44 protein-coding genes, 1 tRNA gene, 1 pseudogene and 2 riboswitches (1 of these 48 running past the window's edge) are annotated in these 57671 nt (G+C 64.2%); of the genes and pseudogenes, 12 read left to right on the plus strand and 34 right to left on the minus strand.

Annotation, left to right across the window (positions count from 1 at the left end):
- Nucleotides 1–984, minus strand: a pseudogene (locus M3I53_RS28330) (heme utilization protein); the annotation flags it as partial.
- A gap of 588 nt (nucleotides 985–1572) precedes the next feature.
- On the opposite strand from M3I53_RS28330, the gene M3I53_RS28335 reads away from it, so the two are divergent.
- Nucleotides 1573–2418: a glycosyltransferase family 2 protein gene (locus tag M3I53_RS28335; RefSeq protein ID WP_254319168.1), complete on the plus strand. Its 846-nt coding sequence runs from the start codon at nucleotides 1573–1575 to the stop codon at nucleotides 2416–2418.
- Here the strand turns inward: M3I53_RS28335 and M3I53_RS28340 are convergent.
- From M3I53_RS28340 to M3I53_RS28350, 3 genes are all read right to left on the minus strand, one after another.
- On the minus strand, nucleotides 2396–3139 hold the full coding sequence (locus M3I53_RS28340) for a methyltransferase domain-containing protein (protein WP_254319169.1): 744 nt from the start codon (nucleotides 3137–3139) through the stop codon (nucleotides 2396–2398). The two genes, M3I53_RS28335 and M3I53_RS28340, sit on opposite strands and share 23 nt — an antisense overlap.
- Nucleotides 3140–3183: 44 nt before the next feature.
- The gene (locus M3I53_RS28345; protein WP_254319170.1) at nucleotides 3184–4257 is read right to left on the minus strand and encodes a hypothetical protein; all 1074 of its coding nucleotides are present in this window, start codon (nucleotides 4255–4257) and stop codon (nucleotides 3184–3186) included.
- Between the two features lie 57 nt (nucleotides 4258–4314).
- Nucleotides 4315–4390: transfer RNA gene (locus M3I53_RS28350), tRNA-Arg, on the minus strand.
- A gap of 304 nt (nucleotides 4391–4694) precedes the next feature.
- On the opposite strand from M3I53_RS28350, the gene M3I53_RS28355 reads away from it, so the two are divergent.
- Nucleotides 4695–5615, plus strand: a complete 921-nt coding sequence (locus tag M3I53_RS28355; RefSeq protein ID WP_254319171.1) for a cytochrome c5 family protein — start codon at nucleotides 4695–4697, stop codon at nucleotides 5613–5615.
- A gap of 91 nt (nucleotides 5616–5706) precedes the next feature.
- On the opposite strand, the gene M3I53_RS28360 is transcribed toward M3I53_RS28355, so the two are convergent.
- Together M3I53_RS28360 and M3I53_RS28365 are read right to left on the minus strand one after the other, a co-directional pair.
- Nucleotides 5707–6288: a hypothetical protein gene (locus M3I53_RS28360; RefSeq protein WP_254319172.1), complete on the minus strand. Its 582-nt coding sequence runs from the start codon at nucleotides 6286–6288 to the stop codon at nucleotides 5707–5709.
- Nucleotides 6289–6372: 84 nt separating this feature from the next.
- Nucleotides 6373–8463, minus strand: a complete 2091-nt coding sequence (locus M3I53_RS28365; RefSeq protein ID WP_254319173.1) for a UvrD-helicase domain-containing protein — start codon at nucleotides 8461–8463, stop codon at nucleotides 6373–6375.
- A 275-nt stretch (nucleotides 8464–8738) separates the two neighbouring features.
- On the opposite strand from M3I53_RS28365, the gene M3I53_RS28370 reads away from it, so the two are divergent.
- The 8 genes from M3I53_RS28370 to M3I53_RS28405 all read left to right on the plus strand — a co-directional run bounded on the left by M3I53_RS28370 (nucleotide 8739) and on the right by M3I53_RS28405 (nucleotide 20179).
- Nucleotides 8739–9794 (plus strand): oxidoreductase, encoded by a 1056-nt coding sequence (locus M3I53_RS28370; RefSeq protein WP_254319174.1) that lies wholly within the window; start codon nucleotides 8739–8741, stop codon nucleotides 9792–9794.
- A gap of 178 nt (nucleotides 9795–9972) precedes the next feature.
- A complete protein-coding gene (locus M3I53_RS28375) occupies nucleotides 9973–10347 on the plus strand; it encodes a hypothetical protein (RefSeq protein ID WP_254319175.1) in 375 nt (124 codons plus the stop codon).
- A 214-nt stretch (nucleotides 10348–10561) separates the two neighbouring features.
- Nucleotides 10562–10672, plus strand: a riboswitch (glycine riboswitch).
- A 57-nt stretch (nucleotides 10673–10729) separates the two neighbouring features.
- Nucleotides 10730–10865: riboswitch (glycine riboswitch) on the plus strand.
- 89 nt (nucleotides 10866–10954) lie between these two features.
- Nucleotides 10955–12073: a glycine cleavage system aminomethyltransferase GcvT gene (gene gcvT / locus M3I53_RS28380; protein ID WP_254319176.1), complete on the plus strand. Its 1119-nt coding sequence runs from the start codon at nucleotides 10955–10957 to the stop codon at nucleotides 12071–12073.
- A gap of 75 nt (nucleotides 12074–12148) precedes the next feature.
- The gene (gene gcvH / locus M3I53_RS28385; RefSeq protein WP_069264425.1) at nucleotides 12149–12529 is read left to right on the plus strand and encodes a glycine cleavage system protein GcvH; all 381 of its coding nucleotides are present in this window, start codon (nucleotides 12149–12151) and stop codon (nucleotides 12527–12529) included.
- A 72-nt stretch (nucleotides 12530–12601) separates the two neighbouring features.
- Nucleotides 12602–15586 carry an aminomethyl-transferring glycine dehydrogenase gene (gene gcvP, locus M3I53_RS28390; protein ID WP_254319177.1) on the plus strand — a complete coding sequence of 995 codons (2985 nt, stop codon included), beginning with the start codon at nucleotides 12602–12604 and terminating at the stop codon, nucleotides 15584–15586.
- 118 nt (nucleotides 15587–15704) lie between these two features.
- Nucleotides 15705–16901, plus strand: a complete 1197-nt coding sequence (locus M3I53_RS28395) for an alginate lyase family protein (RefSeq protein WP_375542599.1) — start codon at nucleotides 15705–15707, stop codon at nucleotides 16899–16901.
- A gap of 96 nt (nucleotides 16902–16997) precedes the next feature.
- Nucleotides 16998–18386, plus strand: coding sequence for an L-serine ammonia-lyase (locus tag M3I53_RS28400; protein ID WP_254319178.1), 1389 nt, complete (start codon nucleotides 16998–17000; stop codon nucleotides 18384–18386).
- A 74-nt stretch (nucleotides 18387–18460) separates the two neighbouring features.
- The gene (locus M3I53_RS28405; protein ID WP_254319179.1) at nucleotides 18461–20179 is read left to right on the plus strand and encodes a thiamine pyrophosphate-binding protein; all 1719 of its coding nucleotides are present in this window, start codon (nucleotides 18461–18463) and stop codon (nucleotides 20177–20179) included.
- A 123-nt stretch (nucleotides 20180–20302) separates the two neighbouring features.
- Here the strand turns inward: M3I53_RS28405 and M3I53_RS28410 are convergent, their stop codons facing one another.
- Nucleotides 20303–21451, minus strand: coding sequence for a branched-chain amino acid ABC transporter substrate-binding protein (locus tag M3I53_RS28410; RefSeq protein WP_254319180.1), 1149 nt, complete (start codon nucleotides 21449–21451; stop codon nucleotides 20303–20305).
- Between the two features lie 96 nt (nucleotides 21452–21547).
- Nucleotides 21548–25492, minus strand: a complete 3945-nt coding sequence (gene putA, locus M3I53_RS28415) for a trifunctional transcriptional regulator/proline dehydrogenase/L-glutamate gamma-semialdehyde dehydrogenase (RefSeq protein WP_254319181.1) — start codon at nucleotides 25490–25492, stop codon at nucleotides 21548–21550.
- A gap of 290 nt (nucleotides 25493–25782) precedes the next feature.
- Here putA and M3I53_RS28420 point away from each other — a divergent pair, with 290 nt between their 5' ends.
- The gene (locus tag M3I53_RS28420; protein WP_254319182.1) at nucleotides 25783–25932 is read left to right on the plus strand and encodes a hypothetical protein; all 150 of its coding nucleotides are present in this window, start codon (nucleotides 25783–25785) and stop codon (nucleotides 25930–25932) included.
- Between the two features lie 73 nt (nucleotides 25933–26005).
- Here M3I53_RS28420 and M3I53_RS28425 read toward each other — a convergent pair whose 3' ends face one another.
- Nucleotides 26006–28261 (minus strand): primosomal protein N', encoded by a 2256-nt coding sequence (locus tag M3I53_RS28425; RefSeq protein WP_254319183.1) that lies wholly within the window; start codon nucleotides 28259–28261, stop codon nucleotides 26006–26008.
- Between the two features lie 416 nt (nucleotides 28262–28677).
- Nucleotides 28678–29769, minus strand: coding sequence for a uroporphyrinogen decarboxylase (gene hemE / locus M3I53_RS28430; RefSeq protein WP_254319184.1), 1092 nt, complete (start codon nucleotides 29767–29769; stop codon nucleotides 28678–28680).
- 225 nt (nucleotides 29770–29994) lie between these two features.
- Here hemE and M3I53_RS28435 point away from each other — a divergent pair, with 225 nt between their 5' ends.
- Complete coding sequence (locus tag M3I53_RS28435) at nucleotides 29995–30807, plus strand: transporter substrate-binding domain-containing protein (RefSeq protein ID WP_254319185.1); 813 nt, start codon at nucleotides 29995–29997, stop codon at nucleotides 30805–30807.
- Between the two features lie 611 nt (nucleotides 30808–31418).
- Here M3I53_RS28435 and M3I53_RS38295 read toward each other — a convergent pair.
- The 24 genes from M3I53_RS38295 to M3I53_RS28550 all read right to left on the minus strand — a co-directional run.
- Nucleotides 31419–31553, minus strand: coding sequence for a hypothetical protein (locus M3I53_RS38295; RefSeq protein WP_302057873.1), 135 nt, complete (start codon nucleotides 31551–31553; stop codon nucleotides 31419–31421).
- Nucleotides 31550–33310 carry an AMP-binding protein gene (locus M3I53_RS28440; protein ID WP_254319186.1) on the minus strand — a complete coding sequence of 587 codons (1761 nt, stop codon included), beginning with the start codon at nucleotides 33308–33310 and terminating at the stop codon, nucleotides 31550–31552. The genes M3I53_RS38295 and M3I53_RS28440 overlap by 4 nt, the downstream gene beginning before the upstream one ends.
- A gap of 316 nt (nucleotides 33311–33626) precedes the next feature.
- Nucleotides 33627–34052, minus strand: a complete 426-nt coding sequence (locus tag M3I53_RS28445; protein WP_028203314.1) for a F0F1 ATP synthase subunit epsilon — start codon at nucleotides 34050–34052, stop codon at nucleotides 33627–33629.
- 79 nt (nucleotides 34053–34131) lie between these two features.
- Nucleotides 34132–35526, minus strand: a complete 1395-nt coding sequence (gene atpD / locus M3I53_RS28450; protein ID WP_069264444.1) for a F0F1 ATP synthase subunit beta — start codon at nucleotides 35524–35526, stop codon at nucleotides 34132–34134.
- 87 nt (nucleotides 35527–35613) lie between these two features.
- Nucleotides 35614–36495 (minus strand): F0F1 ATP synthase subunit gamma, encoded by an 882-nt coding sequence (gene atpG / locus M3I53_RS28455; RefSeq protein WP_254319187.1) that lies wholly within the window; start codon nucleotides 36493–36495, stop codon nucleotides 35614–35616.
- Nucleotides 36496–36580: 85 nt separating this feature from the next.
- Nucleotides 36581–38122: a F0F1 ATP synthase subunit alpha gene (gene atpA / locus M3I53_RS28460; RefSeq protein WP_069264448.1), complete on the minus strand. Its 1542-nt coding sequence runs from the start codon at nucleotides 38120–38122 to the stop codon at nucleotides 36581–36583.
- 66 nt (nucleotides 38123–38188) lie between these two features.
- A complete protein-coding gene (locus M3I53_RS28465; RefSeq protein ID WP_254319188.1) occupies nucleotides 38189–38728 on the minus strand; it encodes a F0F1 ATP synthase subunit delta in 540 nt (179 codons plus the stop codon).
- A gap of 2 nt (nucleotides 38729–38730) precedes the next feature.
- Nucleotides 38731–39201: a F0F1 ATP synthase subunit B gene (locus M3I53_RS28470; protein ID WP_254319189.1), complete on the minus strand. Its 471-nt coding sequence runs from the start codon at nucleotides 39199–39201 to the stop codon at nucleotides 38731–38733.
- A 140-nt stretch (nucleotides 39202–39341) separates the two neighbouring features.
- Nucleotides 39342–39611 (minus strand): F0F1 ATP synthase subunit C, encoded by a 270-nt coding sequence (atpE, locus tag M3I53_RS28475; RefSeq protein ID WP_028203308.1) that lies wholly within the window; start codon nucleotides 39609–39611, stop codon nucleotides 39342–39344.
- A 66-nt stretch (nucleotides 39612–39677) separates the two neighbouring features.
- Nucleotides 39678–40529 carry a F0F1 ATP synthase subunit A gene (atpB, locus tag M3I53_RS28480; RefSeq protein WP_254319190.1) on the minus strand — a complete coding sequence of 284 codons (852 nt, stop codon included), beginning with the start codon at nucleotides 40527–40529 and terminating at the stop codon, nucleotides 39678–39680.
- 171 nt (nucleotides 40530–40700) lie between these two features.
- Nucleotides 40701–41282 (minus strand): ATP synthase subunit I, encoded by a 582-nt coding sequence (locus M3I53_RS28485; protein ID WP_302057876.1) that lies wholly within the window; start codon nucleotides 41280–41282, stop codon nucleotides 40701–40703.
- A gap of 296 nt (nucleotides 41283–41578) precedes the next feature.
- Nucleotides 41579–42727: an SLC13 family permease gene (locus tag M3I53_RS28490; protein ID WP_375542600.1), complete on the minus strand. Its 1149-nt coding sequence runs from the start codon at nucleotides 42725–42727 to the stop codon at nucleotides 41579–41581.
- 52 nt (nucleotides 42728–42779) lie between these two features.
- Nucleotides 42780–43667, minus strand: a complete 888-nt coding sequence (locus M3I53_RS28495) for a ParB/RepB/Spo0J family partition protein (RefSeq protein WP_042265990.1) — start codon at nucleotides 43665–43667, stop codon at nucleotides 42780–42782.
- Between the two features lie 18 nt (nucleotides 43668–43685).
- Nucleotides 43686–44456 carry a ParA family protein gene (locus M3I53_RS28500; protein ID WP_254319192.1) on the minus strand — a complete coding sequence of 257 codons (771 nt, stop codon included), beginning with the start codon at nucleotides 44454–44456 and terminating at the stop codon, nucleotides 43686–43688.
- Between the two features lie 97 nt (nucleotides 44457–44553).
- Nucleotides 44554–45252: a 16S rRNA (guanine(527)-N(7))-methyltransferase RsmG gene (gene rsmG / locus M3I53_RS28505; protein ID WP_254319193.1), complete on the minus strand. Its 699-nt coding sequence runs from the start codon at nucleotides 45250–45252 to the stop codon at nucleotides 44554–44556.
- Complete coding sequence (gene mnmG / locus M3I53_RS28510; RefSeq protein WP_254319194.1) at nucleotides 45249–47216, minus strand: tRNA uridine-5-carboxymethylaminomethyl(34) synthesis enzyme MnmG; 1968 nt, start codon at nucleotides 47214–47216, stop codon at nucleotides 45249–45251. Before mnmG ends, rsmG begins: the two co-directional genes overlap by 4 nt.
- A gap of 192 nt (nucleotides 47217–47408) precedes the next feature.
- Nucleotides 47409–48158: an ABC transporter ATP-binding protein gene (locus M3I53_RS28515; protein ID WP_254319195.1), complete on the minus strand. Its 750-nt coding sequence runs from the start codon at nucleotides 48156–48158 to the stop codon at nucleotides 47409–47411.
- Entirely contained in the window at nucleotides 48155–49942 is a 1788-nt protein-coding gene (locus M3I53_RS28520; RefSeq protein ID WP_254319196.1) for an ATP-binding cassette domain-containing protein, read from the minus strand. The genes M3I53_RS28515 and M3I53_RS28520 overlap by 4 nt, the downstream gene beginning before the upstream one ends.
- A gap of 4 nt (nucleotides 49943–49946) precedes the next feature.
- Complete coding sequence (locus M3I53_RS28525) at nucleotides 49947–51002, minus strand: branched-chain amino acid ABC transporter permease (protein WP_254319197.1); 1056 nt, start codon at nucleotides 51000–51002, stop codon at nucleotides 49947–49949.
- A gap of 243 nt (nucleotides 51003–51245) precedes the next feature.
- Nucleotides 51246–52415: an ABC transporter substrate-binding protein gene (locus M3I53_RS28530; protein WP_254319198.1), complete on the minus strand. Its 1170-nt coding sequence runs from the start codon at nucleotides 52413–52415 to the stop codon at nucleotides 51246–51248.
- A 317-nt stretch (nucleotides 52416–52732) separates the two neighbouring features.
- Complete coding sequence (locus M3I53_RS28535; RefSeq protein ID WP_254319199.1) at nucleotides 52733–53899, minus strand: ABC transporter substrate-binding protein; 1167 nt, start codon at nucleotides 53897–53899, stop codon at nucleotides 52733–52735.
- Nucleotides 53900–54588: 689 nt separating this feature from the next.
- On the minus strand, nucleotides 54589–55560 hold the full coding sequence (locus tag M3I53_RS28540) for a branched-chain amino acid ABC transporter permease (RefSeq protein ID WP_254319219.1): 972 nt from the start codon (nucleotides 55558–55560) through the stop codon (nucleotides 54589–54591).
- Nucleotides 55560–56444, minus strand: a complete 885-nt coding sequence (locus M3I53_RS28545; RefSeq protein WP_254319200.1) for a branched-chain amino acid ABC transporter permease — start codon at nucleotides 56442–56444, stop codon at nucleotides 55560–55562. Before M3I53_RS28545 ends, M3I53_RS28540 begins: the two co-directional genes overlap by 1 nt.
- Before the next feature lie 117 nt (nucleotides 56445–56561).
- Nucleotides 56562–57671 carry the 3' portion of an ABC transporter substrate-binding protein gene (locus M3I53_RS28550; protein WP_254319201.1) on the minus strand. The gene runs 108 nt beyond the window's last position, so 1110 of the gene's 1218 nt are visible here — the last part of the coding sequence; the start codon falls outside the window, past its right edge; the stop codon is at nucleotides 56562–56564.

Raw genomic sequence — 57671 nt, forward strand, 5'->3', positions numbered from 1 at the left:
CTGGTTAGTGCTCAGCGCCTTGATGTCAGCCGAACCCAGCTGCTGGACCTGGCTCGAAATCAGGCTCGACAGCTGGCCCGTGCTCAGACCGGCCACCTGACCCGTCGTCAGCGAGGCGATTGCCAGCGTTGCGAGCTGGGCCGTGCTCAGTGCGTTCAGCGCCGTCGTGGTCAGCGACTGCACCTGCGTGCTGGTCAGCGAGGCGATGCCTGCCGTGCCAAGACCGCTCACGAGCTGGCTCGTGCTCAGTGCCTTGAGGTCAGCCGAGTTCAGCTGCCGCACCTGCGTCGAATTCAGTGCCGCGAGCTGGCCCGTGCTCAGACCCGAGACCTGGGCGCTCGTCAGCAGGTTCACCGACAGCGTCGCCAGCTGCGACGTCGTCAGCGCGTTGAGCGCCGTCGAGGTCAGCGACTGCACTTGCGACGACGTCAGCTGGCCAATGCCCGCCGAGCCCAGCGCCTGCACTTCTGCCGTGTTCAGCGCGCTCAGGTCCGCCGTGCCGAGCTGCGCAACCTGGGTGGACGTCAGCGCCGCGATGCCCGCCGAACCCAGACCGTTCACGACCTGGTTAGTGCTCAGCGCCTTGATGTCAGCCGAATTCAGCGCGTCAACCTGGGCGGAGGTGAGATTCGACAGTTGAGCCGTGCTCAAGCTGGCGACCTGGAACGTCTGCAGCGTGCCGATCGCATCGGTGCCAAGACCAACGATTGCACCTGCGTTGATTGCTGCGATCTGACTCGTCTTCAGCGCCTGGAGCGCCGAAGTGGAGAGACCCGCAAGTTGCTCGGATTGAAGCTGGTTGATCGCTGTGCTGCTTAGCGAAACGATCGCCGATGCACTGATCGCGTGGAGCTGGCCCGAACTGAGGCTGCTCATATCCGCTGTGGTCAGTGCTGCGACATCGGCCGAGGTAAACGTCGCAAATTGCTGTGTTGACAGCTGCCCGACCTGCGTCGGTGATAGCGACGAGATGATCGAAGTCATGTTTTATTTTCCTTCCGATTGCATCCAGTGAGGTTCGCGTGTGGCCTGACTGCTGCCGTTGCCGCCGACAATCACACCAAACCAAAAAGTGTCGGCCCTTTGTAAACATTGGCCACTGCCCGAGCTCTCAGCGCTAGAGTGCAGCCTCTGTGCATAACGGCACCTCCCAGGGCGAGTTAAGGGTTTAGAAGAAAAATTTGGTAAGAACTTCAGGCTATATGTAAGGAAGCCGATGAAATAGCACCGCCACCGTTTTTACGCACGAAAGGCGCAAACGTTTCAAAAGAGAAAATCGAAGCTTTCAGAAGGGAAACAACATGAATCGAAGCCGTTCGGCGGCGATTCCCGAACGCAGGCGCCAGGCGGTGCCAAGCCGATTCGTCAGGCTTTGATGGCGTGTTCGGCCCGGGAATTTCCGATATATTTGCAGCGGCCACCCGGATCCAGGCGCGGCAACGTCGGTTCCGGTCACTTTCACGCTGGAATCCTTACAAATTACCTATCGAGTAAGCGGCACGCGTTGCCACGCGATCTATCGCAGAAGGCGACGCGAAGCAAAAGCCTTACAGATTAATAACGCGATCTATCATGCGCACTGGAATTGTCACAATACAAAAGAACCGGGCACCCTGGATTCCGGAATGGATTGCGTTTCACCATCTGGCCGGTTTCAACCGATTTTATTTTTACGCCCACAACTGCACCGACGATACGGCGCAGGTATTGCAGACATTGGGCCAGATTTACGACATCAAGTCGTTCACGCTTACTACGGATCAGAATCACGTCCAGTTAAGCGCTTATCAACATGCCTATGAGAATTTCGGGCACGAGTGCGACTGGCTTGCGTTTATCGATGGCGACGAGTTTCTGTTTCCCGTCGCGGATGGCACGATTGGCGAGGCGCTCGACCGATTCAACTACGAGAAGATTTCCGCAGTCGGCGCGTATTGGTCGTGCTTTGGAAGTTCAGGCCACGTGGAAGAACCGGCGGGCCTGATTGTGAAGAACTACCAGCACCGGTTTGATTTCGACGCGCCGGCCAACAGGCACGTCAAGAGCATTGTGCGGGGAAGGCAAAATACGTCGGTCGGTCCGAACGCCCACATTTTCAACACGCCGTACGGAACCGTCGATGAAAACATGCGGCCCGTAACCACGGGGGCGGCTCCCTACGATCCCACCCACCAGTACTTCAGGATCAATCACTACGCCTGCCAAAGCCTTGAATTCTTCCGCAAATTCAAGCAGCGATCGGGCGCGGCGGATGCGGGCCAGGCATTCGTCAGGCCCGATAGCTGGTGGACCGAATACGATCGCAACGATTGCTTCGACGCGTCGCTGGAGTCGTGGTACCCACGACTGGAAGCCGAAGTTCAACGCATCGGCTTCACTGATTTTGCCGGACGATTTACGCCGCCTTCCGACGTTTGACCTTGGCTCGCGGGGCAGGTGGCGTTTGCTCGACCAGGGGTTCGGCGACCGCCTTGACTACGTACTGAAACGCGATCGCGTCCTGCTTCGCCTGTTCCGGATCGACGCAAGTCGCCTCTGCCATCTGTCCGATGGCGGCAAGTACCTGGGGATCGGGCTGATGGAAGATGCGGGCGCGCATATCGACGATCTGGAATCCGCTCGACTGGAACAGATCGATGAGCGTGAGCCTCGTGAACCAGCGGATATGCGTACGGTCCAGCAGTCCCGAGTCCTGATAGACGAACCGGCCCGAGTTCAAGCAGGTCTGCAGGCTCCAATTCTGTGCGTTCGGCACACAAGCGACCACCTCCACCGGACCTCTCGCGTTCTGCCGGATCTTCTTCAGAAGCTTCCACGGATCGTAAAGGTGTTCCAGCGCGTCGGCGAATACCCAGGACTGGGCGGATGAAAGGTCGCTGAATGCCTCGTCGTCCAGCTTCTCGACGTTGCCGCAGATCACGTCAGTGCAATAGCGCCTGGACGCCCGCGCGTATTCCTCGACGATTTCGATCCCTATGTACCGGCAATTGGAATTGATCTCACGATAAGCGCGTGCCAGCGCACCACTGCTCGATCCGACTTCCGCCACGCAGGCGGCGTCCTTGCGCATCATATGAAGGACATCGGCATTGTGAATGTCGTTGATCGGTGTTTGCTGAATGTCTTGAACGGGTTGCACCGCGAACCTCTCGTAGGGCGACTGGTTTGAATGGCGTTTTGATACTAGACCTGCGCCGCGCGCTGGGCAGCAAGACGATCGAGCAGACTGGCTCGCATCAGGAAGAAAGCCGTCAGAAATTCCGGATGCCCCGTTTCCGTCGCGGCGCGCTTGAGCGCGTCCATTGCGACGAGATCCAGTGCATTGCCCATCAGCGGGGAGTTGTATGAAAACGGCAGCTTCATCCCGTTGAAACTGCGTACTTTCCAACGCGGTTCGGTGCCGAGGATCAGCGAAGCAATTCGCTCGACAAGAAATACCTTTGCCGGCGCGGCCTTATGGTCGTATTTGACATCGCCGCTCAGCAGCCGGCCGAACTGGCTGCTCTCGTCCTCCGCGAGGTTGAACAGAAGCTCGCATTTTTGCAGCCAGCGGCGCCAGAACGCCGGCTTCGCGACGAGGTAATTGCAGAAAATCGTGCTGGCCGTGCTCATGACGATGCTATCGACCTCGATGCCGGGCACGACCAATTCGAGCGCCTGCTTGATGATTTCGTCGCTGCCAGCATGCAGAAACTTCATCTGCTCGAAAACGTTGAGAAAAAGCGCGGAGTGATCGAAAAACGGCGAGAAAGTCACGACGTCGACGTCATCGCGCGTTTCCGAAAGAAACTGCATCACCTGCGCGGAATCCAGCCCCGTCTTGCCGGCGAATTTGGGCGACAGGAAGCCGTAACGCGTGTTCTCGTCGAGCGATTCGCGCATCAGGAAGTTTCTGATCGGCCAGTATTCGTACCAGTCTGGCCGCTGCCCCGTGTTGTCGAGCGGGATGAAGCCGGAATCGAGACCCGCGTGAGTTTCCGGCGAATAAAAGATCTGATAGACGAGATTGTTCATTGCACGCGCGCTCGTCGCCGGGGGCGAGTCCTCGCGGACAGCGTCGTGCGCAGCGGCTTCCCCGCTCAGGGGTTTGGTATCAGACATGGGCAAGCTGGCGCTGTTCCGGGTGCAATTGGGCTGCGGGCAGTCTAAGCCATGCCCTTGCGCCGCAATTCTCCAAGCAGGCACGGAGTTCACAGGCAATTCTCCGTTTGACACTGCGCGAATACATAGGCGTACCCGCCTTGCCTGGCCGGTCAACTAGTGGCAGATCTAAAAAAAGGAAGCAGCGAAGCGCTGGAAAAGCGGAAGATTCATTGGCGCGCCCGGCTGGGATCGAACCAGCAACCCCTGCCTTCGGAGGGCAGTACTCTATCCATTGAGCTACGGGCGCGTTGACTTGCTGGCGCCACCGACTGACCGAAGAATACGGGAAAGGCAGCGCCGAAGAGAGACCGAGAGAATAACCGGTTTCGGTTAAACCGTCCACCGCACAGGCTATTAAGGGCCGCATCGACTAGCCACAACAGCGCGCGCCGCGACCGGTCCCCTCCGGGTAAACGCCCGCTGAACTCCCTCCGCGCCCACCCACCAGCCGGAAAACCTTCCGTCTATAATCGTCGGTGTTTGATCTGCCGCATGGCCATTGCCGTCCTGCTGTACCGCTCACCATAAAACCAACGGGAGTCGAGACAAGCATGAGCGAAGCACCCCACGGAGCCCCGATCAAAACGCCCGGCCAGCTGATCGCCGCTGTCATCGCCGGGTTTGCCGTCCCCATCGTCATCATCATTTTGCTCGTCTATTACGTCGACAACACGACGCGCACCGGCGCGGGCACCGACGAGCTCTCGACCCAGCAGGTCGCCGCGCGCATTGCGCCGGTCGCGCAGGTCAACGTGCGCGACGCCAACGCGCCGCACGTCTACAAGACCGGCGAACAGGTCTTCCAGGCTGTCTGCTCGGCGTGTCATGCCTCGGGCGCCGCCGGCGCGCCGAAGTTCGGCAACTCGGGCGACTGGGCGCCGCGCATCGCGCAGGGCTTCGACACGCTGTGGAAAACGGCGCTCTCCGGCAAGGGCGCGATGCCCCCGCGCGGCGGCACGAGCCCAGACGACTACAGCGACTACGAAATCGGCCTCGCCGTCGCCTATATGGCGAACCACGCCGGGGCAAACTTCCAGGATCCGCCCAAGCCCGCGCCAGGCGCGGCCAATGCCGCCAACGCGGCGTCGGGCGCGGCGGCCGCTGCACCGGCCTCGGGTGCATCGGGCGCCGATGCGAACGCCGCCCAGGCGCAAGCCGCCGCAGCTGCAATCGCGGCCATTCCGCAGGCTTCGTCCGCTCCGGCCGCAGGCGGCGCGCAAAGCGCCGACGCTTCGCAGGCGGGCAAGGCGCTGTATCAGCAGGTTTGCCAGGCGTGTCACGCCGCGGGCGTACTGGGCGCGCCGAAATTCGGCAACAAGGCCGACTGGGCGCCGCGCCTCAAAGACCCGATGGACACCGTCTACAACTACGCGCTGCACGGCAAGGGCCAGATGCCGCCCAAGGGTGGCTCGACCGCCTCCGACGCGGACGTGAAGGCCGCCGTCGATTACATGGTCAGCGCGGCGAAGTAAGCGCCCAGCGCGCCAAAGCGCGCAACGATCCCCGCCCGTAGCGATACGGCGCGGGGATTTTTATATCCGCCGATGCAAACGCGGTCGCGCGTCAGCGCACGGTACGCGCAAATTCGCGGGCAAAGGCGAACGCACCCGAAGCATCCCCGGCCAGCGCGTCGTAACGCGCAGCCAGTTCGGCGGGAGCGAGCCACGGATAGCTCAAGCCCTCTTGCAGGCGCTCGAGCCGCGCACCGTGCGGGTCGTCGATCACGTCCATGCGGGCAATGTGAATGTGGAATGCGCAAACACGCGGCGCGATGGCGTTCGCATCGAAAGTCCAGCGATAGGTGCCATGACCGATGCGCAGCGCGCCCGCCGCGTCCTCGCGCATCACGACGAGCCAGGGCAGCGCTTCGATCGTGCGCTCGCGCACTACGAGCGCGGCGGCCTCGCAGAGGTAGAACGTGCGGCAGCGCGAATAGCGCCCACCGAAATCGCTAACCAGCGTCTTCGCGATCGCTTCGGCGCCGACGCTACGCGCCGGAAACGCGATGTTCGGTGTGGCCAGCGAGAACGTCAGTTCCGCATCCTGCGCGAATGCTTCGTGAATCCGTGCAGGCTTCGTGTTGTCCTTCGCGTCGATATACGTTTCAAGCGCGTGACGGTAATGCGGCAGTAATGGATCTTCCATCGGCGGCAGCGAACAGAACAGGGGCGTTCACTCTACCGCCGCTCGCGTCCCCGTAAAGCAAACACCCGCTGCACGCCAGGGTCATCACCCCTTCTGCAACAACGCCTTCAGGCTCGCCAACCGGTCCTTCGGCGTCATCGGCGCTTCTTCGGCGGTCGGCGGCGGCGCGTCGTCGAGGCCCATTTCCGGAATGAAGCGCGACGCCTCGCACACCACCGTCTCGCGCGCCCGCTTGCGCTTCTTGCACCAGTTCAGATGCAGGCTGCGCTGCGCCCGCGTGATCGCCACGTACATGAGGCGCCGCTCTTCCTCGATGCGCCCTTCGTCGATCACATCGTCTTCCGAACCGCCGCGGTGCGGCATGATCCCCTCTTCCACGCCGACCAGGAACACGTGCGGATACTCCAGTCCCTTCGAAGCATGCACGGTCGAAAGCCGCACGGCGTCCGGGTCCTCTTCCTTGCCTTCGAGCATCGACATCAGCGCGACGGTTTGAATGAGTCCCATGAGATTCTTGCCGGTGTCGGCGAGACCGTCGGCATTGTCATATCCGGTGGCTTCACTGTCTTCGCCGATCTCCTGCTCGGGCTTCGTGCCCTTGCGCTTGAGCCACTCGAGGAATTCCAGCACGTTCTGCCACTTCGATTGCGCCTGGCGCTCGTCGAAGGCGTCGTAGAGATACGCCTCGTAGTGGATCGCGTCCATGAGGTCGTCGAGCACGACCGTCGCGGGGTCCTTCTGCGCGCGCTCGGCGAGGCGCTGCATGAAGTCGCAGAACACGCGCATCGGCTCGACCTGGCGCGCCGAAAGCCGCGCTTCGATACCGCCCATGTACACGGCCTCGAACAGCGACACCTTCGCCTGCCCCGCGAACGAGCCGAGCGCTTCGAGCGTGGTGTTGCCCACGCCGCGGCGCGGCGTGGTGATCGCGCGGATGAACGCGGGATCGTCGTCGTGATTGGCGATTAGGCGCAGGTAAGCGCAGATGTCCTTGATCTCGGCCTTGTCGAAGAATGACTGGCCGCCCGAGAGCACGTAGGGAATGCGCTCGCGGCGCAGCACCTGTTCGAAGATGCGCGCCTGGAAGTTGCCGCGATACAGAATCGCGTAGTCGCGAAACTGCGCACGGCGCTCGAACTTGTGCGCCGAAAGCCGGAACACGACCGACTCGGCCTCGTGCTCTTCGTCGTTGCAGGGCGTGACGGTGATGGTGTCGCCCATGCCGTGCTCGGACCACAACTTCTTCTCGAACAGCTTCGGATTGTTCGCGATGACGTTGTTCGCGGCCGTGAGAATGCGTACCGTCGAGCGGTAGTTCTGCTCGAGCTTGATGACGTGCAGCTTCGGAAAGTCCTTGCCGAGTTGCGCGAGGTTTTCGAGCGTGGCGCCGCGCCATCCGTAGATGGCCTGGTCGTCGTCGCCGACGGCCGTAAACGCCGCGCGCGGGCCCGCCAGCAGTTTCAGCAATTCGTACTGGCAGGCGTTGGTGTCCTGGTACTCGTCGACGAGGAGGTAGCGCAGCTTGTTCTGCCAGCGATCGCGCACCTGCTCGTTCTTCGCGAACAGCTCGGCAGGCAGGCGAATCAGGTCGTCGAAGTCCACCGCCTGATAGGCATGCAGCGTCGCCATGTAGTTGCGGTAGACGATGGCCGCCTGGTGCTCGTCCTCGTTCGAGGCCGTGGCCAGCGCCTGCTCGGGCATCACGAGTCCGTTCTTCCAGAGCGAGACGATCGACTGGATCTTGCGGATGAAGCCTTTGTCCGTCGAGCCCACCTGCTCCTGGATCATGGCGAAGCAGTCGTCGGCGTCCATGATCGAGAACTGGGGCTTCAAGCCCAGGTGTTCCGCCTCCTGGCGCAGGATCTGCACGCCGAGCGAGTGGAACGTGCAGACCGTCAACTGGTTGGTCGGCACCTTGCGGCCTTCCTTGCCGGGCGTGGTGAGCGTCTTGCCTTCGAGCAGCTTGCCCACGCGCTCGCGCATTTCGGCGGCGGCCTTGTTGGTGAAGGTGACGGCGGCGATATGGCGCGGCTCGAAGCCTTTCGCTTCGATGAGGTGCGCGATCTTCTGCGTGATGACACGCGTCTTGCCGCTGCCCGCGCCGGCGAGCACGAGACAGGGACCGTCGAGATAGCGCACCGCTTCGTTTTGGGCGGAATTGAGGCCTGCGGACATCGTTGCTGGATTGGAAAAACGGGTGGTACGGCTGGGAGGCGTGCAGGCGAGGCGTGTAGCCTTTCGTGACGCCGCACGGCGCGAGGCGTGCGAACGTCGCAGCGGCCTCTCACGCGGGAGGTGCGATGTTAACACGGCACAGCGATAGGCCGATGCCGCCCCCGATGTTCCTCCTGCCACGGCTCACCGTGCCTCGCCTCGTTCCGCACGTTATGCGTGCCGTGCCACAATAACGGGCTCCCGCCACCCGCACTCGCTGGAAAGAGGAGCGCTAAATGACTGCACCGCAACCGCTGCAAATCGGCCTGATGGGCTACGGCTTCGCCGGCCAGACTTTCCACGCCCCCGTGATCGCGCATAGCGGCGCCGCGCAGCTCGCCGCCATCGCCACGAGCCAGGCCGAACGCGCCCAGGCAGACTATCCCGGCACCGCGATCGTGCCCGACCTCGACGCGCTGCTCTCGATCGACGCCATCGAATGCGTCGTGATCGCCACGCCCAACGATACGCACTACGACCTCGCGCGCCGTACGCTCGAGCGCGGCAAACACGTGCTGGTCGACAAGCCGGTCACGCTCACGGCCGAGGAAGCGCGCACGCTCGCGGCCATCGCGAAGCAGCGCGGCCTCGTCTTCGCGCCGTTCCACAACCGCCGCTGGGACGGCGACTTTCTCACCGTGCGCGAGCTGATCGAGCGCGGCGAACTCGGGCGCATCACGCACTACGAATCGCATTTGGACCGCTTCCGCCCGCAAGTCAAGCAGCGCTGGCGCGAAGACGCCACGCGCGGTGGCGGCCTGCTCTACGATCTCGGCCCGCATCTGATCGACCAGACGCTCGCGCTCTTCGGCGCCCCGGAGTCGATCACCGCATTCGTGCACACGCGCCGCGAAAACGCGAGCGCGCCGGATTACGCGCACCTCGTGCTGCGCTACCCGCACCACGACGCCGTGCTGCACGCCAGCGCGCTCGCCGCGTACGCGCCGCGCTTCGCGATTCACGGCACGCGCGGCAGCTACCTGAAGAACGGGCTCGACACCCAGGAAGATCAGCTCAAGGACGGCCTGCGCCCGGGCCAGCCCGGTTTCGGCGCGGGCAACGAATCGGGCCGCCTGCACGTGCTGCGCGACGACGGCCAGGAAGCCGATCTCGACGTGCCCAACGCCGCGGGCAATTACGCCGATCTGTACCGCGCGCTTGCTGCGGCGATCCGCGAAGGCAAGCCGTTTCCGGTGAGTCCGCAGGACGCTATCGACGTCATGACGCTGATCGAACTCGCCATGCAAAGCGCGAAGGACGGCCGCTCGGTGGCGTTCGTGCGCCAGTCCTGATCGCGACGGCTCTCGCTTTCGGCAGCGGCGTCGACCTTGCATTTCGCCGACGCCGCTGAAAGGTCCATACAAATGGTTACATCTGGTTGCCGCGACGGGGTCATCACGCGGCAATAGCCAGACGTTTGTGGACATGCAGGACAAAAAAGCAGCAACGACAAGACAAAGGAGAGTCTGAATGACCCGCTACACCCACGCTCTACGCCTTATCGCCGCCGGCGCGCTCGTCTCGACCCTCGCGGCGTGCGTGGTCAACCAGCCGGCGCCGCGTCCCGCTCCGCCGCCCCCGCCCGGTCCGAATCCGCACGAAGTCGCCGTCGAACGCCTGCATCAGGTCGACAGCCGCATCGACAATCTGGGCCACCGCATCGACATGCGCGTGAGCCAGGGCTACTACCCGCCGCCCCAGGGCGGCGCGCTCCATCACCGCCTCGACACGATCCGCGGCGAAGCGCACGACATGGCCGCGCAGCACGGCGGCGGCATCTCGCCCGACGAGCAGCGTGTGCTGAACCAGGAACTCGACACGGCCGCTCGCGCCATCGGCGAGTAAGCGCTACGCGTATCGAACCCCGGCACGGACTGCGCGCTCGCAGTTCGTGCCGCACCATCTGGCCGACCCGAACCGCCCCCGTTTTTCCCCGCCGCGATGCATGGTGCGCCGCCGATCCGCGCAAGCCAATACCAGCAAGCCTCACACCCCTTCGCTCGGGCCGCGCAGAGAATTTTTCCGCATTGACATAGCCCCGAGGCGTCGCGCACAATCGCTGCGCGCGCCGGGAGAGCGCGCCGTTTGCCTTAGCTCGCTTTCGCTAGTGCAACCGGCGCCGCCGAAGGGGCAACCCACAAACTCTCAGGCAAAAGGACCGTGCGCGCCGGACCGCTGATTCGTTGCATTTGCGCTTTTTGCGCGAGATGACACGAAGCAGCACACAGTCCGCAACTCTGGAGAGCGGCAGTAGAACGGGCGGCGGCGGATCGTAACCCCCACGCGTTCAGGCTGCCCACCGAAGGGGCGCGCGCCAGCGGCAACGGCGCAATCTCTCAGGTACCGAGGACAGAGGGGCCATGCAAGAACCGACCACGGGCATCGTGCCTGCGGCGCTTCCTGCATGGCCCTTTTCGTTTTCGCGCGAATATTCGCGACCGCCTGAGGCCCCATGACCGAACTCAAACGCACCCCGCTGAACGACACGCACCGCGCGCTGAACGCCCGCATGGTCGACTTCGGCGGCTGGGACATGCCCGTCAACTACGGCTCGCAGATCGACGAGCATCGCGCCGTGCGCACCGACGCCGGCATGTTCGACGTCTCGCACATGTGCGTCGTCGACTTTTCGGGCCCGAAGGCGCGCGAGTTCTTCTCCCGCGCGCTCGCCAACAACGTCGCCAAGCTCACCACGCCGGGCAAGGCGCTCTATTCGTGCATGCTGAACCCCGAAGGCGGCGTGATCGACGACCTGATCGTCTACTTCTTCGCCGACGACCAGTTCCGCACCGTCGTCAACGCCGGAACGGCCGAAAAAGACATCGCCTGGTTCGAGAAACTCAACGCCGACGGCGGCTTCGGCCTCACCATCACGCCGCGCCGCGATCTCGCGATCGTCGCCGTGCAGGGCCCGAATGCGCGCGAAAAGGTCTGGCAAGTCGCGCCCTCGTCGCGCAGCGCCACCGAAGTTCTCAAACCCTTCAACGCCGCGAAGGTCGAAGCCACGCCGTTCGGCGAACTGATGATCGCGCGCACGGGCTACACCGGCGAAGACGGCTTCGAAATCGTGGTGCCCGCCGCCGCCGTCTGCGAGCTTTGGGACGCCCTGCAGCGCCAGGGCGTGAAGCCCTGCGGCCTCGGCGCGCGTGACACGCTGCGCCTCGAAGCGGGCATGAACCTCTACGGCCAGGACATGGACGACGGCGTCTCGCCGCTCGACGCCGGCCTCGCCTGGACCGTCGACATGAAGGAGCCGCGCGACTTCGTCGGCCGCCCGGCGCTGGAGGCGAACGGTTCGCGTTCGGCCTTCGTCGGCCTGATCCTGCAGAAGGAAAACGGCAAGGCCGGCGGCGTGCTGCGCGCGCACCAGAAAGTACTCACGCCGCACGGCGATGGCGAGATCACGAGCGGCACGTTCTCGCCGAGCATGCAGGAATCCATCGCCTTCGCGCGCGTGCCGCAGGGCGTGCAGCCGGGCGATGTCGTGCAGGTGCAGATCCGTGACAAAGCCCTACCCGCAAGCGTGGTAAAACTGCCGTTCGTGCGCAACGGCAAGGTGCTCGCCGCCTGATCCGCGAGGATCCTGCCAGCGCGCACGCCCTCCCCTTTTCGAGCAACAAAAACCGAACCACGCACTGGAGCAACCATGAGCATCCCGGCCGAACTGAAATACACCGAATCGCACGAGTGGATCCGCACCGAAGCCGACGGCACGCTGACCATCGGCATCACCGACCACGCGCAGGAAGCGCTCGGCGACATTGTCTTCCTCGAACTGCCCGAAGCGGGCCGCGCGGTCACCGCCGGCGACGCCGTAGCCGTAATCGAGTCGGTCAAGGCCGCCTCGGACATCTACGCGCCGGTCGCAGGCGAAATCATCGAAGCGAACACCTCGCTCGTCGACACGCCCGACCAGGTGAACGGCGCGCCGTATGAGTCGTGGCTCTTCAAGATCAAGCCCGCCGCCGACGCCAAGCTCGACTCGCTGATCGACGCCGCCGCCTACGAAAAGGCGATCGGCGCGTAAATCGCAACCTTGCCTTAACCGCCATGGCGCGGCGGCGCGCTCAGAACGCCGCCCGCGCCCGCAGGAATCCCTATGAAGCTCGAACACCCGGATCGTCTGATGAACTCCCCGCTCTCGCTTGCTGCACTTGAAGCGCACGACGCCTTCGCCGCCCGCCACATCGGCCCCGACACGGCCGACCAGCAGGCGATGCTCGACGCGCTCGGCTTCGCCTCGCGCGCCGCGCTGATCGATGCGGTGATTCCGGCGAAGATCCGCCGCAACGAGACGCTGCCGCTCGGGCCGTTCTCGCAGCCGCGCTCGGAAGCCGAGGCGCTCGCCGCCCTGCGCGCGCTCGCGGACAAGAACCAGGTGTTCCGCTCGTATATCGGGCAGGGCTACTACGACACGCACACGCCGGCCGTCATCCTGCGCAACGTGCTCGAAAACCCGGCGTGGTACACCGCGTACACGCCGTACCAGCCGGAAATTTCGCAGGGCCGCCTCGAAGCCCTCTTGAACTTCCAGCAGATGATCACCGACTTGACCGGCCTCGCGATCTCGAACGCGTCGCTGCTCGACGAAGCCACCGCCGCCGCCGAAGCCATGACGCTCGTGCAGCGCGTGGGCAAGTCGAAGTCGAACGTCTTCTTCGTCGCCGACGACGTACTGGCTCAGACCATCGAAGTCGTGAAGACGCGCGCGAAGCCGATCGGCATCGAGGTGAAGGTCGGTCCGGCCGCTGAAGCGGCCGAAGTTGCCAAAACCACAGGCGCCTTTGGCGTTCTGCTGCAATATCCGGGCGTCAACGGCGACGTGCGCGACTACCGCGCGCTCGCGCAAGCCGTGCACGCAGCCGGCGGCGCGGTGATCGCCGCTGCCGACCTGCTCGCGCTCACCGTGCTCACGCCGCCGGGCGAATGGGGCGCGGACGTGGCCGTGGGCAACTCGCAGCGCTTCGGCGTGCCGATGGGCTTCGGCGGCCCGCACGCCGCCTACCTCGCGGTGAAGGACGAATTCAAGCGCCAGATGCCGGGCCGTCTCGTCGGCGTGACCATCGACGCTCAAGGCAACCCGGCGCTGCGCCTCGCGCTGCAAACACGCGAACAGCACATCCGCCGCGAAAAAGCGACGTCGAACGTCTGCACGGCACAGGCGCTGCTCGCGATCATGGCGAGCATGTACGCCGTCTACCACGGCCCGCAAGGCTTGAAGCGTATCGCGCAACGCGTGAACCGCGTCGCCGCGATCCTCGCCGCGGGCGCGAAGCAACTGGGCTACACGCTCGTGAACGAAGCGTTCTTCGACACGCTCACGTTCGAAGCCGGACCGCGCACCCAGGCGCTCCACGACGCGGCCCTCGCGCGCGGCATGAACCTGCGCCACGTGAGCGAGACGCGTGTGGGCGTGTCCGTCGACGAAACCATCTCGCGCGCCGATCTGGCCGACCTGCTCGCCGTGTTCGCGCAAGCGGCGTTCGCTGGCGAAGCGCCTTCGGTCGACAAGATCGACGCCGAACTCACGCAAGCCGCCGCGTTGACGTTCCCGGCCGCGCTGGTGCGCGAGAGTGCATACCTCACGCATCCGGTGTTCAACCGTCACCATTCGGAAACGGAAATGCTGCGCTACCTTCGCAGCCTCTCCGACAAGGACCTCGCGCTCGACCGCTCGATGATCCCGCTCGGCTCGTGCACGATGAAGCTCAACGCGACCTCGGAAATGCTGCCGGTCACGTGGCCCGAGTTCGGCCGCATCCACCCGTTCGCACCTGCCGAGCAGACGGTTGGCTATCGCGAGATGGTCGATCAACTCGAACAGATGCTCGTGGCCGCAACGGGCTACGCCGCCGTCTCGCTGCAGCCGAACGCCGGCTCGCAGGGCGAGTACGCGGGCCTCCTCATCATCCAGGCGTACCACGCCTCGCGCGGCGAAGCGCATCGCAACGTCTGCCTGATTCCCGCTTCGGCGCACGGCACGAACCCCGCATCGGCGCAGATGGCCGGCATGCAGGTGGTCGTGGTCGCTTGCGACGCGCAAGGCAACATCGATCTCGGCGACCTCAAGGCCAAGGCCGAACAGCATGCTGCGAAGCTCGCGGCAATCATGATCACGTATCCGTCCACGCACGGCGTGTTCGAAGAGAACGTGCGCGAAGTCTGCGAGATCGTGCACGCGGCGGGCGGCCAGGTGTACGTGGACGGCGCGAACATGAACGCCATGGTCGGTCTGGCGGCGCCGGGCCAGTTCGGCGGCGACGTCTCGCACCTGAACCTGCACAAGACCTTCTGCATTCCGCACGGCGGCGGCGGCCCGGGCGTCGGTCCGGTGGCGGTGGGCGCGCACCTCGCGCAATTCCTGCCGAACCAGCTTTCGTCGGGCTACAAGCGCTCGACCGATAAGGGTCACGGCATCGGCGCGGTGAGCGCAGCGCCTTACGGCTCGGCCTCGATCCTGCCGATCTCGTGGATGTATATCGCCATGATGGGCGCGGCCAATCTGACCGCTGCGACCGAAAACGCGATCCTCAACGCCAACTACGTGGCGAACAAGCTCGCGCCGCACTTCCCGGTGCTCTACAGCGGCCCGGGCGGGCTCGTCGCGCACGAGTGCATTCTCGACCTGCGCCCCCTCAAGGATGCAAGCGGCATCACCGTGGACGACGTGGCCAAGCGCCTGATGGACTACGGCTTCCACGCCCCGACCATGAGCTTCCCGGTGCCGGGCACGCTGATGGTCGAGCCGACCGAGTCGGAGTCCAAGGAGGAACTCGACCGCTTCATCGACGCGATGGTTGCCATCCGCGAGGAAATCCGCGCTGTGGAAGACGGCCGCGCGGACAAGGAAGACAACCCGCTGCGTCACGCGCCGCACACGGCCGCCGTGGTAGTCGCCGACGACTGGAAGCACGCCTACTCGCGCGAGCAGGCCGCCTACCCGGTCGCATCGCTCGTCGCGCGCAAGTACTGGCCGCCGGTCGGCCGCGCCGACAACGCTTACGGCGACCGCAACCTGTTCTGCTCGTGCGTGCCGCTCAGCGAATATGCGGGCGAACATGCAGACGAAACCGCCGGCGAATAAGCCCTTGTGAAGCCGCCGCGTGACCTTCGGCTCACGCGGCGGCGGTCATCCCTCTCACATTTGCCGCCGCAAACCGCTAACATCACACACCTGTCAGCCTTGAATCAGGGAGTCGCGCATGGCGCGGAAGGTGCGAATGGTTCCATTGCGGGACTCGGTGCGGGACTTACCGCATACCGCAACGCGGAATTCGGTCCGGCCGTGCCGGCACGCGCGCGGTGCGCTGCAACGCCGCCCGCAGCGCCTTGCCGCGGCGCTCGCGCTGGCCTGCGCCACCTTCACCGGCACCTTCGCCGGCGCGGCCCACGCAGCCATGAACTTCTGCGCGGCCCCCGCGCTGCAATCGAGCGAGCGCACCAACTCCGATCCGGGCGTGAAGGCGCTCGTGGCCGAGGTGCTGACGCACGTGAACGACACGCCGCGTCCGCTGCCGCGCCTGCACACCGAGGGCACGCTGCCGCACGAGGGCATCTACGACCAGAGCGTCGAGGCCGCGAAGGAACTCGACCTCATGCGCAACGCCGCGCTCGCGTGGCGCGCGACGAGCGACGAGCGCTTCCTGAAGCTCGTCGACCGCTTTCTGCTCGCGTGGGTCACCACGTACAAGCCGAGCTTCAATCCCATCGACGAAACGCGTTTCGAGGGGCTGATACTCGCCTACGACATGACCGCGAGCGCGCTGCCCGTGAAAACGCGCAACGCGACCATGCAGTTCCTGAACAGCTTCGCGACCGGCTATATCGCGCAGATCGACGCGCAGCCGCGCCCGCTCAAGGGAAATTTCGCGAACAACTGGCAGAGCCATCGGGTCAAACTGATAGCGATGATCGCGTTCACGCTCGACAACCGCAAGATGATCGCAACGGCGCAGCGGCTCTTCGTGGAGCATCTCGGCGACAACGTCGCGCCCGACGGCTCGACACTCGACTTCTCCGAGCGCGACGCACTGCACTACGTGACCTACGATTTGCAGCCGCTCGTGACCGCCGCACTCGCCGCGCGCCGCCACAACCGCAACTGGCTGACCGAACGCGCGGCCAACGGCACGACGCTCGCCAATGCGCTCGACTGGCTCACGCCCTATGCGCTCGGCCAGAAAACGCACGAGGAATTCGTGCATTCGAACGTACCGTTCGACGCAAAGCGGCGCGAAGCGGGCCTGCCGGGCTACACCGGCCAGTGGGACCCGAAAAACGCCGCCGAACTATTTCACCTCGCGGCGCGACTCGACGGCCGCTTTGCGCCAGTCGCGCTGAAACTCGCGCCCACGCCACCCGCGTGGCTCGCCGTCTGTCTGCCGTTGCCCGCGCGGTAAAACGCGCGCGGGTTGCGGCGGCGGCACGGAAATAACGATGCCGCGGAACGCGCCGCATCCCTACAAACCAACGTCAGACAAGCAGGAGCAGTACCCATGGCAGTGAGCGTTTTCGATCTCTTCAAAGTCGGCATCGGGCCCTCAAGCTCACACACAGTCGGGCCGATGCGCGCGGCGCTGATGTTCGCCGAAGGACTCGATCGCGATGGTCTGCTCGCCAGCACCGCCGCCGTGAAGGTCGAGCTGTACGGCTCGCTCGGCGCCACCGGCAAGGGCCACGGCACCGACCGCGGCGTCATGCTGGGCCTCATGGGCGACGCGCCCGACACCGTCGATCCCGACACCATCAGCGAGCGCCTCGAAGCCGTGCGCACCGCGCGCCAACTCGCGCTGCTCGGCCGCCATCCCATCGCATTCGTTCCGAAGGAGCACGTGGCGTTCTATCGTCAGGCGCTGCCCGAACACCCGAACGGCATGAAGCTGCGCGCGCTCGACGCGAACGGCGATACGCTGCGCGAAAGCACGTATCTGTCGGTAGGCGGCGGCTTCGTCGTCACGGCCGGCGCGCCGAACACGAAGGTGCTCGCGGCGGCCCAGCAATTGCCGAATCCGTTCACGACGGGCGCGGAGATGCTCGCGCTGTGCGCCTCGACAGGCAAGAGCATCGCGCAGTTGATGCTCGAAAACGAGCGCGTCTGGCACGGCGACGAGCAGATCCGCTCAGGTCTCCTACACATCTGGAACGTGATGCAGTCGTGCGTATCGCGCGGTTGCGGCATCAACAATCCCGACGCCGACGGCACGCTGCCCGGCCCCTTCGCCGTGAAGCGCCGTGCGCCGCAGCTTCATCGCGCGCTGACCAGCAACCCCGAGCGCGCGCTGCAAGATCCGCTCTCGATGATCGACTGGATCAACCTGTACGCCATCGCCGTGAACGAGGAAAACGCCGCGGGCGGGCGCGTCGTGACTGCGCCGACCAACGGCGCAGCGGGCATCATCCCCGCCGTGCTGCACTACTACGTGCGCTTCACGCCGGGCGCGAACGAACAGGGCGTGATCGACTTCCTGCTCACCGCGGCCGCCATCGGCATTCTCTACAAGCTCAACGCGTCGATTTCGGGCGCCGAAGTGGGCTGCCAGGGCGAAGTGGGCGTGGCCTGTTCGATGGCCGCCGGCGCGCTCGCCGCGGTGCTGGGCGGCACGCCGCTGCAGGTGGAAAACGCCGCCGAAATCGGCATGGAGCACAACCTCGGCCTCACCTGCGACCCCGTGGGCGGCATGGTGCAGATTCCCTGCATCGAACGCAACGCCATGGCCTCGGTGAAAGCCGTGAACGCCGCGCGCATGGCGCTGCGCGGCGACGGCGCGCATTACGTCTCGCTCGACTCGGTGATCAAGACGATGCGCGAGACTGGCGCCGACATGAAGACGAAGTACAAGGAGACCTCACGCGGCGGCCTCGCGGTGAACATCGTCGAGTGCTGATTCGTTGAAGCGCTGTCGCCTTGCCTGAAGCATCCGAACGTAATCACGTAACGATTGAAGGAGACTTGACCGTCATGCAGCAGCCGAACGCATCCGCCACCACCGAAGCCACTACCACCGGGGCTCGCCTCGTCGTCGATGCGCTCGTCGCCAATGGCGTCGAGCGCGTGTTCTGCGTACCGGGCGAGAGCTATCTTGCGGTGCTCGATTCGTTGTCCGACGAAACCGCAAAGATCGAAACCGTGGTGTGCCGTCACGAGGCAGCGGCGGCGAACATGGCGGAAGCGATCGGCAAGCTCACGGGCAGGCCCGGCATCGCGCTCGTCACGCGCGGGCCGGGCGCCACGCACGCCTCGATTGGCGTGCACACGGCGTTTCAGGACTCCACGCCGATGATCCTCCTGATCGGCCAGGTCGCCCGCGAGCAGATGGACCGCGAGGCGTTCCAGGAAATCGACTATCGACGCATGTTCGGCCAGATGGCGAAGTGGGTCGCGCAGATCGACGACGCGCGCCGCGTGCCCGAATACCTGAGCCACGCGTTCCATGTCGCGATGTCGGGACGGCCGGGCCCGGTCGTGCTCGCGCTGCCCGAAGACATGCTGAGCGGCGCGATTCCCGCGTCCGAAGCGCAGCCCATCGCACCGAGCGCGCAGCGCGTGCAGGCGTCGCCTTCCGCCGCGCAGATGGAACGCGTGCGCGAACTGCTCGCGGGCGCGAAAAAGCCGTTCGTGATCGCGGGCGGCCATGGCTGGAACCCGCAGGCTTGTGCGGACTTCCAGCGCTTCGTCGAGAACTGGCAATTGCCCGTCGGCCTCGCGTTCCGCTTTCAGGACACGCTCAACAACGATCACCCGAACTACGCGGGCGACGTGGGCCTCGGCATCAATCCGGCACTCGCGAAGCGCATCCGCGAAGCCGACGTGCTGCTCGCACTCGGTCCGCGTCTGGGCGAATCGACGACGGGCGGCTACACGCTCTTCGACATTCCCAAAACGAAGCAAACGCTCATTCACGTGCATCAGGGCGCGGAGGAACTCGGCCGCGTCTACGCAGCCGATCTGCCGATCGTCTCTGGCCTCGCGGAAATCGCCGCGCTGCTCGCGGAACTGCCCGCTCCCGCTCAACCCGCGTGGGGCGGCAGCGCCGCGCAAGCGCACGAGGCGTGGCACGCATGGCGCAAGCCGCTGCCGATGCCCGGCGACGTGCAGCTCGGCGAAGTCATGCAGCAACTGCGCGCACGCCTGCCCGACGACGCGATCGTCACGAACGGCGCGGGCAATTACGCAACGTGGCTGCATCGCCATTTCGCGTATCGCCACTTCCGTTCGCAGCTCGCGCCCACGAGCGGCGCGATGGGCTACGGCGTGCCCGCCGCAATCGCCGCGAAGTCGCAATACCCCTCGCGCACCGTGGTCGCGCTCGCGGGCGACGGCTGCTTCATGATGGCTTCGTCGGAACTCGCCACGGCGATGCAGTACGGCCTGAATGTCGTGTTCATCGTCGTGAACAACGCGCACTACGGCACGATCCGCATGCATCAGGAACGCCACTATCCGAACCGCGTGCACGGCACGCAGCTCACGAACCCCGACTTCGCAGCGTTTGCGCAGTCGTTCGGCGCGCACGGCGAAGTCGTCACGACCACGGCGCAATTCGCCCCCGCGCTCGAGCGTGCCCTCACGGCAGGCAAGCCCGCGCTGATCGAAATCCGTGTGACGAAGGAAGCGAGCACGCCTGCGGCCACGCTCGAACAGATTCGCGAAGCAGGCAGGAAAATGCGCGGAGAATGACTGAAAAGGAATCCTGAATAAGCTCACCTGTCGCGCTGGACGAGCAGCAGCGAGCGCACAAACAAAAGCCCCGCAGATCTTTCGATCCTGCGGGGCTTTTGACTTCAGCTAAAGCTCAGGCGCTTACTTGCCGCCCACGCTTTGCAGCGTCGTCCACTTGCCGTCGACAACCTTGTACAGCGTGATGCCGCCGTTCTTCAGGTCGCCGCGCGTGTCGTACGCGAGGTCCGACGTCGTGACTGCCGGCATGCTGGTCTTCGCGAGGAACGGCAGGTACTTCGCCGGATCCGTCGAGTTGGCCTTCTTCATCGCGTCGAACATCGCCATGGCGCCGTCGTAGGCGTACGGCGAGTACGTCTGCACGTCTTCGCCGAAGCGCTTCTTGTACTTCGTGACGTAGTCCTTGCCACCCGGCATCTGGTCGAGCGGCAGGCCGGCGAGCGATGCCACCGTGCCGTTCGCTGCGTCGCCCGCGATTTGCAGGAAGGTCGGCGTGTGAACCATTTCGCCGCCCATCAGCGGGGCCTTGATGCCCAGCGACTTCATCTGCTTGACCATCGGTGCCGCTTGCGAGTCCGCGCCGCCGAAGTAGACGAGGTCGGGGTTCATCGCCTTCGCCTTCGTCAGGACCGACTTGAAGTCGACGGCCTTGTCGTTGGTGTATTCACGGTCGATGATGTTGCCGCCCGCAGCCTTCGCAGCCTTCGAGAACTCGTCGGCGAGACCCTGGCCGTACGCCGTGCGGTCGTCGATCACGACGATCTTCTTCAAGCCGAGGTTCTTCACTGCGAACGTGCCTGCGACCGAACCCTGCTGCGTGTCCGAGGTCATCATGCGGAACGTCGTCTTGAAGCCTTGCTGCGTGTACTCAGGCGCCGTCGCCATGGCGATCTGCGGGATGCCTGCGTTCGCGTAGATACGCGAAGCCGGGATCGTCGTGCCCGAGTTGAAGTGACCGAGCATGCCCTTGATGCCGTCGTCGACGAGCTTCTGCGCGACCGTCGTGCCCGTGCGCGGGTCGGCCTGATCGTCGGCCGAGTCGAGCACGAAGTGAACCGGCTTGCCGCCGATCACGGGCTTCGTCGCGTTGATGTCTTCGACTGCGAGCGTGATGCCGTTCTGGAAGTCCTTGCCGTAGTGCGCCTGCGCGCCCGTCATCGGACCGGCGAAACCGATCTTCACGTCTTCGGCTTGTTGTGCCTGCGCAGTCCCCGCCAGCGACAGGGCGGCAACAAGCGTTGCGCCTGCCAGCTGCTTCATCGTGTGTTGCATTGCTTCTCCTTGGTACCAGGTATCGAACGAGCGGCTTCGGATTCAATGCGCCTTGCCGCTTCCTTGTCTTGAGACGACCGACAGTATGGCTGGTGCTTAACCGATCGTCATCAAATTTGCATTACCGCCTGCTGCTGCCGTATTCACGCTGACCGAACGTTCCGCGAGCAGCCGTTCGAGAGCGTAATCTTCATCGCCGTTGGCGAGCGCGTGCGCCGCCACGCCCTGCACCGAGACGATCGGGCCAGGACGTTTGGCCACTTCCTTCACGAGTGCGAGCAGCTCGTCGCTGTCGCCTTCGAAGAGGACTGCATCGAAGTCGGCATCCGCCGTCTTCTTGATCGCTACGTGCGCCTTCAGTGCCGCCGGCAATGCGCTCACGAGCGCTTCGCCCGCTGCGCCCTGGAACAGCGCGCGGTTGCCCGTTGCGAGCGCAACGGCGAGTTGCGCGCGGGCGCCCGTGGCCGTCGACGGCACGCACAGCACCGTGCCGCGCGCCGAAAGCGTGTAGGTGTTGCGCTCGCCCGTCGGGCCCGGCAGAACCGCCGTGGCGCCCGCGAGCACGTATTCGAGGTAGCCGTCGCAGCGTGCCGCGAGCGCGGGCTCGCGCTCGGCGATGAGCCAGTCGCGCAGCGTCGTGAGCGCGGCCTGTGCCGATTGCGGCGCGCCGTTGCCTTCAGCAACTTGCGGCGCATCGACGACGAGCACATCGGCGAGCGACTTCGGCAGACCAGCCGGACGCTTCGCGAGCAGACGCGAAAGATACAGCGCGCCACCCGCCTTCGGGCCTGTGCCCGAGAGACCTTCGCCGCCGAACGGCTGCACGCCCACCACCGCACCGATCACGTTGCGGTTCACGTAGATGTTGCCCACGTGCGCGCGGCCGATCACGTGTGCGATCGTTTCGTCGATACGCGTGTGAATGCCGAGCGTGAGGCCGTAGCCCGTTGCGCGGATCTGCTCGAGCAGCTTGTCGAGCTGGCTGCGGCGATAGCGCACCACGTGCAGCACCGGGCCGAACACTTCGCGCTTGAGTTCGTCGAGGCTGTCGAGCTCGATGAGCGTGGGCGGCACGAACGTGCCTTGCGCGCAGGTGTCGGGCGTCGGCATCTGCTGGACCTTGCGGCCCTTTTCGCGCATGCCTGCCACGTGCGTATCGATACCGCGCTTCGCGTCGATGTCGATCACGGGGCCGACGTCGGTCGAGAGGCGGTCGGGATTGCCCACCGCGAGTTCCTTCATCGCCCCCGAGAGCATTTCGAGCGTGCGGTCCGCCACGTCGTCCTGCAGGCACAGCACGCGCAGCGCGGAACAACGCTGGCCAGCCGAGTCGAACGCGCTTTGCAGCACGTCGGCCACGACCTGCTCCGCGAGTGCCGACGAATCGACGATCATCGCGTTCTGGCCGCCGGTTTCGGCGATCAGCGGAATCGGGCGGCCTTCGGAGTCGAGGCGCTCGGACAGCGTCTTGTTGATGAGGCGCGCGACTTCGGTCGAGCCCGTGAACATCACGGCACGCGTGCGGTGATCGGCGACGAGCGCCGCGCCCACCGTTTCGCCGTTGCCCGGCAGCAGTTGCACCGCGCCCGCCGGCACGCCGGCTTCGCGCAGGATGCGCACGGCTTGCGCGGCGATCAGCGGCGTTTGTTCAGCGGGCTTCGCGAGCACCGTGTTGCCGGCTGCGAGCGCCGCGGCCACCTGGCCCATGAAGATCGCGAGCGGGAAGTTCCACGGGCTGATACACACGACCGGGCCGAGCGGGCGATGCGTGTCGTTCGAGAACTCTTCGCGGATCTGCGTGGAGTAGTAGCGCAGGAAGTCGATGGCTTCGCGGATTTCGGCCACGGCGTTCGGCAGCGACTTGCCCGCTTCACGCACGATCAGGCCCATCAGCGTATGCATTTGCGCTTCGAGCAGATCGGCGGCGCGTGCGAGGCAATCGGCGCGCGCTTCGACGGGCGTGGCCTGCCAGATCGGCGCGGCGGCCACGGCGTGCGAGAGCGCGGCGCTCACGTGCTCGCTCGTCGCTTCCGCTACGGTGCCGACGAGATCGCGATGATCGGCGGGGTTGCGCACGTCGCGTGCGGCGCTGTCTGCGATATCGCTGTCCCCGAGCATCGGCGCGGCGCGCCACGGATGATGCGCGCTCGCCAGCAGCGCCGACGAGAGCGACGCGAGACGATGCTCGTTCGACAGATCGAGCCCCATCGAATTGAAGCGCTCGTTGCCATACAGCTCGCGCGGCAGCGGAATCTTCGCGTGCGGTGCGCCGAGCGGCACGACCTTCGCGGCGTCGTCGATGGGGTTCGTGACTAGTTCGGCGACCGGCACGGAGGCATCGGCGATGCGGTTCACGAACGACGTGTTCGCGCCGTTTTCGAGCAGACGCCGCACGAGATACGCGAGCAGCGTTTCATGCGTGCCGACCGGCGCGTAGACGCGGCACGGACGGTTGAGCTTGCCCTGCGAGAGCGGGCCCGTGACTTCTTCGTACAGCGGCTCGCCCATGCCGTGCAGGCACTGGAATTCGTACTGGCCGGGATAGTAGTTCTGGCCCGCGAGGTGATAGATCGCCGAGAGGGTGTACGCGTTGTGTGTGGCGAACTGCGGATACACGGCATCCGGCGCGCCGAGCAGCTTCTTCGCGCAGGCGAGGTACGATACATCCGTGTAGATCTTGCGCGTGTACACGGGGTAGCCTTCGAGGCCATCCACCTGGGCGCGCTTGATTTCCGTATCCCAGTACGCGCCCTTCACGAGGCGCACCATGATGCGGTGACGGCTGCGACGCGCGAGATCGACGATGTAGTCGATCACGAACGGGCAGCGCTTCTGGTAAGCCTGCACCACGAAGCCAATGCCGTTCCAGCCCGCGAGTTCCGGATCGAAACACAGCGCTTCGAGCAGGTCGAGCGAGATTTCGAGGCGATCGGCTTCTTCGGCGTCGATATTGAGGCCGATGTCATAGCGGCGAGCGAGCACGGCGAGTGCGCGCACGCGCGGCAGCAGTTCGCCCATCGTGCGTTCCTGCTGCGCGCGCGAGTAGCGCGGGTGCAGCGCGGAGAGCTTGATCGAGATGCCAGGGCCTTCGTAGATGCCGCGGCCGCCGGCGGCCTTGCCGATGGCGTGGATCGCCTGCTCGTACGATGCGTAGTAGCGCTGGGCATCGGCTTCCGTCGTCGCGGCTTCGCCGAGCATGTCGTACGAGTAGCGGAAACCGCGCGCTTCGAACTTGCGGCTGTTGGCGAGCGCCTCGGAGATGTTCTCGCCCGTGACGAACTGCTCGCCCATCAGGCGCATGGCCATGTCCACGCCCTTGCGGATCAGCGGCTCGCCGCCCTTGCCGATCATGCGCGTGAGCGCCGACGAGAGACCGGTTTCGCTGTTCGTCGTGACGAGCTTGCCGGTGATCATGAGGCCCCAGGTCGCGGCGTTCACGAACAGCGACGGCGCGTGGCCCACGTGCGACTTCCAGTCGCCCTTGCTGATCTTGTCGCGGATGAGCGCGTCGCGCGTGGCGCGGTCGGGAATGCGCAGCAGCGCTTCGGCGAGGCACATCAGCGCCACGCCTTCCTGGCTCGACAGCGAAAACTCGTGGATCAGGCCTTCCACGCCGCCGCCGGTGCCCTTCGCGCGCAGCGTTTCGACGAGCTTCGTGGCGAGCTTCGTCACGTCGCCCGTGAGGTTGGCGGGCAGGCGCGCTTCGCCGATAAGGAACGGCACGCACTCCGGCTCGGGGCGGCGGTACGCGGCCGTAATGGCCGCGCGCAGCACCGACTGCGGTTGGACGTTCTGCGCGAATTCGAGAAACGGATGCGACGCCGCGTCGTCGTCGTCAGCGGTAGCACCTTCGGCGAGATCGGTCGCACCGACATGACCGTTGAGTTCGGGAGGCAGCTGGCCGTGCTCGATTTTCTCGAGGTAGGCAAAGATGGCTTGCTTGATGAGCCAGTGCGGCGTGCGCTCGAGCCGCGTGGCGGCGTCCTTGAGGCGGGAGCGGAGGAGATCGTCGACTTTGACGCCAAGTGTGGTGCTAGCCATGTTTCCTTCGTAGGCCGGCAGACCCCCACCGGCGGTGACCAAAAAGTTGGCGAATCGTAACCCTACCAATAAAAAGGTGCAACCACACTGTCGAAATGGTTGCACCACGATCGAGGCCTTGTGCAGCCTGGGTTTGCGGCCGATGTCCGCCCACCGGGCCGCGCGGGTCGCGCTCGGTATTTTCCCTGGCCCAACAACACGCTGGACAACCCTAATCGATTCCGCGGCCGTGCCGTTATACAAACAGAGCGGGGGTTGTTGATCACAAGAAAGTGCGTAGGGACCGGAAAATGGAAAAGCTGCTGGTAATCGCAGGGATCTGGACGATGTGCGCCATGTGCGCCGTGCTGTTCATGCGCGGCGCGACCGCGCCGGATGAACGCCGCATGAGCTTGAAGCGCGCGGCGCGTAAGGAAGTGGCCGATACCATCGGCCAGTAAGGAAGAAACGGGAAGTCGATGCCAGGTGGCCCCGCTGCTGCGGTGACGGGGCCATGTCGGCTGCTGTCCGCGGCTAGATATCGAGCGGATCGACTTCGAGATTCCAGCGCAGCACGCCGCGCAAGGCGCGCAGCGCGGGTTGCCATGCGCGCAGCGTGGCCTGCAGCGCGGCACGCGACTGGCTTTCCACGAGCAGTTGCGCGCGATGCACGTTCATCACCTTCACGATGGTGAGCGGCACCGCGTCGTAGGCCATGACTCGCTCGGCGCCGGCAATCGCCGTGAGCGCCTCCGCGGCCTGGGCGAGAAACGCCAGCGCCGCCTCCAGCGTGCGCCCTTCGGCGCGCAATAACGCCTGATAGACGAACGGCGGCAGGTGCGCGTCGCGCCGCTCCGCGACCTGCGTATTCGCAAAGCCTACATAGTCCTGGCGCGCCAGCGCGTGATAGAGCGCATGGCGCGGATAGCGCGTCTGCACGAGCACCTCGCCGGCGAGTCCGGCGCGCCCCGCCCGCCCGCTCACCTGCATCAGCTGCGCGAACAGGCGCTCGCCCGCCCGGAAATCGTGCGAAAAGAGCGCATTGTCGGCGTTCAGCACGCCAACGAGCGACACGCGCTGGAAGTCGTGCCCCTTCGCGATCATTTGCGTGCCCACGAGGATGTCGACTTCGCCGGCGTGCACGTCGGAGAAAAGCGCCTGCGCGCTGCCCTTGCGGCGCGTGCTGTCGGCGTCGATGCGCAGCACCCGCGCGCCCGGCACCGCGCTCGCGAGCGCCTCCTCGATGCGCTGCGTGCCGCGCCCCATCGGCGCGATGTCGACGTTGCCGCACTCGGGGCATGAATGCGGAATGCGCGATTCCCAGCCGCAGTGATGGCAGCGCAGCGCGCGCTCGGGCTTGTGCAGTACGACGTACGCGCTGCAGCGCGGGCAGCCCGCTACCCAGCCGCAGGAATCGCACGCGAGCGTGGGCGCGTAACCGCGACGGTTCAGGAATAGGAGGCTCTGCTCGCCGCGCTCGAGGCGCGCCTTCATCGCCGCGACCAAAGGCCCGGAGAGCCCTTCGAACGAAGCGCGGCCGCGCCGCCGCTCCTCTTCGAGATCGATCAGCTTGACGGTGGGGAGCACCGCGTCGGCAATCGCACGGCGCGAGAGCGTGAGGCGCGTGTAGCGGCCCTGCTCGGTCTGCCACCAGCTTTCGAGCGACGGCGTGGCCGAGCCCAGCACGACGGGCACGCCCAGCTGCTTGGCCCGCCATACCGCAAGGTCGCGCGCCGAGTAGCGCAGCCCTTCCTGCTGCTTGTAGGCGGGGTCGTGCTCTTCGTCGACCACGAGCATCGCGAGACGCGGCAGCGAGGCGAGCACCGCGAGCCGCGTGCCGAGCACGATGCGCGCGCGGCCCGTGTGCGCCGCGAGCCAGTTGCGGGCGCGCTCGCCTTCCGCGAGTCCGCTGTGAAGCGTGACGATGGCCTCGTCGGCGAGCCGGGCCGCAAAACGCGTGCGAAAGGCCGCCTCGAACTGCGGCGTAAGGTTGATTTCCGGGACCAGCACGAGCGCCTGAGCGCCCGGCTCGCGCTCGAGCAGCGCCGCGAGCGCGCGCAGATAGACCTCGGTCTTGCCGCTGCCCGTCACGCCGTGCAAAAGGAAGGGCGCGAAGCCGCTTGCCGCGCCGATGGCTTCCACCGCTTCGGCCTGCTCGTCGCTCAGGCGCGGGACTTCCACCATGGCGGCGGTCTGCGCGGCGCTGTTGGCCACGCTTGGTGCCGCGCCGAACTCGATGGACTCATGCTCCACCCAGCCGGCTTCGCACCAGGCCTCGAGCGTCGCAATCGCCTTGGGATGCAGCGCACGGGCCGCGGCGGCATCGAGTTCGCCGGCATCAGCGAGCGCCTGCGCGAGGCGGCGCAGCGCCTGGGCGCGCGCCGGCAAGGCGTCGGGCAGCGCGGCGCGCCCTTGCGGCGACAGACGGTAGCGCTCCTCGGGGGCGAGCAGCCGCGCCCAGCGCGACGGATCGCGCAACGCCTGCGGCAGCGCCGGCAGGGCGACCTCGCCGAGGCCTCGCTGATAGTAGTCGGCAGCAAACCCAGCCAGCGCCAGCCATTGCGCCGAAAGCGGCGGACAGGCGGCGCACACCGCGCTCACGTCGCGGAGCTTGTTCGCGGGCACATCGCTGTGAGCGTTCACTTCGCAGATCAGGCCGACCACGTCGCGACGCCCGAACGGCACGCGCACAAGCATCCCGGGCTCAGGGGCGCTGTCGAGGCCATAGCGATAGTCGTAGAGCGCATCCAGTGGATGGTCGAGAGCCACGCGCACGTAACGCCCTGTCATGCCTTGCCCCCAGGGAAGTTCCGTACGTCAGCGCACAGACACGCAAACCTAAAGTAATACTTGAGATTTCGCGCTAAGTTTTGGATTCCGCAGAACAATCGCGCCCCCGAATCTGCGCCTGTGGATAACTTTGTTGAGAACTTGCCGGGCGCCGCCGCAGCGCGCCCGAGTGTCGTCGCTATGTGGGATACCGCACACAGCGCCGTGGAGCGCCGAAAGCCTTGCCTGTCAAGGGTCTGATTGATTCTGCTCAGACCTGAACGGGCGCCTGCGACAACCTTTCCGTCTTGCGCGCCGCAACGAGGCAAGTGTGTATAAGTCAAGTCTTGACAGGGCCCCGATGGCGTCTGGATGCCCTCCTGAGCCCGGTCATACCCTGACGCCCGGAGCCCAGCTTGCTGCGATGCACCAAAAAGTCAGGCACCGGTCGCGCGAATGGCGCGGCTGTGACGATGCACTTCGTCTACGAGTTCGGCCACGCTTTCGGGCGGCGTGAACTGCGAAATGCCATGGCCGAGGTTGAACACGTGGCCCGGGTGCGCGCCAAAGCTGTCCAGTACCGCGCGCGCCTGTTCGCGGATCGCGGCTGGCGAAGCGAAGAGCACCGTGGGGTCGAGGTTGCCCTGAAGCGCCACGCGATCACCCACGCGTTCGCGCGCGCGGCCGAGGTTGACGGTCCAGTCGAGGCCAACGGCGTCCACGCCAGTATTGGCGATTTCCTCGAGCCAGAGACCGCCGCCCTTCGTGAACGTGATCACCGGCACACGCTCGCCATCGTGCTCGCGCTTGAGCTGCGCTACGACCTGCGCGATGTACGCGAGCGAGAAGCGCTGATACGCGCCGTCCGCGAGTGCGCCGCCCCAGGTGTCGAAGATCATCACGGCCTGCGCGCCGGCTTCGATCTGCGCGTTCAGATAGGCCGCGACCACCTGCGCGTTGACTTCGAGAATGCGCTGCATGAGGTCCGGGCGCGCGTACAGCATCGACTTCACGGTGCGGAAGTCGTCCGAGCCCCCGCCCTCGACCATGTAGCAGGCAAGCGTCCACGGGCTGCCCGAGAAGCCGATCAGCGGCACACGCTGACGCCCTTCTGCATTGGTGAGCGCACGGCGAATTTCGCGCACGGCGTCGGTCACGTAGCCAAGCGTCGCGCCGATATCGGGCACGGCGAGTCGCGCCACGTCTTCTTCGGTGCGCACCGGGTGCGCGAACTTCGGCCCTTCCCCCGCCTGGAACGAGAGACCGAGGCCCATCGCGTCCGGAATCGTGAGGATGTCGGAGAACAGGATCGCGGCGTCGAGCGGATAGCGCTCGAGCGGTTGCAGCGTGACCTCGGTCGCGTAATCGGGATTCTTCGCGAGGCCGAGGAAGCTGCCCGCGCGGCTGCGCGTGGCGTTGTACTCCGGCAGATAGCGGCCCGCCTGGCGCATCAGCCAGATCGGCGTGTACTCGGTCGGCTGGCGCAGCAGCGCGCGCAGGAAGGTGTCGTTCAGGAGAGTGTGGGCCACGTGCTGGATGCGCGAACTCGCGCCAAGGTTCAAAAGCAAGCGGCCATTTTACCGGAGCGGCCGCCGCGCCACGCCGCTGATCGGCGGGATCAGAAAGCGCAATGCCACTGAAGTATAGGTTCTGACTACCCAGGTAAGTCCGCGCTTATCTGCCGCGGACGCGAGGACTATCATCAGACAGCTTTCCAAAACATTACATCAATCAAAACCAGATCTGGAGACACGATGAAATATGCCGCCCTCGGCCTGACGATCGTTAGCGCCGCTTTGCTGAGCGCGTGCGCCACGGGCCAGTCCGCCGGTACCCCAGTCAATGGTGCGCAGACCGCCGCCACCCCTTCGCGCCTCGACGAAATCATCGCGCGCGGCACGCTGCGCGCCTGCACGACCGGCGATTACAAGCCCTACTCGTTCTACAGGCAGGACGGCGTGTTCGAAGGCATCGACATCGACATGACCCAGTCGCTTGCGAAGTCACTGGGCGTGAAGGCCGAGTTCGTGAAGACGTCGTGGTCGAACCTCATGAACGACTTCCTCGCGAAGTGCGACGTTGCGGTGGGCGGCGTCTCCACGACGCTCGAACGCCAGAAGCGCGCGTTCTTTACCGAGGCTTATCAGGTCGACGGCAAGACGCCGATCGTGCGATGTGAAGACGTCAAGAAGTACCAGACCGTTGCACAGATCAACCAGCCTTCGGTGCGCGTGATCATGAATCCAGGCGGCACGAATGAGCGCTTCGCGAAGCAGTTCTTGCCGAACGCGAATCTCATCATGTATCCGGACAACGTGACGATCTTCAAACAGATCCTCGCGGGCAAAGCCGACGTGATGGTCACCGACGCCTCCGAGACCATGCTGCAGCAGAAGCTCAATCCGGGCCTGTGCTCGGTGCATCCCGACAAGCCCTTTCAATACGGCGAGAAAGCGTGGATGGTGCCGCGCGGCGACGCGGTGTTCCAGCAATATGTGGATCAGTGGCTGCACCTGGCGCGCGCGAGCGGCGAATATCAGGCAATCTCCGACAAGTGGCTGAAGTGACGTGTTGAAGCGCGCCGCATTGTTATGGCCCTTCGAATTGCTACGATGAGTTGCAGAAGGTTTGGTGACATGAGGCGCGCAAAGTTTGCATTTCACGCGCGAACGCAACGTCGACGCATTGCGCATGTGCGCACCCGGTAATTATGTTCGGTGGCTGTCACGCGTAAAAGTCCCAATGCCGTGGGCTTCCCTTCATGCGGTTCGAATGCTCGCCCACGAGAGGCCCTGGAGCCCGGTCAAATAACCTCAAAAAAAACCGGTAAAAATGACTTCCGCGAAACGCTCAAGATGGCAAAAGCGCCGCAGAGCCTTATCTGACGGGCGTTACAACCTGAAACACTTTGTTACCGCGAACCAATCTTAATTCGCCCACAATGCCTTCAACGGTTTCAACACGGATGTGGCGCGGTGCCAGTGTGAGCGGACACAAAACACCTGCCGGTCGGCACTACGCCGAAGCCCTCTCGAGGGGCATCCTTGTTGGAGCCGCGACCGGCGTGCAAGACGTTTCATGACCCGGCTCCTCCTTTGGTCTCCTCGCGCTAACCCCGTAGCGTGTGGTTTTTAGCGGGCTCCAGGCCCGCTTTTTTTTCGCCTGTACGTTCCGTTATTCAACAGGCATCGCTCTGCATCCACACCCCCGCGCCAGCCAATCGTTCGGTTTCCCGACCATTTTTTTGCACGCGCTGGAATGCCGCCACGGCGACGTCGTTCGGCCGCCGCGGCGTCGCAAAATCAGCGGTCAAGCCGTCTTCTGCTCGCTGATCTTGAGTTCGTCGATCATGCGCGCGCGCATCACGAACTTCTGCACCTTGCCTGTCACGGTCATCGGCAGTTCGTCGACGAAGCGGATGTACTTCGGGATCTTGTAGTGCGCAATCTGCCCCTGGCAGAACGCCTGAATCTCCTCCGCCGTTGCCGTCTCGCCCGCACGCAATACGATCCATGCGCACACTTCCTCGCCGTACTTCGCATCGGGCACGCCGAACACCTGCGCGGACTGGACCTTGGGGTGGCGGAACAGAAACTCTTCGATCTCTCGCGGATAGATGTTCTCGCCGCCGCGGATGAGCATGTCCTTGAGGCGGCCGACGATGTTGCAGTAGCCTTCGGCGTCGATCGTCGCGAGATCGCCCGTATGCATCCAGCCATCGACGATCGACTCGGCCGTCTTCTCTGCGTCGCCCCAGTAGCCCTGCATGACCGAATAGCCCTTCGTGCAGAGCTCGCCCGTTTCGCCCACCGGCACGATATTGCCCAGTGCGTCGACGATCTTCACTTCGAGATGCGGCTGAATGCGGCCCACGGTGGTCGTGCGCTTGTCGAGCGGGTCGGTGGTCGAACTCTGGAACGACACCGGGCTCGTTTCCGTCATGCCGTAGGCGATCGTGATTTCGGCGAGACGCATCTTCGAGACCACGCGCTTCATCGTCTCGATCGGGCACGGCGAGCCGGCCATGATGCCCGTGCGCAGCTTCGAAAGATCGAAGCGCGCGAACTCGGGATGATCGAGCTCCGCGATGAACATCGTGGGCACGCCGTGCAATGCCGTGCAGCCCTCTTCCGAGACGGCTTCGAGCGTCGCGCGCGGGTCGAAAGCCTCACCCGGGAACACCATGTTCGCGCCAACGGATACGCACGCGAGCACCGCGAGCACCATGCCAAAGCAGTGATAGAGCGGCACCGGAATGCAAAGCGAATCTTCTTCGGTGAGGCGCATCGCCTGGGCGATGAAACGTCCGTTGTTGAGCACGTTGCGGTGCGTGAGCGTCGCGCCCTTCGGATTACCGGTCGTGCCGCTCGTGAACTGGATGTTGATGGCCTCGTCGGGCGATAGCGTCGCGTTGATGGCGTCGAGCCACGCCGTGCCGTCGCGGGCGATGCGCTCGCGGCCCATCTCCACGAGTTCGCTGAAGCAGAGCATGCCGGGTGTTGCCGTGTCGCACATGCGCACGACCGCGCGCAGTTCGGGCAGGCGCGCGGCCTGCAACTGACCGGGCGTGGCGCTCGCAAGCTCGGGCGCGAGCGTCTGCAGCATCTCCAGATACTTCGAGGTCTTGAAGCTCTCCGCGGAGACGATCGCCTTGCAGGCGACCTTGTTCAGCGCGTATTCGAGTTCGGCGAGGCGGTAGGCGGGATTGATGTTGACGAGCACCGCGCCGATGCGCGCGGTCGCAAACTGGGTGAGCAGCCATTCGACGCGATTGGGCGACCAGATGCCGACGCGGTCTCCCTTGACGATGCCTAGTTCGGCGAAGCCGGCTGCGAGCACGTCCACTTCGGCGGCGAACTCGCGCCAGTTCCAGCGGATGCCCTGCTCGCGGAACACCACGGCAGGCCGCTCGGGGAAGCGGTTCGCGGTCTCCTGCAGGAACGTGCCGAGGGTCGCGTTGCTGAGCGGCAGGTCGGACGTGCCTCGCACGTAGGAAAGCCCGTCTTTCGGCGCGATGAGCGGCTCATGTACACCGGGCGCGGCGCGCGCGCCTGCTGCGTCGATTGCCATGATGGCTGTCTCCTGGGGAGCGTAAAATTTGAAAACCATTGTGCCACCGGCTTTGCCGGGGGCGGCATCAAGTCTTACCCGCAGGGTCTGGGCCGGCTCCGAACGCATGATTTGGCATTACCTTTCCGTAAACGTCAAGTATGCCGGAGCGTTTTGGTCGACCACCGTCGCTCACGGCATTTATGCCGCGTTTTTCATCGCGATGCCATCGGGCCGTGCCCGCTCACGCGGCGCGCAAATGCAAAAAGGGCTCCCCGGTTGGGGAGCCCTTTTCGCTTCGAACGCGGCGCCACAAGGGCGCGCGTACGAGAACCGATTAGTGCTGGTTCATCTTGCGCAGGCGCTGGATCGCCGCGAGTTGCGCGACCGCGTAGGCCAGTTCAGCCTGGGCGGTGGCGTACTCGAGGTTCGAGCCGGCGTTCTGCAGCGTCTCTTCAGCGCGCTTGCGCGCTTCCGTGGCCTTCGCCTCGTCGAGATCCTTGCCGCGGATCGCGGTGTCGGCGAGCACCGTGACGGCGCCGGGCTGCACTTCGAGAATGCCGCCTGCGACGAACACGAACTCTTCACCGCCGTCTTCCGCCACGATGCGCACTGCACCCGGACGAATACGCGTGATGAGCGGCGTGTGGCCCGGCAGAATGCCCAGCTCACCCGCCTCGCCCGGAAGCGCGACGAACTTCGCCTGGCCGTCGAAGATGCTCTCTTCGGCGCTGACGACGTCTACCTTGATGGTTGCTGCCATATGTGTCGACTCCTTGGGGATTAATTGGCTGCTGTGGCGGATAAGTCGCGCGACTTATCCGCACTTCGGCAACTAACCCTTACTGGATCTTCTTGGCCTTTTCGAAGGCTTCGTCGATCGTGCCGACCATGTAGAACGCCTGCTCCGGCAGGTGATCGCATTCGCCGTCAACGATCATCTTGAAGCCGCGAATCGTTTCCTTCAGCGGCACGTACTTGCCCGGCGAGCCCGTGAAGACTTCCGCGACGTGGAACGGCTGCGACAGGAAACGCTGGATCTTGCGAGCGCGGGCCACCGTCAGCTTGTCTTCCGGCGACAGTTCGTCCATGCCCAGAATCGCGATGATGTCGCGCAGTTCCTTGTAGCGCTGCAGCGTTTGCTGCACACCGCGCGTGATCGAGTAGTGCTCTTCGCCGATCACGTTCGGGTCGATCTGGCGCGAGGTCGAGTCGAGCGGGTCGACTGCCGGGTAGATACCCAGCGAGGCGATGTCACGCGAGAGCACGACGGTTGCGTCCAGGTGGCCGAAGGTCGTAGCCGGCGACGGGTCGGTCAAGTCGTCCGCAGGGACGTACACAGCCTGAACCGACGTAATCGAGCCCTTCTTGGTCGACGTGATGCGCTCTTGCAGCTTGCCCATTTCTTCAGCCAGCGTCGGCTGATAGCCCACTGCCGACGGCATACGGCCCAGCAGTGCCGACACTTCCGTGCCAGCCAGCGTGAAACGGTAGATGTTGTCGACGAAGAACAGCACGTCGAGGCCTTCGTCACGGAAGTGCTCGGCCATCGTCAGACCGGTCAGCGCGACGCGCAGACGGTTGCCCGGCGGCTCGTTCATCTGGCCGTATACCAGCGCGACCTTGTCGAGAACGTTCGAGTCCTTCATTTCGTGGTAGAAGTCGTTGCCCTCACGGGTACGCTCGCCCACGCCCGCAAACACGGAGAAACCACCGTGTTCCTTGGCGATGTTGTTGATGAGCTCCATCATGTTGACGGTTTTGCCCACGCCAGCACCACCGAACAGACCCACCTTGCCGCCCTTTGCGAACGGGCAGATCAGGTCGATAACCTTGATGCCGGTTTCGAGCAGTTCCGCCGACGGCGACAGCTCGTCGAACGCCGGAGCCTTCTGGTGGATCGAGCGCGTCGTTTCGCTCACGATCGGGCCGGCTTCGTCGATCGGACGGCCGAGCACGTCCATGATGCGGCCGAGGGTCGGCTTGCCGACCGGCACGCGGATGGGGTTGCCCGTGTTCTTGACCACGGTGCCGCGGCGCAGGCCGTCAGCCGAACCCAGACAGATGGTGCGGACAACGCCGTCGCCCAGCTGCTGCTGCACTTCCAGAGTCAGTTCCGACCCTTCGAGAATCAGCGCGTCGTAGATCTTCGGCATGCTCTCGCGCGGGAATTCCACGTCGATCACCGCGCCGATGCACTGTACGATCTTGCCTTCTACCAAAGCAGTTGTACTCATCGATTTTCCTTTAGATACCTGAATTCTTCACTCGCTCACCGGCATACACCGGCGCGGTTTCGCAATCGGTTCGCGCTCGTCGCTTGATCAAACGGCTGCTGCGCCGCCGACGATTTCCGAAAGTTCCTTCGTAATCGCGGCCTGGCGGCTCTTGTTGTACGAGAGCTGCAGTTCGTTGATGACCGTCTTCGCGTTGTCCGACGCCGCCTTCATCGCCACCATACGGGCCGACTGCTCCGAAGCCATGTTTTCCGCCACGGCCTGATAGACCAAGGCTTCGACATAGCGAACCAGCAGTTCGTCCACGACGGTTTGCGCATCCGGCTCGTAGATGTAGTCCCACGCCGACTTCGGCGTCGTGCCGTCGTCATCCGCTTCCAGACGCTCGGCCGACAGCGGCAGCAGTTGCTCGATCACAGGCTCCTGCTTCATCGTGTTGACGAAGCGCGTGTACGCGAGGTACACGGCGGAAAGCTTGCCTTCCGAGTACTGGTCGAGCTGCACCTTGATCGCGCCGATCAGCTTTTCGAGGTGCGGCGTGTCGCCGAGTTGCACAACGTTCGAGACGACCTTCGCGCGCAGACGGTTCAGGAAACCGAGGCCCTTGCTGCCGATCGCAGTTGCTTCGATCGACGTGCCGGATGCTTCCAGATCCTTGAACTTCTGCAGCGTCGCGCGCAGCACGTTGGTGTTCATCCCGCCGCACAGACCCTTGTCGGTCGTGACGAGAATCACGCCTGCGACCTTCGCACCGGTGTTTTCCACCATGAACGGGTGGCGGTACTCGGGGTTCGCGCGGCTCATGTGCGCAGCGATGTCGCGGACCTTGTCGGCATACGGGCGGGCGGCGCGCATGCGCTCCTGGGCACGGCGCATTTTCGACGCCGCGACCATTTCCATCGCCTTGGTGATCTTGCGCGTGTTTTGCACGCTCTTGATCTTGCCGCGAATTTCCTTCATTCCAGCCATTGCTTTGCTCCTTTGTCGACCCGAGTTAGCGCTTTCGCGCTGACTCGGGTCCCAGTCCGTTTATCGTGATTGATTCCCGGACGGATCAATATGCGCCGGACTTCTTGAAGTCCTTGAGAGCCGCGTGGAGCGCGTTCTCGTCGTCCTTCGACAGGTCCTTCTTGTCCTCGATGCGCGCGACGAGGTCGGCGTGCTTCGACTTCAGGTATTCGCGCAGACCCTTTTCGAACGGCAGGACGTCCTTGACGTCGATGTCGTCGAGGTAGCCGTTGTTCGCCGAGAACAGCGCAACAGCCAGTTCCCACACTTGCAGCGGCTGATACTGCGGCTGCTTGAGCAGTTCCGTCACGCGGCGGCCGCGCTCGAGCTGCTTGCGGGTCGCTTCGTCGAGGTCCGATGCGAACTGGGCGAATGCAGCCAGTTCACGGTACTGCGCGAGGTCGGTACGGATACCGCCCGACAGCTTCTTCACGACCTTCGTTTGAGCCGCACCACCCACACGCGACACCGACACGCCGGCGTTGATTGCCGGGCGGATGCCTGCGTTGAAGAGGTCGGTTTCCAGGAAGATCTGGCCGTCGGTAATCGAGATCACGTTCGTCGGAACGAATGCGGTCACGTCGCCGGCTTGCGTTTCGATGATCGGCAGTGCGGTGAGCGAACCCGTCTTGCCCTTCACTTCGCCGTTCGTGAACTTCTCGACGTAGTCGGCCGACACGCGCGCGGCGCGCTCGAGCAGACGCGAGTGCAGATAGAACACGTCGCCGGGGTAAGCCTCACGGCCCGGCGGGCGGCGCAGCAGCAGCGAGATCTGACGGTATGCCCAGGCTTGCTTGGTCAAGTCGTCATAGATGATCAGGGCGTCTTGACCGCGGTCGCGGAAGTATTCGCCCATCGTGCAGCCGGCGTACGGCGCGAGGTACTGCAGCGCGGCCGATTCCGAAGCCGAAGCGGCGACGACGATCGTGTATTCGATCGCGCCCGTTTCTTCGAGCTTGCGCAGCACGTTCTGGATCGACGAAGCCTTCTGACCGATGGCGACGTAGATACAGATGAGGTCCTTGCCCTTCTGGTTGATGATCGTGTCGACGGCCACTGCGGTCTTGCCGCACTGACGGTCGCCGATGATCAGCTCACGCTGGCCACGGCCGATCGGCACCATCGAGTCGATCGACTTCAGACCCGTTTGCACCGGCTGCGACACGCCTTCACGCCAGATCACGCCCGGAGCGATCTTTTCGATCGCGTCGGTCATCTTGGCGTTGACCGGGCCCTTGCCGTCGATCGGGTTGCCGAGCGGGTCGACCACGCGGCCGATCAGTTCGGGGCCAACCGGCACTTCGAGAATGCGGCCCGTCGTCTTGACGATGTCGCCTTCCGAAATGTGCTCGTACTCGCCCAGAATCACCGCGCCGACCGAGTCGCGCTCGAGGTTCAGCGCGAGGCCGAAGGTGTTGCCCGGGAATTCGAGCATTTCGCCCTGCATCACGTCCGACAGGCCGTGGATACGCACGATACCGTCGGTCACGGAGATCACGGTGCCCTGATTGCGAACGTCTGCGCTCGCTTCAAGGCCCTGGATCCGGCTCTTGATCAGCTCGCTGATCTCAGAGGGATTGAGTTGCATTATTCGCTCCTGATGTTCAATTCTGTTGCGTGCCAGCCGCCGCGCCCGATTTTTTAATCGAGGCGCTCAGGCGGTCAACGCCGCCTGCATGCTGGCGAGCCGCGCGCGGACCGAGGTATCGAGCACTTCGTCGCCGACCGTGACGCGCACGCCGCCGATGAGCGACTTGTCGATCTCGACGGTCGGCTTCAGCTTGCATTTGAACTTGCGTTCGAGGCTGGCGACGAGGTCGTTCAACTGGGCGCCTTCGAGCGGGAACGCGCTGACGATCACTGCGTCAGCAGCACCTGCCTTGGCGTTCTTGAGCGCTTCGAACTGCGTCTGGATTTCCGGCAGCAGTGCCAGGCGATGATTCTCGATCAGCATCTGCACGAGGTTCTTCACCTCGCCCGATTCCTTGACCGGCGACTTCACCGCCGCGAGCAGCAGCTCGGCGACCTGGGCATGGCTCACCTTCGGGCTCGTCGCGACCGACTGCACCTCGGGCAAGGCCGCAACCTGTGCCAGCTCCGAAACGAGCGTGGACCAGGCAGCGGTGTCACCAGCTTCGGCCACGCCAAACAATGCTTCTGCGTACGGGCGGGCGATGGTTGCAAGTTCGGCCATGATCAGAGCTCGGCTTTCAGTTGATTCAGCAGTTCGACGTGGGCCGACTGATCGACTTCGCGCTTCAGGATCTGCTCGGCGCCTTGCACGGCGAGGGCGGCGACTTCGGCGCGCAGCGCTTCGCGTGCCTTGACGACCTGCTGGTCGGCGTCGGCCTTCGCCTGAGCGATGATGCGTGCCGCTTCGGCGTGCGCCTGGGCCTTGATTTCCTCTGCGACGGCCAGCGCGCGCTTTTCAGCGTCGGCGATACGGCTTTGACCCTCGTTACGGGCCGTAGCGAGCTCTTCGCCGACGCGCTTGTGCGCCGCTTCGAGTTCCGCCTTGCCCTTTTCCGCAGCGGCGAGGCCGTCTGCGATCTTCTTCGAGCGCTCGTCGAGGGCGTTGATCAACGGCGGCCACACGAACTTCATCGTGAACCACGCGAGGATCAGGAACACGACCATTTGCGCAAACAGGGTTGCGTTGAGATTCACGGTGTTTCCTTAATCGTTGCTATTCCGGGGAATTGAAACGGCAAGGCGCTCATCGGTTGTGAAACTCGATCAGCGCCTCGTCTCCCGTTCCGCCATGCGCCCACTACCCGTTATAGGTCAGGCGCAACCTTCCAGGGAACTTAGCCCGCGAGCTTCGAGAGCAGCGGGTTAGCGAACGCGAACAGCATTGCAACACCAACGCCAATCAGGAACGCTGCATCGATCAGACCAGCCAGCAGGAACATCTTCGTCTGCAGCGGGTTCATCAGTTCAGGCTGACGTGCGCAGGCTTCGATGTACTTGCCGCCCATCAGGCCGATACCGATACAGGCGCCGATTGCACCCAGGCCGATGATGATGCCGATACCGATGGCCGTGAAACCCTGGATGTTGGCGATGAAAGCTTGCATGATCACTCCTTATTGAGATTTTCTGGAACTGGGGATTTAAAACTGCAAATCTGGTTTGACGAGCACTTAGTGCTTGTCGTGTGCCTGGCCGATGTACACCAGCGTCAGCATCATGAAAATGAACGCCTGCAGCAGAACGATCAGGATGTGGAAGATCGCCCAGACGCTGCCCGCAATCACGTGGCCGATGAAGCCAAGCACCGTCGTGTCCGCGCCGAAGCTCCACAGACCGCCCAGCAGCGCGATCAGCAGGAACAGCAGTTCGCCTGCGTACATGTTGCCGAACAACCGCAGGGCGAGCGAAACCGTCTTGGCGACGAACTCGATGATGTTCAGTGCAAGGTTCGGGATCCACAGGAGCGGATGCGCGCCGAACGGGGCCGAGAGCAGTTCGTGTGCGAAGCCGCCAGGACCCTTGATCTTGAGGTTGTAGTAAATCATCAGCACGAAGACGCCGAGCGCGATGCCGAACGTGCCGTTGAGGTCGGCAGTCGGAACGATGCGCTGGTGCGGCAGCACTTCTGAGAGGCCGAGCCAGCCGATCACGCGGGTGGGCAGGTCGACAGGAATGAAGTCGAGCGAGTTCATGAGCGCGACCCAGATGAACACGGTCAGCGCGAGCGGTGCGATGAATGCACGGTTGCCATGGACGATGGACTTGGACTGGTCCTCCACCATCTCGACCAGCATTTCGATGGCGCACTGGAAGCGGCCCGGTACGCCCGGGGTCGCCTTGCGCGCAGCGAGGCGCAGGATGAGGATCGTCACGACGCCGCACAGGATCGACCAGAACAACGTGTCGATGTTCCAGACGCTGAAGTCGACGATCGACGTCTGGTGCGAGGTCGCAAAGTTCTGCAAGTGGTGAGCAATGTACTCGGACGGACCCGGTGCGCTCGTTCCTTCGCTAGCTGCCATATCGTTAAAGCCACCCAAATTGTCGAAAATCGTTTTCGGCCGCTCCCGCCGCAATACTGTATTGCGGGAACGCGCCGCCGTGGATCGTGTCTTATCTGCTTCGCATCGGCCAGCCGACTTCCACCGTCTTCGCTTCGACGCCCTGACTTGAGGCGGCGCGATGTTGGTGGGTCAGCGCCACGCGAGCGCGATCCAATATGTCTTTAGTGCGATCAGGTACGTGACGAGCAGGGGAATCCACTGCACGTCGTGATACCAGAACGCGATGGCGACGAACATCGCAATCGTCGCCCCCATCTTGAAGGCTTCGCCGAGCATCCAGTTGAACACGGTGCCGGCCCTGCTCAACTGCTTCAGGCGCGCCGCGAACAACGCACCGGGAAACCAGCAGATCGCTCCGCCCAGGAACGCCGACAACGCAGCACTGCCCGGCGGCTTATAAAACAGCCACCACGCCAACGTTGCAACCAGGGACAAAACCACTTGCGCCGCGACGACACGAAACGGCGTGACGCGCGATGGGCGACTCACCTGCGCGCCGAAAATTTGCTCGGCTTCGACCCGGGTGAGCGGAACGATGTCGTTGTTATCTTGCTGGCTGGCGTCCAGCTTGTCCCAGCGCGCGTTGTGATCCACGCGCCCGGAATTTTTGGCGGCTGCATCCTGCCCCCGGCTGGATGCTCCGACTTCGCCCGGCGGTACATCGGGCCCTTCATGCGCCTGCGGCGCTTCGTCTGGCCTCTGACCCACCATCGCTAATTCCGGAAATTCGCCTTGCACGCGTTTTATTACAGCGCACTTACAGCATCGCCAACCAAATAAATCCGGGCGATTGTAAGCGATAGTTGCAGGCAATTCAAGACTTTAGGCCCTTCAATAACACCGGTGAAATGCGACTTCATCATGCGGAAAAGGCGGCGCCGCGAAGGTGTGACCGGTAACTGTAAGGGAGGAGGCAGGCAAGGAGCAATCGTCAGGATGACCAGGTAGTTTTGAAGCCATCCGGCGCGCAATGCTGGCTCCGCCCCAGCATGTGAGACGGAATGCCGTCAAAACAGATGCAGCAGCGGCGCGGCGCCCAAAAAGGCCACGATCCAGAACGGCACGGCGATCAGGTGAAACAGCAGCCACACGCCGCGCTCGCCGGACAGACGCACGGCGATGAGATTCGCCAGCGAGCCGATGGCGACCCCGAAGCCCCCCACGCTCACGCCGAACGCGAGCGCGCGCCAGTCATGCGTGAAGCCCGCGAGCACAATGGCGGCCGGAACATTGCTAATAACCTGCGACAGCACGGCGCCTGCGGCAAAAGCGCGCATCGACGTTTGCAGCGAGAGTGACGTAAGCGCGTGATGGATGGCGGGCAGCGCGGCCACACTGCGCAGGACAATGAACATCAGCACGAAGATCAGCAGCAGCAGCCAGTCGATCTTGAGTACGATGCGAATGCGCCAGACCACGAAGCCCGCGGCGACGGCGGCCAGCGCGACACCTGCGTGGTGCGCGTCGGCGAGCAGCACGAACGCGACGAAGAGCACAGCCGCCACGCTCGCAAGCGCCCGATCGACGCGCTGCGGCGCGGCGTCTTTCGAGAGGTCGAGCGGTGTGGCCTTGAAAAGAAACGCCGTGAGCAGGATGAGCATCGCCATGAGAAACGCGCAAAGCGGTGCGAGCGCCACGACGAAGCGTCCGAACGATACCCCGCTCACCTGCCAGAGAAACAGGTTCTGCGGGTTGCCGAGCGGCGTGAGCACCGACCCCGCGTTCACGGCAAGCGCGATGACGATCACGAGGCGCTTGAGCGGCAGCGGCGTGAGCTTGTGCAGCGACAGCACGAGCGGCACCACGACGAAAAGCGCCACATCGTTGGTCACGATCATCGCCAGCGCCGCGGCCAGCGCGACGAGCAGCAACGCGAGCCCGCGCTCCGAGTGAATGTAGTGGACGAGCTTGTGCGCGAGCCAGGTCAGCAGTCCTGAATATTCGATACCCTTCGTCAGAATGAGCAGACCCGCGAGGGTCATCACCGTTTGCCAATCGACAAGTGCGGGCAGCGAGGCGATGGGACGAGGTGCGTAAATCTGCAACGCCACGAACGCCACGATGAGGATCGCGAGCACCGGCTCCGAAACGGCGAATGCGCCGATGCGGCGCAACAGGCTCAAGGGCTCACGCGCGCCCTGCTCCGATTCGCGCACCGGATTTATGCGCCGGCGCGCGCGTTTGCCGCTGCGATCTGCATCACAGCCATCACGCCGCCGTCTCGCCGCGCAGGCGCAGCAGGATGCCGTCGAGCGCGTCGAGGTCACCGAAGTCGACCGTGAGCTGCCCTCGCCCGCGTCGGCCGAGCTTGATCTTCACCGATGCGGCGAGCAGGTCCGACAACTCCTCTTCGAGGCGGCGCGTGTCGCGCCCGCCGTCGTGCGCGGCCTTCGCCTTCACTGCCGGTGCGGCCTTCGTGGTGGCCGAAACGAGCTTCTCCGTTTCACGCACCGACATCCGCTTGTTGACCACCTGGTTCGCCAGCGTGATTTGCGTGGCAGCGTCCACGGCGAGCAGCGCACGGGCGTGGCCCATGTCGAGATCGCCGGCCAGCAGCATCGTCTGCACGGGCGCTGCGAGGTTGAGCAGACGCAGCAGATTCGACACCGCGCTGCGCGAGCGTCCCACCGACTCGGCCGCCTGCTCGTGCGTGAAGCTGAACTCGTCGAGCAGGCGCTGGATGCCCTGCGCCTCTTCCAGCGGATTCAAGTCCTCGCGCTGGATGTTCTCAATCAGTGCCATCGCGGCGGCGGCCTGGTCGGGCACGTCCTTCACGAGCACCGGCACTTCGGTCAGGCCGGCGATGTGCGCGGCACGGAAGCGTCGCTCGCCCGCAATGATTTCGTAGCGCCCCGTCGCAACCGGGCGCACGAGAATCGGCTGCATCAGACCCTGTGCGCGAATGCTCGCTGCCAGCTCCTGGAGGGCGCCCTCGTCCATCCGCGTGCGCGGCTGGTACTTGCCGGCCTGCATCTGGGTGAGCGGCAGCGTGTTAGGTGCACCGTCGATCTTAACCGCCTCGGTGATGTCCGCACTGCCGCCGAGCAATGCTTCCAGCCCCCGGCCCAGTCCCTTCTTCCGTGCTACTGCATTCATCGTGCTTCCCCAGTCTCGTCAGAGTGCGCGCACGCGCTCGATCATTTCCGCGCCGAACTGCACATAGGCCTGTGCGCCGCGCGAGGCGCGATCGAACACCACACCCGGCAAGCCGTAGCTGGGTGCTTCGGCAAGGCGGACGTTGCGCGGGATTACGACGTCGAAGACCTTGTCGCCGAAGTGCTCTTTCAACTGCTCGGAAACCTGCTGCTGCAGCGTGATGCGCGGGTCGAACATCACGCGCAGAAGGCCGATCACCTTCAGGTCGCGATTCATGTTCGCGTGGACCTGCTTGATTGTATTGATGAGATCCGAAAGGCCTTCGAGCGCGAAGTATTCGCACTGCATCGGGATCACCACGCCATGGGCGGCGCACAGGCCGTTGAGCGTGAGCAGCGAAAGCGCCGGCGGGCAGTCGATGAGTACGAAGTCGTACTCGGCGTCGACCTCGGCGAGCGCGGCCTTCAGGCGCCGCTCGCGCTGCTCGACCGTCACCAGTTCGACCTCGGCGCCGGCCAGCTCGCGGTTGGCCGGCAGGACGTCGTAGCCGACCTGTTCCGGCCGCGTGCGCGCGGCGTTCACCGTGACGCCGTCGACGAGCACCTCATAGACCGTGTTCTCGCACGCGGCCTTGTCGATGCCGCTGCCCATGGTCGCGTTGCCCTGCGGGTCGAGGTCGATGAGAAGGACACGTTGTCCCTGCGATGCGAGGCTCGCGGCGAGATTGACCGTTGTCGTCGTCTTGCCGACGCCGCCCTTCTGGTTCGCAACGCAGAAGATTTTTGCCATCTTTTGTGTGTCCCTTTTACTGCCTTAAGTAGTTTGCTTACGTTATGACGCAACCGCCTCACGCACCATTCGGCCCGTTGGCCATCGCTCGACCGACTCAGGCCGCGGCGACCGGCTCAACCGACACTTCGATCAGGTGGCGCTCCGCGTCGAGCATCGGCACGCTCAGGCGGATCGTATTGAGTGCCTTGGTGCCGGTCGGCAAGCGCTCGATCTCACCTTCGGGGTGCACACCCTTCATGGCCCAGATCGCGCCGCCCTCGGCAACGAGGTGACGGGCCAGTGTAACGAAATCGGCGAGATCCGCGAATGCCCGAGACACGATCAAATCGAATTTTTTCGGTACTTCCATGCCAGGACGCAGCGATTCGACCCGGCCGGTCACCACCGAGAGGTTCGCGAGTCCGAGTTCGGCCTTCGCCTGCGACTGGAACGCCGACTTCTTCTGCACGATATCGTTGAGCGTGACTTGCCAGTGCGGGCGCACGATCGCGAGCACGATGCCAGGCAGTCCGCCGCCGGAGCCTACATCGAGCACGGTTGCGTCGGCGCGCGCCGGCAGATGCGGCACGATCGAAAGTGAATCGAGAATGTGCTGGATCAGCATCTGGCGCGGATCGCGAATCGCCGTGAGGTTGTACACGGCGTTCCACTTGGCGAGCAGCGCAACGTAGTCGAGCAACTGCTCGTACTGCCGTTCGGTGAGTTCGACGCCAAGCGCCCCTGCGCCCTCTTTCAGCAGACGAGCCAGCGCGTCGCGGTCCGCAATGCCGGGTTGCCTCGGGCGCCCCGTCATTGCGCCACCGGCGTCGAGTCGGTGCCGCTTTCGTCTGTGGCGCCCGGATTCTGGCGACGGCGGCCAAGGCCACGCTTGAGATGAACCATCAGCAACGAGATCGCGGCGGGGGTAATGCCCGAAATGCGCGACGCCTGGCCGATCGTCTCAGGGCGGAACTGATTCAGCTTCTGGCGCGCTTCAAACGACAGGCCGCGCACTTCCGCGTAATCGATGCCTTCCGGCAGACGGGCATTTTCCTGCGCGCCATTGCGCTCGATCTCGTCGGCCTGGCGATCGATATAACCCTGATATTTGATGCCGATTTCGATCTGCTCCTTGATCTGGGCGAGCAGAACTTCATCGTCGGCGAGCGGGGTTTTCGGCGCGCAAGCGCCTTCGCGCAGACCGCATACGCCGTCATAGCTCACGCCCGGGCGACGCAGCAAGTCCGCGAGGTTGTATTCGCGGTCGATCGACTTGCCAAGCAGTGCCGTCGCTTCTTCAGCCGAAAGCGTCTTGGGGTTCACCCAGGTGGACTTCAGACGCTCCGTTTCACGTGAAACAGCATCGCGCTTACGGGAGAATGCGTCCCAACGGACGTCGTCAACCACGCCCAGCTCGCGGCCGACCTCCGTCAGACGCATATCCGCGTTGTCTTCACGCAGGCTCAAGCGGTATTCGGCTCGGCTTGTGAACATGCGATACGGCTCGGAAACGCCGCGTGTCACCAGATCATCGACTAGCACCCCGAGGTACGCCTGATCGCGGCGCGGGCACCAGGCGTCCTTCCCCTGCACCTGCAGGCCTGCGTTCATACCGGCGAGCAAGCCTTGTGCTGCCGCCTCTTCATAGCCCGTCGTACCGTTGATTTGGCCCGCAAAAAACAGCCCATTGATCACTTTGGTTTCGAGCGAAGCCTTGAGCCCGCGCGGGTCGAAGTAATCGTATTCGATTGCGTAACCCGGACGGAGGATGTGCGCATGTTCGAGGCCACGCATCGAGTGCACGAGTTCGAGCTGCACATCGAACGGCAGGCTCGTGGAGATGCCATTCGGGTAGAACTCGTTCGTGGTCAGGCCTTCCGGTTCGAGGAAGATCTGGTGTGATTCCTTCGAGGCGAAGCGATGAATCTTGTCCTCGATGGACGGGCAATAGCGCGGCCCCACCCCTTCGATCACGCCCGTGTACATCGGCGAGCGGTCGAGACCGCCGCGGATGATGTCGTGGGTGCGCTCGTTCGTGTGCGTGACCCAGCACGGAATCTGACGCGGATGCTGCTCCGCGCGGCCAAGAAACGAGAACACCGGCACCGGATCGAGGTCGCCCGGCTGCTCTTCGAGCACCGAGAAGTCGATCGTGCGGCCGTCGATACGCGGCGGCGTGCCCGTCTTGAGGCGGCCCTGCGGCAGCTTCAGCTCCTTCAGGCGCGACGAGAGCGTCACGGCAGCGGGATCGCCGGCGCGGCCGCCCGTGTAGTTGTTCAGGCCCACGTGGATCTTGCCGTCGAGGAAAGTCCCCGCCGTCAGCACGACTGCACGGCTGCGGAAGCGGATGCCCAACTGCGTTACGGCGCCTACGACGCGATCGCCTTCGACCATCAGATCTTCCACGGCCTGCTGGAAGAGCCAGAGATTCGGCTGATTCTCGAGGCGTCGGCGGATCGCCGCCTTATACAGAATGCGGTCGGCCTGCGCGCGCGTCGCCCGAACTGCCGGGCCCTTGGACGAATTGAGGATGCGGAACTGGATCCCGCCCTCGTCCGTTGCCGCGGCCATGGCGCCCCCGAGCGCATCGACTTCCTTGACCAGATGGCCCTTGCCGATGCCGCCAATCGACGGATTGCAGCTCATCTGGCCCAGCGTTTCGATGTTGTGCGTAAGCAGGAGCGTCTTGACGCCCATGCGGGCGGCTGCAAGCGCAGCCTCGGTTCCGGCGTGACCGCCGCCGACGACGATTACGTCAAATTCTGTGGGATAAAGCATGGCGGGACCTCACGCTTGGACGGAAACGACCGCGTGAGCCTTCTCAGAAAAAGTGGTATGCGCGAATTATAACGGTTTCGGCTTTTCGGCCGTTCACACCCGAATTTGTTCCCGAGATTGGCCCGCGTTGACCAAAAAAAGCGGCGTGTTTCACGTGAAACACGCCGCACATTTCTACAGCGATAGGCGAAGTCAGACCGGCTTCTTCGCCAACCCGAGATACGTTTCAATCACGCGCGGGTTCTGCGCCAACTGCCCCGCCGGCCCTTCAAGCGCCAGGTCGCCCGTTTCCAGCACATAGCCGTAGTCGGAAATCTGCAATGCAGCGCGTGCATTCTGCTCGATCAGCAGCGTGGCAACGCCGGTTTGCCTCAGCGCACTGATGATGTGGAAGATTTCCTTCACGATCAGCGGCGCAAGACCGAGGCTCGGCTCGTCGAGCATCAACAGATCGGGCTTGCCCATCAAGGCGCGGCCGACTGCGAGCATCTGGCGCTCGCCGCCCGAAAGCGTGCCAGCGGCCTGCGCCCGGCGCTCCTTCAAGCGCGGAAACAGCGTGAAAACCGGCTCGAGCTGATCGAGAAAATTACGTTCACCGGCGCGCTTGCGGCGGTACGCGCCGAGCACGAGGTTGTCCTCCACCGTCATCGAGGCAAACAGTTCGCGCTTCTCCGGCACGAGACACATGCCACGCGCCACGCGCCGCTCGATCGGCAGAGCGCCGATCTCTTCGCCCATATAAGCGATGCGGCCGCTCGCATGCCCCGTCACGGGCAGCGCGCCCATGATGGCGTTGAGCAGCGTGGACTTGCCCGCGCCGTTCGGGCCGATCACGGAGACGATCTGCCCCGCGCCTACCTTGATCGCCGCTTTGTGCAGCGCCTCGATCTTGCCGTAGCGAACGGCGAGTCCGGAAACTTCCAGTACGGGAGTCGTCATCATTCCACCCCGCCCAGATACGCTTCCAGAACGGCTGGATCCTTTTGCACCTCTTGCGGCAAACCTTCTGCGATGCGCGTGCCGAACTCCATCACCACGAGGCGGTCGGTGAGATTCATCACGAAATCCATGTCGTGTTCGACCAGCAGCACGCTCATCCCCTCTTCTCTCAGTTTGCGAAGCAATGCCGCCAACTGTTGCTTTTCCCGGTAGCGCAGGCCCGCCGCAGGCTCGTCGAGCAGCAGCAAGGTCGGATCACAGCAGAGCGCGCGGGCAATCTCGAGGATGCGCTGCTGACCGAGCGCGAGGCTGCCCGCTTCGTCATACATATGCTGCTCGAGACCCACGCGTCGAATCTGCTTCGCCGCCTCGCTCATGAGCCGCCCTTCTTCCGTGGCATTGAGCTTGGCCACACTGCGCAACACGCCCGCGCGACCACGCAGGTGCGCGCCGATGGCGACGTTCTCGAGCACCGTCATCGTCGGCAGCAGCTTGACGTGCTGGAACGTGCGGCCAATACCGCGCGCGACGATTTCACGTGAAGTGAGGCGGTCGATGCGCTCGCCGCGGAACGTGATCTCGCCGCTGGTCGGCTGAAGCACACCGGTCACGAGGTTGAAGGTCGTCGACTTGCCCGCACCGTTGGGACCGATCAGGCCGATGATCTGCCCCGCCTTCACGTCGAAGCTGACGTCGTTCACCGCCACGAGACCGCCGAACTGCTTGCGCGCCTTGTTCACCGTCAGCAGCATTTCGCCGGTCGCCGGCTTGCTGCGCTGCGGCAAGGCTTCGGCGTGCTCGGGCACATGCGCCTGCGGGCCGCGCGGGAAGAAGCGCGCCACGAACGGCCAGACGCCTCGCCGCGCGTATTGCAGCAGCAGCACCATCAATATGCCGAACACGATGATCTCGAAGTTGCCGTTCTCGCCCAGCAGCTTCGGCAGCAGGGTTTGCAGCCAGTCCTGCAGCACGGTGAGAATCGCCGCGCCCAGCACTGCGCCCCAGACGTGCGCCACGCCGCCCACCACGGCCATGAAGAGATATTCGATGCCGTGATTCAGACCGAACGGCGTCGGGTTCACCGCGCGCTGCAAGTGCGCGTACAGGAAGCCCGAAACGGCTGCGAGCACGGCCGCATAGACGAAGATCACCACGCGCATCCAGCCGGTGTTCACGCCCATGGCCTCGGCCATCATGCCGCCGCCGCGCAGCGCGCGAATCGCGCGCCCCATGCGGCTATTAAGCAGATTTTGAACAGATAGCACGGACGCAAGCACCACGACCCAGATCAGGTAGTAGATATGGCGGCCCGATTCGAGGTCGATGCCCAGCACGTTCAGCACGGGAATGCCGTTGATGCCGTCGTACTTGCCTAGCATGTCGAGGTTGCCGAACAGGAAGAACAGCGCGAGGCCCCAGGCGATCGTGCCGAGCGGCAGGAAGTGGCCCGACAGACGCATCGTGACGAGCCCCAGAACGAGCGCTACGAGCGCCGTGATCACCACGCCGACGATGAGCGCGAGCCACGGCGAAACGCCGTACTGCGTCGTCAGATAGGCAGTCGCGTAAGCCCCGAGCCCGACGAACGCCGCCTGCCCGAAGCTCGTCATCCCGCCGATGCCGGTGAGCAGCACGAGCCCGATCGCGACGATCGAATACAGGCCGATGTAGTTGAGCAGCGTGATCCAGTACTCGGGCACATGCACCGGATGAGGCAGCACCGGCAACGCGAACATCACCACGAGGAACAGCCAGAAGAAGCGGTTGTGCATGACGAATCGTTTCATCGCATCACTCCTCTTCCTCTTCGGCGTGCGGCGTCGAGAGCGAGCGCCACAGCAGCACCGGGATGATCAGCGTAAACACGATCACTTCCTTGTAAGAGCTCGCCCAGAACGACGAGTACGACTCCAGCAGGCCCACGAGCACGGAACCCGCCGCAGCCAGCGGATAGCTCACCAGACCGCCGATAATGGCGCCGACGAAGCCCTTGAGGCCGATCAGGAAGCCTGAGTCGTAGTAGATGGTGGTGAGCGGCGAGACGAGAATGCCGCACAGCGCACCGAGGCCCGCGGCGAGCGTGAACGCGAGCCGCCCGGCCTGCGTGGTGCCGATGCCGACGAGCCGCGCGCCGAGCCGGTTCACCGAGGTCGCGCGCAGCGCCTTGCCCGAGATCGTGCGATCGAAATAGAGATACAGGGCGACGATCAACACGGCGGCCGTGCCGATCACCCAGAGGCTTTGGCCCGAGATCGACAGGCTGCCGATGTTGAACGTGGCGTCGGAGAACGCATTCGTGCGCGAGCCTTCCGCGCCGAACATCACTAGCCCGAGGCCCACCATCGCAAAGTGCACGGCCACCGCGACGATCAGCAGCAGCAGCGTGGTCGCTTCGGCGATCGGCTCATACGCGAGGCGATAGATGAACGGCCCCATCGGCACCACGATCGCGAGTGTGAGCGCAATCTGGACGAGCATCGGCAGCTGCTGGCTCGCTACCCCGCGCGTCACCGCATAAAGCGCGATGGGAAAGAGCAGATACTTGCCGGCAAGCGTCACGAGCGTGCGCGCCGCGTGGCGCCGCCGTTCGGCGTGACGCACGAGTGCGGCGGTCTCGACCAGGAAGCACGCCGCGCCGAGCGCGACGAGCAGCCAGCAGGTGGCCGGAAACTTCTGCGATTGCAGCGCGGCGAGCGTGAGCGCGCCATACGAAACGAATTCGCCCTGCGGAATGAAGATCACCCGCGTGACCGAGAACACCAGCACCAGGGCGAGCGCAAGCAGCGCATAGATCGCACCGGTGGTGATGCCGTCCTGCGCGAGGATCGCGGCGATCGATAAATCCATACTCCCCTCTTCCTGAAACCTTCTGGAACCTGGAAAAACAGCGACGTCGAAAAACGGAAATGCTGGTGAACCGTGCGAGTCGCGGTTCGGACTTCGCGTATGAAAAGCCGGTGCGCAGAGGTAAATCCGCGCACCGGTCATGCTTGTCCTTGCTTGTGCTCGATTGTCAGTGGCCAGAATGACGCCGTGACGCGCGCGCGTGTTTCACGGGAAAACGCGCGGCGCTTTCCCGTGCGCCGCACCTTATTCGCTCTGCAGCTTCCACTTGTTGTTGACGATCTCGACGATCACACGTGCGCGCTGGTCGAGGCCCGCATGATCCGTCGCGCTCATGTTGAAGATGCCGTGCGCGCCCGCCACGTCCTGCGAGTTTTCGAGCGCGGCGCGCAGCGCCACGCGGAACGCCTCGGTGCCCGGCTGGCCCGCCTTCAAGGCGACCGGAATCGCGCGCTGGAGCAACTGGCCGGCGTCCCATGCATGACCGCCGAAGGTCGCCACCGTGCCAACGCCATAGGCCTTCTCATAGGCCGTCTTGTAGGCCAGCGCCGACTTCTTCACAGGGTTCGAATCGGGCAACTGGTCGGCCACGAGGATCGGGCCCGCGGGCAGCAGTTCGCCTTCGCAATCCTTGCCGCAGACGCGCAGGAAGTCGTTATTCGCCACGCCGTGCGTCTGATAGATCCTGCCCTTGTAGCCGCGATCCTTGAGCGTGGTCGCGGGCAGCGCCGCGGGCGTGCCCGAGCCGGCGATCAGGATCGCGTCGGGGTTCGCCGACATCAGCTTGAGCGCCTGGCCCGTCACCGACGAGTCGGTGCGGTTATAGCGCTCGTTCGCCACGATCTTGAGATTGTGCTTTCCGGCCGCGCTGGTGAACTCCTTGAGCCAGCTGTCGCCGTAGGCGTCGGTGAAGCCGATGAAGCCCACCGTCTTCACGCCCTGCTTCTCCATGTAGCTCGCGAGCGCGTCGGCCATCAGGCTGTCGTTCTGCGGCGTCTTGAAGGCCCACTGACGCTTCGCGTCGATCGGCTCGACGATCGCGGCGGATGCGGCGAGCGAAATCATCGGCGTCTTGCCCTGCGCGACGACGTCGAGCATGGCGAGCGAGTTCGGCGTGACCGACGAGCCGATGATAGCGTCCACGTGGTCTTCGTCGATCAGCTTGTGCGTGTTCTGCACGGCCTTGCTCGTGTCCGAGGCGTCGTCGAGCACGATGTACTGCACGCTCTTGCCCGCGATTTCCTTGGGCAGCAGCGCGATGGTGTTCTTCTCCGGAATGCCGAGCGACGCGGCCGGCCCCGTTGCCGAGAGCGTCACGCCAATCTTCACCTGCGCAGCGGCGATGCCCGCCGCGCCCATCAGCGCCGCTGCGAGTCCGGCACTGATCGAGCTCAATACCCACTTCTTCGTTTTCATTGCGCGTCTCCAAACGCTTGCTCTACGTGTTGTCGATTGATCCTGCGCCGATTACTAGGATGTTCGTAAATCGACGCCGGCCTTTGAGTGTAGTAATCGGGATCGCGCGTGTAATGCATGGTTTTCCCTGCCTGCGGCGGCGCACAAGCCGCCGCGCGCCAAGGTGCGCTTTCCGCTTTTATCGACTGCCTGCTGCCTTGCCCTTACTGCCTTCCCTGCTGCTGCGAAATGCGCTGCGAATCTGTTGCCACGGCAACAAAAAAGGCACCTCAATCGAGCGTGCCTTTTTGGTGTTTCATGCTTCGTTCAACCGGCGCTCAATCGCCGGCGAGTTTCCACTTGCCGCCGACGATCTCCACCATCACGCGGGCACGCTGGTCGAGACCCGCGTGGTCGGTCGCGCTCATGTTGAAGATGCCGTGCGCGCCGGCCACGTCATGCGAGTTTTCGAGCGCGGCGCGCAGCGCTTCGCGAAAGGCCTTCGAGCCCGGCTGACCCGCTTTGAGCGCGAGCGCAATCGCGTGCTGGAGCAAGAGGCCCGCGTCCCAGGCGTGACCGCCGAAAGTCGAGATCGAGCCTGCGCCATAGGCCTTTTCATACGCTGCCTTATACGCAAGCGCCGACTGCTTCACGGGATTCGAATCCGGCAATTGATCGGCGACGAGCAGGGGCCCGGCGGGCAGCCAGGTGCCGTCGCAGTCCTTGCCGCACACGCGCAGGAAGTCGTTGTTGGCCACGCCGTGCGTCTGGTAGTACTTGCCGGCGTAGCCGCGCTCCTTGAGCGTTCTCTGCGGTAGCGCGGCCGGCGTGCCCGCACCCGCGATGAGGACTGCGTCGGGGTGCTGCGAGATCATCTTGAGCACCTGGCCCGTGACCGAGGCATCGTTACGCGCGAAGCGTTCGTTCGCCACGACCTTGATGTTCTGTTTGGCAGCGGCCGCGCTGAATTCCTTGTACCAGCTCTCGCCATAGGCGTCTGCGAAGCCGATGAAGGCCACCGTCTTCACGCCGTGCGCGGCCATGTGCTGCGCGATGGCGCCGGCCATCAGCGCGTCGTTCTGCGGCGTCTTGAAGACCCACGAGCGTTTGGCATCCATCGGCTCGACGATCGAGGCCGCTGCGGCCATTGAGATCATCGGCGTGGACGTTTCCGCAGCCACGTCGATCATGGCGAGCGAGTTGGGCACGACCGTCGAGCCGATCAAGGCGTCGACGTGATCTTCGCTCGTGAGCTTGCGTGCGTTCTTCACCGCCTGGGTGGAATCCGTGGCGTCGTCGAGCACGATGTAATCGACTTTCTGGCCCGCGATTTCCTTCGGCAGCAGCGCAACCGTGTTCTTTTCCGGAATCCCGAGCGAGGCAGCCGGCCCCGTCGCCGACAGCGTCACACCGATCTTCACATCTGCATGCGCCCCGCCTGCCGTCGCGGCGAGCACCCCGGTCGCGACGCAGGCCGCCCCCATCCAACGCAAAACCAACTGCATCTCCACTCCTTCTATTCGTTTTCTTTATTGCTACGGATTTGTGGCGCACCGCGGCCGATTACCTCATACGCAAATCGATAAGCGGCTGCGGGAAATCAACGCAAAAATGCTGACCGCACGGTCGGTGATTGGCGAGTGTAGCGGTCTGCGTATTCAGATGGCAAGCGCTTTCCATCTGCTTACAGTGAGCAGGATTGCGCGCTCGCTTTGCGTAATGCGCAAACGCTTGTGCTGCGGGCGAGGTCCGGCCCGCGGCCCGATTTGCGTAATTTGGGAAAGGAATAATCGGCGCTTGCGAAGGTGCGTAAGTCGCATGCCACGCAGCCGAAAAAGATGATCGGCCCGCCGTCGAAAACAGGCGCGTAGAAATATAAAAAGCGCTGTTGGACTCTCGTCCAACAGCGCTTCCTTGTCCGGGCACTTGGTGCCTCAGTTGTCTCCTCGTTCTCCACCTGCAAATTCGGTGCATCAGAACTAAGTGCAACTTTAAACTTCACCCCCCTCTGCAGCAACTAGCATTTACCCTAGTGGTGCAGTGCGGCACCGAATTGGGGCGCGTCGCCACAGATTTGTCGCACGGCGGCCCTCTGCGGGATGCCGCAGCGCGACATCTTTGCGCGGGCTATGCCACCTCGGGCGGGCGGCCGATCATTCTATCGCAGTCCGGAGTAGTCCGGCACGCCCGGCCGTCACGCGCGCAGGGGCCGCACGCGCGCCACGATCTCGCCGACAATGCCGCGCCGGAATGCCAGCACGCAGGCAATGAAAATGATGCCCGTGACGATCGTTGTGGACTCACCGAGTGAGCGGAACCACTCGACGCCCGTCCCTCTTGCGAGCGCCGTGCCGATATCGCCCAGCCGGTCCTCCAGCGCGACGATGAGGGTTGCGCCGAGCAGCGGCCCGAACAGCGTGCCCATGCCGCCCACAAGCGTCATGAGGATCACGAGACCCGACATGGTCCAGTACGCGTCGCCGAGCGTTTCGAAGCCGAGCACGAGCACCTTCAGCGCGCCGGCTAGACCCGCGAGCCCCGCCGACAACACGAACGCGAGCAGCTTGAAGCGGTCGGTGTCGTAGCCGAGCGAGACGGCGCGCGGCTCGTTCTCCTTGATCGCCACGAGTACCTGCCCGAACGGCGAATGCACGATGCGCACGATCAGACCGAACGCGAGCACCATTACGACTAGCACGACGTAGTAGAGCGAGAGATCGGAACCGAGCGAAAGCACGCCGAACAGCTTGCCGCGCGGCACGCCCTGCAGACCGTCTTCGCCGTGCGTGAACGGCGCCTGCAGGAACACGAAATAGACCATCTGCGCGAGCGCGAGCGTGACCATCGAAAAGTAGATGCCCTGCCGGCGAATCGCGAAGATGCCAACCACGAGCCCGAGGACCGTGGCGACCGCCGTGCCCGCGAGGACGCCCACCTCGGGCGTGAAATTGAGCGACTGGATCGCGTAGCCTGCCGTATAGCCCGCGCTCGCGAGAAACATCGCATGGCCGAACGAAAGCAGGCCCGTGTAGCCGATCAGCAGGTTGAACGCCGCGGCGAACAGGGCGAAGCACAACACCTTCATCACGAAGAGCGGATAGGCGCCGGCGAACGGCGCGACGATCAGCCCGATCAGCAACAAACCATAGAGCGCTTTTCTTTGCATCATCGTTCCTTGCCGAAGAGACCCGCGGGGCGAATCAGCAGCACGATCGCCATGATTACGAACACCACGGTCGCGGAGGCCTCGGGCCAGAACACCCGCGTGAAGCCTTCGATCACGCCGAGCATGAGGCCGGTGAGGATCGAGCCCATGATCGAGCCCATGCCGCCGATCACGACCACGGCGAAGACGGTGATGATCATCGGTTGGCCCATGAGCGGAGAGACCTGGATCACGGGCGCGGCGAGTACGCCCGCAAACGCCGCGAGTGCGACGCCGAAGCCGTAGGTCAGCGTGATCATGAGCGGCACGTTGATGCCGAACGCCTCGACGAGCTTGGGGTTCTCCGTGCCCGCGCGCAGATACGCGCCAAGGCGTGTCTTTTCGATTACGAACCAGGTCGCGAAGCACACGGCAAGCGAAGCCACCACCACCCAGGCGCGATAGTTGGGCAAATACATAAAGCCTAGATTCGTCGCGCCGGCGAGCAGGTCAGGCACATCATAGGGCTGCCCCGACGAGCCGTAGATCGAGCGGAACACGCCCTCCACCACGAGCGTGAGACCGAAAGTGAGCAGGAGTCCGTACAGATGATCGAGCTTATAAAGCCAGCGCAGCATGGAGCGCTCGATCACGACGCCGAACAGGCCGACCACGAGCGGAGCGACGACGAGCATCACCCAGTAAGGCAGGTCGAAGTACGCGAGCCCCATCCACGTAAGCATCGCGCCCAGCATGAACAACGCGCCGTGGGCGAAGTTGATCACGTTGAGCATGCCGAAAATCACCGCGAGACCGAGGCTCAGGATCGCGTAGAACGAGCCGTTCACGAGCCCGAGCAGCAACTGGCTCAGCATTGCCGGAAGCGGAATGCCAAAAATCGTCATGAAAGCCGCCCATTGACGCATTAACGCATTAACGGATTACGCAATCATGCCGCGCCCGGCGCACCCGCTTCGGGGCGCCGGGCGCGGCATCCGACTGCAGCATTTACGCGCGCGCGCTCACTTCCACAGCGCGCACTTGCTCTCCTGCTTCGTCGTATAGGCCTGCTCGCCCGGGATCGTCTGCACCACCTTGTAGTAGTCCCACGGCTTCTTCGACTCGGACGGCTTCTTCACCTCGACGAGATACATGTCGTGGATCAGCACGCCGTCCTGGCGGATGTAGCCGCCCTTGGTATAGAAGTCGTTGACCTTGGTCTTCTTGAGCTGCTCCATGACCTTGTCGGAATCCGTCGTGCCGGCCGCTTGCACCGCCTTCAGATACGTCGTCACCGCCGAATAGTCAGCCGCCTGAAGTTCGGACGGCATCTTCTTCGTCTGGTCGAAGTAGCGCTGCGCCCACTTGCGCGTGTCGTCGTTCTGGTCCCAGTACCAGCCGGTCGTGAGCACGAGGCCCTGCGTGGTGTCGAGTCCGAGGCTGTGCACGTCGGGCAGGAACATCAGCAGCGCAGCGGTCTTCATGGTCTTGTTGATGCCGAATTCCTTCGCGGCCTTGATCGCGTTGACCGTGTCGCCGCCCGCGTTCGCGAGGCCGAGGATCTGCGCCTTCGAGGCTTGCGCCTGCAGCAGGAACGACGAGAAGTCCGACGCCGAGAGCGGATGGCGCACTTCGCCGAGCACCTGGCCGCCGTTCGCCTTCACGACGTCCGCGGTGTTCTTCTCGAGCGACTTGCCGAACGCGTAGTCGGCGGTCAGGAAGAACCAGCTCTTGCCGCCCTGCTTGAGCACAGCGAGGCCCGTGCCCTTGGCGAGCGCGACCGTGTCATAGCCGTAGTGGACCGTGTACGGCGTGCACTGCTCGTTCGTCAGTGCGTCCGTGCCCGCGCCCGTGTTGAAGTACACCTTCTTCTTCTCTTGCGCGACCTGGTTCATCGCCAGCGCCGTCGCCGAGTTCGTGCCGCCGAGCAGCATGGTGAGCCCGTCACGGTCGAACCATTCGCGCGCCTTCGAAGCGGCGATATCGGCCTTGTTCTGGTGATCGGCGTACTCGATCTGGATCGGCTTGCCGAGCACCTTGCCGCCGAAGTCCGCGACCGCCATCTTGATCGCCGTGAGGCCGCCCTGACCGTCGTCGTCAGCGTAGAGGCCGGACATGTCCGTGATGAAGCC

The organism is Paraburkholderia sp. CNPSo 3272 (assembly GCF_024206495.1).
In the GTDB taxonomy this organism is placed as follows: domain Bacteria; phylum Pseudomonadota; class Gammaproteobacteria; order Burkholderiales; family Burkholderiaceae; genus Paraburkholderia.

Coding starts and splice junctions, on each gene's coding strand:
- M3I53_RS28335 (WP_254319168.1), top strand. CDS start 1,573: ATGCGCACTGGAATTGTCACAATACAAAAGAACCGGGCACCCTGGATT.
- M3I53_RS28355 (WP_254319171.1), top strand. CDS start 4,695: ATGAGCGAAGCACCCCACGGAGCCCCGATCAAAACGCCCGGCCAGCTG.
- M3I53_RS28360 (WP_254319172.1), bottom strand. CDS start 6,288: ATGGAAGATCCATTACTGCCGCATTACCGTCACGCGCTTGAAACGTAT.
- M3I53_RS28365 (WP_254319173.1), bottom strand. CDS start 8,463: ATGTCCGCAGGCCTCAATTCCGCCCAAAACGAAGCGGTGCGCTATCTC.
- M3I53_RS28370 (WP_254319174.1), top strand. CDS start 8,739: ATGACTGCACCGCAACCGCTGCAAATCGGCCTGATGGGCTACGGCTTC.
- M3I53_RS28375 (WP_254319175.1), top strand. CDS start 9,973: ATGACCCGCTACACCCACGCTCTACGCCTTATCGCCGCCGGCGCGCTC.
- gcvT (WP_254319176.1), top strand. CDS start 10,955: ATGACCGAACTCAAACGCACCCCGCTGAACGACACGCACCGCGCGCTG.
- gcvH (WP_069264425.1), top strand. CDS start 12,149: ATGAGCATCCCGGCCGAACTGAAATACACCGAATCGCACGAGTGGATC.
- gcvP (WP_254319177.1), top strand. CDS start 12,602: ATGAAGCTCGAACACCCGGATCGTCTGATGAACTCCCCGCTCTCGCTT.
- M3I53_RS28395 (WP_375542599.1), top strand. CDS start 15,705: ATGGCGCGGAAGGTGCGAATGGTTCCATTGCGGGACTCGGTGCGGGAC.
- M3I53_RS28400 (WP_254319178.1), top strand. CDS start 16,998: ATGGCAGTGAGCGTTTTCGATCTCTTCAAAGTCGGCATCGGGCCCTCA.
- M3I53_RS28405 (WP_254319179.1), top strand. CDS start 18,461: ATGCAGCAGCCGAACGCATCCGCCACCACCGAAGCCACTACCACCGGG.
- M3I53_RS28410 (WP_254319180.1), bottom strand. CDS start 21,451: ATGCAACACACGATGAAGCAGCTGGCAGGCGCAACGCTTGTTGCCGCC.
- putA (WP_254319181.1), bottom strand. CDS start 25,492: ATGGCTAGCACCACACTTGGCGTCAAAGTCGACGATCTCCTCCGCTCC.
- M3I53_RS28420 (WP_254319182.1), top strand. CDS start 25,783: ATGGAAAAGCTGCTGGTAATCGCAGGGATCTGGACGATGTGCGCCATG.
- M3I53_RS28425 (WP_254319183.1), bottom strand. CDS start 28,261: ATGACAGGGCGTTACGTGCGCGTGGCTCTCGACCATCCACTGGATGCG.
- M3I53_RS28435 (WP_254319185.1), top strand. CDS start 29,995: ATGAAATATGCCGCCCTCGGCCTGACGATCGTTAGCGCCGCTTTGCTG.
- M3I53_RS28440 (WP_254319186.1), bottom strand. CDS start 33,310: ATGGCAATCGACGCAGCAGGCGCGCGCGCCGCGCCCGGTGTACATGAG.
- M3I53_RS28445 (WP_028203314.1), bottom strand. CDS start 34,052: ATGGCAGCAACCATCAAGGTAGACGTCGTCAGCGCCGAAGAGAGCATC.
- atpD (WP_069264444.1), bottom strand. CDS start 35,526: ATGAGTACAACTGCTTTGGTAGAAGGCAAGATCGTACAGTGCATCGGC.
- atpG (WP_254319187.1), bottom strand. CDS start 36,495: ATGGCTGGAATGAAGGAAATTCGCGGCAAGATCAAGAGCGTGCAAAAC.
- atpA (WP_069264448.1), bottom strand. CDS start 38,122: ATGCAACTCAATCCCTCTGAGATCAGCGAGCTGATCAAGAGCCGGATC.
- M3I53_RS28465 (WP_254319188.1), bottom strand. CDS start 38,728: ATGGCCGAACTTGCAACCATCGCCCGCCCGTACGCAGAAGCATTGTTT.
- atpE (WP_028203308.1), bottom strand. CDS start 39,611: ATGCAAGCTTTCATCGCCAACATCCAGGGTTTCACGGCCATCGGTATC.
- atpB (WP_254319190.1), bottom strand. CDS start 40,529: ATGGCAGCTAGCGAAGGAACGAGCGCACCGGGTCCGTCCGAGTACATT.
- M3I53_RS28485 (WP_302057876.1), bottom strand. CDS start 41,282: ATGGTGGGTCAGAGGCCAGACGAAGCGCCGCAGGCGCATGAAGGGCCC.
- M3I53_RS28495 (WP_042265990.1), bottom strand. CDS start 43,667: ATGAATGCAGTAGCACGGAAGAAGGGACTGGGCCGGGGGCTGGAAGCA.
- M3I53_RS28500 (WP_254319192.1), bottom strand. CDS start 44,456: ATGGCAAAAATCTTCTGCGTTGCGAACCAGAAGGGCGGCGTCGGCAAG.
- rsmG (WP_254319193.1), bottom strand. CDS start 45,252: ATGACGGGGCGCCCGAGGCAACCCGGCATTGCGGACCGCGACGCGCTG.
- mnmG (WP_254319194.1), bottom strand. CDS start 47,216: ATGCTTTATCCCACAGAATTTGACGTAATCGTCGTCGGCGGCGGTCAC.
- M3I53_RS28515 (WP_254319195.1), bottom strand. CDS start 48,158: ATGATGACGACTCCCGTACTGGAAGTTTCCGGACTCGCCGTTCGCTAC.
- M3I53_RS28520 (WP_254319196.1), bottom strand. CDS start 49,942: ATGAAACGATTCGTCATGCACAACCGCTTCTTCTGGCTGTTCCTCGTG.
- M3I53_RS28525 (WP_254319197.1), bottom strand. CDS start 51,002: ATGGATTTATCGATCGCCGCGATCCTCGCGCAGGACGGCATCACCACC.
- M3I53_RS28530 (WP_254319198.1), bottom strand. CDS start 52,415: ATGAAAACGAAGAAGTGGGTATTGAGCTCGATCAGTGCCGGACTCGCA.
- M3I53_RS28535 (WP_254319199.1), bottom strand. CDS start 53,899: ATGCAGTTGGTTTTGCGTTGGATGGGGGCGGCCTGCGTCGCGACCGGG.
- M3I53_RS28540 (WP_254319219.1), bottom strand. CDS start 55,560: ATGCAAAGAAAAGCGCTCTATGGTTTGTTGCTGATCGGGCTGATCGTC.
- M3I53_RS28545 (WP_254319200.1), bottom strand. CDS start 56,444: ATGACGATTTTTGGCATTCCGCTTCCGGCAATGCTGAGCCAGTTGCTG.